This is a genomic window from Micavibrio aeruginosavorus EPB (assembly GCF_000348745.1).
Lineage (GTDB): Bacteria > Pseudomonadota > Alphaproteobacteria > Micavibrionales > Micavibrionaceae > Micavibrio > Micavibrio aeruginosavorus_A.
Genome location: NC_020812.1, coordinates 2,185,867 through 2,241,000 on the forward strand (window position 1 = coordinate 2,185,867; position 55,134 = coordinate 2,241,000).

Here is a 55,134-nt window from a genome sequence, read left to right on the forward strand (position 1 = left end):
ATTTTCCAACCTGTCGAACTGAGACTGAGAATGTTTTGGAACACCACCCCAGCGCCTTGGATGCAGTGCAGAATTCCGCCACCATCCACATCTAGCCAAATGCCGACATGAATTGGGTGGCGGGATTGACGCATGAGGGCGATATCGCCTTCTTGAGGTTTGCGGACGGTGTCCCAGCGCTTGCGTTCCGGGTGCGCATCAATGGTGCGGATCAGTGCTTTAAGGTTGTTTTCCTCCACTGGGATAATTTCCAGCGTTCGCCCGTACAGGCGGCGGTGAACTTCAACCACCAACCCCCAGCAATCATAAGCATCCGGCCCATCCGAGGCGACGATCCACGGTTTGCCGATATAATCAGTGGCCCAATGTGTCATCGTGTCAGTCCTGCGAAGCGTAAGGCGTTGTAGGTTTCAGAGGGGAATGCCTTGTTGCCAACATCGAGCATCCGCGCACGGCCTGTTACCCGTGAGGTATCAGCGCTGACTTCCGTTAAAACCAGCGTGAACGGCGGCTCCATCTGTGGGCCTTCCAAATCGTCCGACAAATACGGACGGTAAGTGACCTCGATCTTGCTCTGGCTGTCCGATGCCGCATCCAAGTGCTTGACGATCTCGCGGCTGGCATTATCCAGCGTGATCGAGATTTCCGGCACGGGTGCGGTATCAATCGGCGGCAATTCCAGATCAAATCCCATGGCGACAAACGTCACCATAGCCCCAGCATTCAACGGTGCGGCTGCTTCCAGCCGAGCCGTCAAATCCTGATTGTCGCGCACCACACGGATGGCAATTGGCTCACCGTCATCATCGACAAATGACGGATGGCGCAATTCCAGCGTATGCAAGATCACAACATCGCTCGGCGCGGAGGCATACGCCTCGCGCAGAGCATCACTCAGGGATGTGTTGGGCATGACTAGATGTCCCAAGCCTGATCGGTCAGATACTCAACCGCGATCCCATTCAGGAACAAGGCCTCGATCTCATCCGAGCGCAGGCGAATATCTTGGATCGTTTGCAAAAGTCCATCCGCTTTTTGCAAAAGCTCTGTCTGTTTCTCATCCAGCGTTTTCAGTTTGCCCAAGAGGTAAATATCAGCCAATGCGTTTTGCTGTTTCCATTGCGGGGCAATGGCGAGAATGCGCCGGGCGGCCTCTTCCTTAATCTGCTTGATCAACTGGCTATGCTTATAGATCAGCGCCAGCGCCTCCTCATCAGCTGCAGCCTTGCTCCCTGTCGGATACTCTTGCTTTTCGGCAAAGGCGTAATAATGCCGCCCATCGATTTCCGCCAGATGAATAGGCGCGACTTCACTTTCGGCAAAGCTCAAGGCCTTGCCGATCACATAGGATCTGATTGTCATGGTTTTCTCCTTAGAAGATGACGTTGGTTAGGGATAAAACGTTATGGAGGTTGGCGGGCTGCGTACCGCAAGCGCCCACGGAGTTTTCTCCGCACGCATCAACACGCCCATCGTCATAAAGCACGCTGATCCCCCATGCGGTATAGCCGTTGCCGTACAGGTTCCAATCCTGAATGGTGCCGCTAATACCAAGGACTTTTTGGAAGGTGCTGACATTGGAAGCATGGCCGATGCCCAGATTTCCGTTGCCATTGTAGCCCGTACTCCACAACTGGTTTCCAGCCTGAAGAACGCACCCATCTGTTGAAACGCCACCCCCCATAACGGCTCGTGTAACATTACCTTGGAATGCGCCAGCAGGCTTGAATGGCGCAGCTACGTTTGCCGTGTTGCCATTTCCGATCTGGCCGTAACCATTATATCCCCAGAGATAAATCTCTTTCTGTTGGCTAATCGCACCGAATGCAGGATAACGACCATCCCCAGCAAATATGTCGGTAAAGAAAGCTGGGTGGATAATTTGCGTAAAGCTCGTACGATCAGTGGTATCGCCTAACCCCAACTGCCCATAGCCATTATAGCCAGTTGTCCAGATCGTCCCATCCGCACGCAGCACAAGACCGCATCCTGCAGGGCCATTTCCTGCCGTTGTATATCCAGCACTGGCCACTGCTTTTACGATATTATTGAGAGACGGATGCAAAATGGGTGTTTGACGTGTTGTGCCATCACCAAGGCCAAGCTGACCATTATTGTTACTGCCCCAAACCCAGAGATTACCGTTATCTTCGACAGCATAGGCGTGGTGCTGCATTCCAGAAAGAGTAACGCAAGTAATGTTTGTCAAGGAACCACAACGAACAGGGACATACTGGTTGGCGGTTGTGCCGTTACCCAACTGACCAGTGCCGTTAAAACCGCAGCCATAGACTTTACCATCGGTGGTTAAAAACAATGCGCAAGCGTAGTCGTAGTAATTTGGACGGCTAGGAATGACTTTGGCGATCTGAATATTATTTGCGACAAAAAATTCAATTCGCGTAGCGATAGCACGGTTGGCCGTATCTCCATGTCCCAACTGGCCATAGTTATTGTATCCCCAAGACCATACTTCACCATTAGCCGTAAGAGCATAGTTTTGAGCGCCACCTAAAAAGACCTCAACAAAGCGTGCATTGCAGTCTGTTGGCGTGAGTCTTGAAGGAATATACACATGGGAACCTGTTGGATCGCCATTCGAGTTATTGCTTCCAATGCCACAAGCCTTAATGGTACCGTCCGCCATAAGATAGGCACGAACGCCCGATCCACCCATGCCATTCACTTTAGCCAGCTTGGCAACGCGGCGGGACGGATCAACTGCCTGCGTGCGCCATGCGGGTTTGCCGTTAATGAGCTGAAGAATTTCCGTCTCCGCACCACGCGCTAAGCGTACAGGCGCATTGCCATCGTGAATGAGAATGTCGCCTTCCTCCAGTAATTGATCCGTGCCGGCGGCGAGTAAATCCCAATCCTCGCCCACCACCGGAATGACGTCCATTACATCGCGCAGCGCAATGTAGCTGGAGCCACGGTGGGAAACGGCATCATCCGGTACATACGTGGCTTCAGCTTGATACGCCCCGCGCCAGTTGATGCGAATATTGCCAAGGTCGATAACGGCCATGTTGTTCTCCTTTGATTAAATGTTGATGAGTAAATGGCCGTCAGGGCCGATAGAAAAATCCACGCCGGGCAGCGTGATGAACCACACGGGATAGTCTTTGGCAGCGAATGTCCCGTCGCCGCTTTCGGCCAGCAGCTTTGCGCCATCCTTGCGCAGACCATAAAAGACACCTTTGGATTCGATTGGCTCGTATCCACTTTCGTCTTCCTTGACGGCCAGCAGCATGCCTGCCTTTCCTATGAGATCGGTGGGGAGGTTGAGAGCGTCCGCCAGCGTTTGTGCGGTGTGCGCATGCTCCGCCGCCTGGTCACGGGATTCCTCTGCATCCGCGACAGCTTCGGCCAGCTGTTCACCAGCTGCCCCAAGGTCGTTCAATCCTTGCTGGATCGTGTCTTCGATATCCTTTATGGCCTTAGCGACGCTTTTAACGTTGCCACCTTCGGTCGGCACCACCGTCTGGTCATCACCGTGGACAATGTTGTGCAGGACTTGGCTGTCGCTTTGAACACGCGCAACCGCATCCTGCAGATCTGTCTGCAGGGTCATATCATTTCTCCTGTTTTTTAATTCAGCGTGATAGGCAAGGTTTGATGCACGAGGATGTGCAGAGCATTGCCCGAAAAAATAAGGCCTGCAGGGTCTTCACTCAGCAGCAAATTCAAAAGCCCCTCATCGAGAACAGGGCGCTCACGGATCTCAAGCTCCGAAGTAATTTCCCACAACGTGCCGCCCGCCAGCAATCGTGCGGAAAACTGGCGGGTAAACCTCGCTTCCTGATCCAAAAGACCTAAGCCTCCCAGCAGCGTGATTGTGAACCAGTTTGCGCCTTCCTTAGCATGCCAGCGATACCAGCCTTCAAAGACGGCATACTGGTCACGGCGCATGATCCAACGCACCGAAACTTTCGTCGGCACGTTGGTAAATCGCCGCCGTTGCCGGGCAAGGCCTGCCTCCATTTCTGTGCGTAGGATGGCATCTTCCGGCTGAACGGCATAACCCTGAACCGTGGGCAACGGCAGCGTATTCGGCCATGTGATGATGTCAGGCATTATCGGTAACTCCCCGCCGCAGGATTAAGGCCGTAGCGACGCTCCAGCGTTGATGCCAGACCTTCGCCACGCCCGATATTCCGCGCCATTTTGGTTTCGACTTCCTCGATCACTATATTCAGATCAAGGTTTCCAGCGCTGTCACGCCGCACGGTCGCAGAGGCTTCCGCCCCGGCGACATTGTTTTCGACCTTCACCGACACGTTGACGTTTGACTTTGACTGCAACGCGCCGCCCAACAGCTGCATTTGTCCGGGCGTAAACACCGCTTCGCCTTTCTTGGCGATAATCGGCACTTCATTGCCAACGATACCGCCCGTGTGAAAACGGGGTGCGCCACTGAAAACGCTGGGGTGGACACGCTTGCTGGCAAGGCTGTCTTGGCCGATAACGCCACCCGTGTGCGCTGTGGGGGCCGCTGCAGCACCGCCGCCGCCAAACAAACCACCGACAAACGTATTCAAAGCGCCTGCCAGCGGCGTAGTGATCGAGGACTGGATTTGCATACGGATCAGATCGGCGATGATGGAATCCGCAAAATCCCCAAAATCCAGCTTTCCGGTCTGCACGAAATCAACCAGCGTTACTTCCATGTTTTTAAACATGGAAGTAACGCCGCGCTCCGCCTTGCTGGCCATATCCTGTGCTTCATCCGTGACGGATTTCAGGCCACGTTTAATGCCGTCTTCCCAGCGCTTCGAGCTATTCAAATCCTCTTCACGGGCTTCACGCAGCATATCCTGATAGACAGCTTCGACCTGTTTTCTGAAGTCTTCATAGCCTGCCGCCGTTTGGCTCAAGCCCAGCATAGCTTCATTACGCCATGCCTCGGCTCGCGCTGTCACAGCATCCAGCGTCACGCTCAAATCTTCGTAACGCTTGCGCACATCCTCAACGATTTTTTCGCGCTCACGTTCGGTTTTTTGGTTTTCACGCTGCGCTTCTTGATAGCGCTTCTCGCTTTCCTGAAGGCCGTAGATTTCAGATACCAGCGATTTGATTTGCGATGCGTATTCACCTTGTGCCGCACCTTGTTCGCCTGTCAGATCAATTCCGGCGCGGCGCAAGGTTTGTTCCTGCTCATTCGTGATCATGGCGCGGCGCACGGCTTCCTCGCCTTGTGCGCGGGCAGCAGTTAGGCGGCGCAACGCCTGTTCTTCGGCCTGTAGTTCTGTGATGCGTTCCTGCAGCCGTTTTTTATCTTCATCAGACATACCGCGTGAGATGGGCTTTGGTGCTTCTGTTTCAGATGGTTTCTGCTGTGCCTGCTGAGGCTTGGGATTGCGCAATTCATCCAGCGCGGCAGCTGCTTTTTTGGCTGCACGTTCGGCGGCCAGCAAAGCCAATACTTGCTGCTGCACATCTTCGGCCTGTTCGCCGAAGTCAGGATATTTGGTAGCCAGCTTAAATAAGGCTTCCGAATATTCCTGTGCGGAGAGCTTTCCCTGATTGAAGGCTTGGCGTGTTCGATACAGCTCATCCTGCAGCGGTGTGCCAGTGCGGGAAAACTGATCCCAAAACCCTCCGATTCCTCCAAACTTCAGTTCTTTTTGAAGATCGGTAATGTTTTCTTTGGCCGTTTCCAGCTGCTTGGTGAAGCGATAGATGGATTCCGTTTGCGTCAATGCGGCAGTGCTTTCTTCTGCTGCCTTGGCCGTCAAACCCAGCTCCTCCTTAACCTCCTTTAATTCCTGCGCATGGTCACTGGCCGCCTTGGCCGCAGCGTCATGCCCGGATGCCAGTTTCACCAACGCAATGCCTGCCAGAATGGCCAAGCCCACAGGCCCACCCACCAGCGCCAAGGCGGCACGGAAACCGATCATGGCGACAGTAGCCAGTTTGGTCGCACCTTCCATGACCACCAGCTGCACGGCAAAAGCCGTGGACAAGCTGGCCGCCAATCGCAGACCAACAACCATCCCGGCATTGCTCATGATGGCCGCATTCAGCATGGCAACAGCACCCGCGACCGTGCGGGCGATCACAAGACCACCAATGGCGGTGACAGCCAGATCGGCATTTTCGATCAGGAATGATAAGGCTTCGGCGGCGGTAACAATCACCGATCCCAGCGTTTCGCCCAGCCCACGCGCCGCATCCTGCACGGCAGGGTCGGACAGCGTATCCGCCAACGTGCGATAGCCAACGCTCAGGCCGTCAAGGAATCCTCCGGCAGCAATCGTGCGTTCGATTTCCAGAATGGAATTGTTGAAACGGTTGAGTTCTGCGCGGGCATTTTGTGAAGCTTCCGGCACGCCATCCGAAAATGTACGACGAATTTCATTTGCGAAACGCGGCAGGAATTCATCGGCAATGACTTCGCCTTGCTCCAGCATTTTATCCAGCTCGGCGGTGGTGATGCCCATACCGCGTGCTGCAAGCTGGAATGCGCCATACAACCGCTCACCCAATTGGCCGCGCAATTCCTCGGTTTGCACCTTACCTTTGGACATGATCTGGCCGATAGCGCGTAAGGCGCCATTGGTCTGATCAACCGAAAGCTGGAGGACGGTGGAGGCTTCAGCCACGGCGGTAAAGATGTCGCGCGTGCCTTGCCCGGCCAGCGTTGTGCCTTTTGCCGCCGCCGCGATCTGCAGATACGACTGCGACGTTTCCAGCAAATTGAGGCCAAGGCGTTCGGATTCCGCCTGCAAGAACGCCATCTCCGCTGCCGCGCCCTGACTGCTGCCTGTAACTGCCGCGAGCGCCGTATCCAAGCCCTGAAATGCCATACCTGTTTCATTTACGGAACGAATGCCACCGATAATGCCAGATAATCCTGCATATGCGGCGACAAGGCCTGCTGCTTGCCGAAACACAGAGTTGAGCGCCCGCGCGGTCGTATCCACAGCCTTTAACCCAGCATTGGCAGGCGCAGTTGCCCTATCGATGCGGTTGAAAGCCTGCTCACCTGTGCGGCCAACGCGCTCAAAGGTTTCCTCAACCCTTTTGCCGTCAACCACCGCGAGGCGGATGCTCATGTTTTTCTGTGCTGATCGCATCAGAGATTAGTCCTTGTTTTTGATTTGGGCTTTGGTCAAACCCACGCTTACGGCGGGCAAAAGCTCGGCCATGACCTCGCGGCCGTAACCAAGGGCATCGGAAAGTAGGAAGGCTTCCTGCAGGGGGAAACGATCACGAATTTGAGAGCTGACTTGCATGGCGACATCCCATGCCTGCCATCCCTCTAGGCTTTCGCAGTCGTTTTTCTTGTACGGGCAGTCCGCGCATTCTTCGGGGCAGGATTTGCAGTATTCAGCGCCGTCCCCGAAGTGCCACTCTGCCCGGCGCTCAAGTCTTTTTTTTCCGCATCAATCAACTCCCGTACACCTGTGTATTGCTGGGAAAAGCTGGCAGCGATTGACCAGAAGCCCGTCATCAGCTCGTCAATCTTTTCGGGCGTTACGGGAGCCTTGGCATCGCCATCGGCTTCCAAAATACCGTCCCAATCAACGATGGCTGTACGGGCAAGGCCACGCGCTAGATATTCCTCGGCCAGCGCTTCGCGGATTTCCACGTTGTCGACCTGTGGCAAATCATCGACCGATGCGCCGATTTCCTTTCGCTTTCGGTATTCCTCACCAATCTCCGTCAGGCGCTTGTTCATGAAAGCCCGTGCGGCATAGAAAATCGGGCTGGTGCATGGGCGTACTTTCACGCGCACGCCAAGGCCAAGTTCCAGCCAATACGGTTCGGTCTTAATATTGAGTTTCAGCATGTTGTCTCCTTGCTATTCTCGTTGAATGAAGCGTGTATGCGGCTCTCACAAACAGTAAGGAAAGTCCGCATGATTAAGTCTCAAAGCCGAACCACATACAGCTTCAGCACGCCCTCCGAAGAGATTGCAAAAGCCATAGAAATTCTTAACCGTGATCAGTTTTGTCGGGAGCTGGTCTTTTTATTTGCCCGGATAAAGGGAAGAAAGCGCCGGAACACGCTGCTGCGCGTGGCCCGGCATTTTATCAATACGCCTCCACATCATTGATCAGCGTTATCGTGACCATGTGGCCAAGCACAGCATCCTTTGCGCCTTGGAAATCGTATGACGCTTCAATGCCATTCGGCCCGGAGATCGAACGCTTGGGCTTTGGCAAATAGACCTCGTGGCATTCGATAATGAGCTGGCGATCAGCATCAATTTTGTAAGCCAGCTCCATATCAATCGGCACACCTGACCGCGCGGTATTCATCAGCGAATTATCGGCATAGCGCACGGCGATATTACCGGAGAGCGCAGCAACACCGGGATCAACACCATCGATCTTGCCGTCATCGCGGATGGTTTCGATGCGCTCCAGATTGTTGTTGTAGGTCACGCTGGCCGAGGTCACGTTGCCCAACGGGTTGCCACCTTGTTTGACCGAACCTTGGAATTGCGAGAAGCGGGTATATTCCGCTTCTGCCGGGCTGGCATCATGCGTGACGTTTTGCGGGATTTCACCTTGACCGATCAAGTTGATGGTCACCTGTGCTTCACCGCTGCGTTGGAAGTTAAACGCGATGGAGTTTGCCCGGATGCCCGTGAACATCGGAAAGTCAGGTATTTCCGGCATACCGACTTCAACCGCAAGGCTCGGTAACGTCACGCCACCCGATTTAAATTCATGTGTGTACGGCCCAGCGCCCGTTGTCGTCGGCGCACCGAATACGGCTTTCAGCCAATGCCCGATATTGCGCAGATCTACCGGGATGACGATATCGCCATCGACGTTGATCACATCCTGGTAGGGCTGGGTCGGATCACGACCAAGGCCAAGGACGTTGGATTCAATCAGCCCCTGTGCCGAGTCCAGATCACTGGACACAAATGGCACCAAATGAAACGCCCCCGAAGCGGGGGCGTTTCCATAGGCGTTTTCAAAACCGATAATCAGGCGGGCATTCCACCCATATGCACGGGACATGGCGTTTCTCCTTTAATTGAGAGGGTTGGTAGTTGAATATTCGAGGATGATGGGAACGACCGCAGCCTTGATAGTCGGCGCACCCTCGATGGTTTCGGACAGAAATTCCGGCGTTTCGATATGCAGATAATCGACAAGGCCACCGAGGCTGGTCTGTCCGTCCAGCGCCTGCGCCAGCATCGTGAGCAAATCATCCAGCGCCTGATCGCGCTGTGCCTGCTCGGCGTGCTGTACCAGTGCCTCGATCTCAACGCGGTGCTGATAGTGATAGCGCGGCGGCGATAACGTCACCTCCGGTTCGCCCGGATCGCCGTCGCGCATAATAAAAAGCCCCTCGGAAGGGACTTTTGTTGGCAACTGCTCGTTTCGGAGGGTGGATACCCCGGTGATGGTGTCCTTCAGGCATAAAAAAAGACCCGCAAGGGCCTGTTCTCGTTTCGATGTCATGTTGCTCTCAATCCGGCCAGTTTTTCAGGATCAGCTGCGGCAGGCGGTCAAACCAGCGCTTGGCTTCTGTGTTAAAGGTTATCAATCTCGGCAGTTGCACTTGCGGTACCAGCCAGAACATCACCACCGTTGTCAGGCCACTGCCTTTGCTAACGGCGCGGTCACTGGCCTTGCGGAAACCACGCAGTTGTCCGCTTTTCCGGTTGTAGGAAGCGCGAGCGTTATCGACTACCAGCAAGGACGGCTTGCCACTCCGATACACGAAACGTAGCCTGCCATAAGTATGCTCTGGGAAGTTCGACGGATTGATCCGCTTTCCTCCCACGCCGCGCTTGGGCGCATTCGGTGTCGGGATTGCCAGCCACCATCCATCCTTCGAACGAATGACAGCGGCATCCTCAAACCCTTCCATGATCCGGCTGGCCTTGGTGTAAACAACCCCGGCAGCACGAATGGAATTCTGGCCCTTGGGATAATTATCCCCGCGCCAAGTATTCGCCATGCGCTGGCCAAGGCCAGCGCTCGTCACTTGCCTGCGCATCGACATTTTCAGGCCGTCCGTGGTTTCGCGCACGCCCAGCGTGACAGCACGCTCCGCCGTAGCGAATTCAGCCTTCATGTATTCTTTCAGGTTTCCCTCAAAGGCAGCTTTAAGACGCATAGGCTTCGACTTTCAGCACAAGGCCATGTTGATCGCGCACAGGCTCTCCCTGCGTCACATACGTTTTTCCATCGATGATGATCTGGTAGATCATCTTTGCCGGGTCGAGTTCCGCAAGACGCAGCTCGAATAGATCTGTCCCGGTATGCACGCGGGCATCCATCACATCGACAACGCGGTCGGGGAAGCGATGAATGACCACGGCATCGGCTTCGGTGTTATCCCGAAAGACCAGATGCGCTGCCTGCCCAAACTTGGCAAACAGCGCATCCACCGCCTTGGAAGCTGAAGCGCGGAAGCTCATTCTCCCTTACCGTCCTCTTCTTTCTCCTTTTGGATGATCTCCCATGCCTGATCACGCTGTGCGGCGGTGATATCTGCCCCCAGCGCGGCCTGAATGGCATCCACGTTCGGTTTTCCGTTCTTGCCATAGTCTTTGGCAGGATCAAGCCCGGCAATTGCCTCAACGATATCCTCTATCGTCGGGGCGGGCTTCGTGCCGGAGCCTGCAGGCGGGGTTTCGGTCTTCTGGGCGTTGGTGGCCGGGGCGGCTTTCTCCTGTCCGAGGGCAGAAGCGAATTCGCGTTCGATGAGCCTTTTGGCTTCATCTTCCACGATATCGACCACAGCGCCGGGCAGATAGTCTTTGCCGTTTACGTTCAGAGTGATGATAGCTTTGATTTTCATGGTCATCCCTCCTTAGCGTACCGTTGCACAGAACGAAGCGTTCGGGCGGTAAGGCACGATCAGCGGTGCAGATTGCAATAGCAACCAGCGCACCGCAGGGTCTTCCTCCAGCCACGACTTCGAGAAGAAGCGCTGCGCCCGGTATCCGGCTTTCTCGTCCTGAATGGCACCATAGCAGCGCGTGCCTTCCAGTTGCGTCGGGCTGCCGAGCAGAACCGTATAGTCCGGCAGCAATTTCTGGACGACATCGTTGTCATCGACATAACGGTCGTTATAGACCCAGAAATCAAGATCGCCGATAGTACCGACATAACGCGCCAGATCATTGCCCTGACCGAATGCAATCGGCCCCAGCGCCAGATCTGCCGTATCGCGCAGGCGTCGGATATCCAGCAACTTCTCCACCTTGGGATCAGCCTTGAAGACGCGCCAAGCCAGCGCATCCATCACGACCGTGCGGCCCACCGCACCGGATTTCTCCTGAATGCGGGCAACCCAATCTTCAAGGTTTTCCAGCGCACTCACTCCGGCTTCACCCCAGCGGCTGCCGCCCGCCAACGCAACCGTCAAGGACGGATCACGTTGGAAATCGACCACGACGGTGGGGTAATTATCCCCGCTGACCGTGATCTTCCCGGTGCGCAAGGCTTCGGAAGCCATCACTTCCTCACGGCGGGTCAGGTTTTCCAGCTGCTTGGACAGCGTGCGGTTGACGTTGGCTTCAAGGCGTTGCTGCGGGGACAGCGTACCGCCAATCTTTTCACCAATCGAACGCTTCAGCGGACGGCTGGGATCAAAGCGGCGTTTATCCTTGGCATAGGCAGGCTTGAAGCTCTTGGTGGTGAAACCTTCATCATCCACCACCTTGCCAGCAACCAGTGGCGACACGAAAGGCGTGAGGCGCGGTTTGGACTTATCGATATCGAAGTGAATTTCCTCCGAATCCTCAGTTTGCTCCTGACCGAAAAATGCATCAAGCAGGAAGGAGCTGGGACGCTCCAGTTTTTCCACGACCTTGGACAGGACGTGGGTGTTGAAAATGTCGATAGACATGGGCTTTCTCCTTTTGTGAAAGTCGGTTTAGTTCTGGTTGCTGCGCAGGAAGACGCTCTTGGCACGCAACGCGATGCGCACGCTGTCCAGCGTGTGTCCCGCGCCCAAAACCAGAGCGTTTTCGTTGAATTCGCCGCTGAAGTAGATGACGGCCTGCACATCACTTGCGGCGGCATTGGCTTTTTCGGCCAAGATGGCATCAGGGATTTGAGAGCCATCGGCGCTTGCCGATGCACTCAGTTTGAATTTGCCGTTTGCAGTGATGCGGCCAAGGACTGCGCCTTTAGCCAGATCAGCCCCGGCGGCAATCGTGACCACCCGTTCGACGCGGGGGTATTCTCCCGCCAGCAGATTATCAGGGCTGTATTCGCCCTGATCTTTGAAGCCTTCAGCTCGTGTCATGGTTTTCTCCTTACTTTCTTGGGTTGGGGTTAGATGGCGGCAGCGATGCGGCTTGCAACAGCATCGATGTCGTTATCGGCATCGTCGCTGGCGGGCGTGATGGCCGGATTGGTGACCGTGGACATGACCTTCTCGAAGGAGGTCGTGGCTTTCGGCTCTTCCACCGGGGCGCAAGCCATCAACTGGCAGGCCTCGATGGCGTTGATGTCCGTGTTGAGCGCCATCTCCTTTGCGAGTTTTTCACGGCCTTTGGCTTCCTCGCTGCCGAGGATGGCACCGAGGCGTGTCTTTTCAGCGGATGCGCCTTCGCGCGTCAGCTGGGCGACCAGATCGGGGTGGTCTTTCTTCAAGGTTTCGATATCCATCGGTTTTTTCTCCTGTGTTGATGGGGGTTGGTTTTGGGCATTAAAAAAGCCCTCTGTACGAGGGCTTGTTGGGGAGGATAGTTCGGCGATCAATCCTTCAAGGCTGCCGACCCTGTCGGCCATACCAGCGTTGACGGCTTTCGCACCGATCATCACATCGCCACCGCCGTAATGGTTCTGCACATCTTCTACAGACACATCACGGTTGCGGGCGATTGTTCCGATAAACACATCGGCCATGCTGTCGATGCGTGCTTGAATGCGGCTTCGGCCATCATCACTGGTAGGATCAAGACGCTTGTGCGGGCTTTGCGAAGAAACGATTTCAACAGTTTCTGCCGATTTACCCGACTTGCCCTGATACATGCCGACAACGCCGATTGATCCCATCGCCGAGGTTTCCGACACAACGATCTCGTCAGCAGCGGAGGCAATCCAGTACGCTCCGGACGCGGCATCACCGGATGCGTACGCCACAACGGGCTTCTTGCCGCGCGCGGCATAAACCATGTTGGACAATTCCGACACGCCATTCACCTCGCCACCGGGGGAGTCGATATCAAGGATGATGCCTTTGATATTCGGGTTCTCCAGTGCTGCCGTGAAATCACGGGCGATCAGCTCATAGCTGGATGCACCGCTGATCATCGTGAACAGGTTGGCGTAACGGAACAACGGCCCGGCCACTGGAATGATAGCCACACCCTCACGCTCGGTCACGCTGTAGGTATTTTGCAGATTGCGTCCGAGCTTGGCGGCTACCGCCTGCGGACTTTCGTTTTCCCGTGCGGCGATTTCCAATATCGTATGCAATGCCGTTTCCGTGATGGCCCACGGCTCACCGGCTATGCGATTCCAAATCCTCATTATCTTCCTCCTGATTGTTGCAATAAAAAAGCCGCCCGAAGGCGGCTGGTATTTAAAGATGGTTGGCTCGTTTACTTGTTCAGCTCTTCTACAAAGTGTTCCGAAATTTGCACGACCGTATTCCAGTCAGCGATGATCTGTGCATGGAACACGGCTTGTGGCGATTTCTCTCCAAAAGAGTGCGTCATCCACGGTACAAAATTGCCAAGGGTTTCGATTTCATCCGAAAGGCGCTCAAATTCTTCAAACTGGTGCTTTTTCAATGCATCTGTTCGAAGATCTTCCAGTTCTTTCTCTCTTTTGACTTCCTCTTCGTTGGAAACATAGGGCGGTACATACAAGGGTATTCTATGCGCCAGCGAATGACGAAAGTTTTCAACGTGAGAAAACCATTTATCAAGCGTCTTTAGGTAAGCCTGAAACTCCGAAGAAAACGTATCACGCACAGCGCTGTATTTTTCCGCAAAGCCAATCTCACCATTACTCAGCGGCTTTCCCTTCTTATTTAAGATGCCTTTTTCTTTGACCCAAACCCATGCAAGGTTATCCAAGGAGCCATAAACATTCAGGATAAACGCTTGCAGATTGATAGCTAGATCGCTTAATTCTTCCGAAGAGGGCTTGTGATCAATATCGGGCGGACAAATCCGGTAAACATTATCAATGCATCTTTTCATGGTTTTGACCCGCCGGGTAAAGCCATGCATGGCAAACTCTGCAGCTTCCTTCTGCTCATATGTGCGCGTTGCAAACGTGAGGAGAAGGCTTTGGTATTTGCCTTCCACCTCAGCATAAGCATCCTGAAGCTGCTTAATATTGTCTTCCGAGAAATACATTTCTTACTCTTTGTCCTCTTTGTCAGATTCGTTTGGGTCAGTGGTGTTAAGTATACTATTAACATCGTTGATCGAAAGGCCCAGCTCCATAATTTTGGCTTTTTCACGCGCAAGCTGTTCTAAAACCTCCTCCCAGTCCAAGCCTTGCGATGCGCATTCATCTTCCAGCGTGGAAAGACCGATTTGCATGCGAAGATGGGCGGCTTTCGCTTCCTTGACCGGGTCAACCCAGCCACGACCAGGCCCGATCCATTTGCAGCGCGTCCATGCCGCGCGGCGCTCATAGAAATTAGGCGAATCCACGATGCCTTTATTGATCGCTTCTTCAAGCCACAGCTCATAAACAGGCTTGGCCCAATAAGTCGCCATCCATTGCCGCCGCGCATTGAAGTAACGCCACGCTTCGAGCAGCGCCGCGCGTGCGCTTGAATAGTTGGTCTTGGAAAAATCCTTCATCAACAATTCAAAAGGCAGATTAAGACCAGCACCGATATGGCGCAGCACGTTCTCAACAAACTGGCCGTACCCGCTATTCGGACGGCTCGGCGTAAATGGCGCAACCTTGTCACCCGGAAATACCGGAATGATCGAGCCACCCTGTAAGCGAATATCCCATTCATTGCGTGCGGCCAGATAATCATCGACCGATCCGCCGAACATCTCGCCGATGGCCTCGCCATCCAGCGGCGTTTCGATAAAGGCGGCGATCATGGCGTTGACCACCGCTGCCTGTAGCTCGGAACGCTCGTAATGGTCGAGCATCTTGAACATCGGCATGATCGAGGTCAGCAGCGGCTTGCCACGGTGCTGACCTGTGCGTTCCTTGTCATGGATATGCAGGACACGTTGACGGCCAAAGGCTGTACGGGCTGGAACGCGTTCCCAATCCTGCGCATCCATCCCATACCCGATATACGCATCGCCCGGATGGCTCTTGCGAACATGATAAGCCAGCGCTGCTCCATAACTGTCAATCTCAATGCCGGAGCGCAGAGTTTTTCCATCCTGCCGCCCAGCCGGGTTGGACAGACGGTCGCATTCCACCAACTGAATGGTCGTGGCATAGCGTGTGCCGCGCTGATCCAGCCAAAGTGGCAAGGCCAACGCTTCACCGTTCACAATGCTGGAGCGAAACACCAGCGCTGTCATGCCTGAAAAAGTCAGGGCATTGGCCGCATCGCATTCCGTGCTTTCCGCCCATGAGCGCCATTCGGATTCAACCTGACGCGCCCAGTCATCCGCCCATTCCTTGGTTTTGCCAAGAACGCGGTAATCCGGTGTGGCCGACAACCGCAGACCAGTGCCGATAACGTTATCAACCAGCGTTTGAATTGCGCCTGCAGCCACACCGTGGTTGCGGGTTAAATCCCGTGACCGAGACACCAGCGTTGGCAATTCAGACAAAAGGTCACTGTCCGCCGACCCCAGCAAAGGCATCCAGCTGGCCAGCTCCCGCGCACGCACGGAGGCAGCCCGGTGGGCTGTATCGCTCACGCGCATGCGAGGCGTAGCCTTAAGCGGCTCGCCATTTACGTCCAGTAATTGCACCATGGGTTTACCTTAGAAGCTTGTCCGAATAATGCCGCGACGGGCCGTACCCGTGCGCTTTGCGATTTCCGTTTTGAGTTCGTGGATGTATTTTTCCAGCCCATCGACATTGGCAGCGGTATAGGTCGTGCTGCCGTAGCCGTGCAGGCTGACAGTAACCTCCTGTGTGCCAGTCAAAAGGCGATGACGTGCCTCTTTGGCCTGCACCAGTCGGGTTTCGAGTTCGAGCAAGGTTTCTGTCATGATCAATCCTATTCGGCGTTGACTCAAAGCCAATAAATTCATAGCCTGAGTTTGGTTTTAAGAAATATCCAGCCGCTCGCAGCCATTAAGGCCACGGTGAAAATTTCTCTAATGTCTTTAAAAGTCATCCCAACTTTTTAGGGCTTCTTAATGCGAGCAAAGAAACAAAGCCCACGAAAGGTTGAATAAAGATGTCTACCCCTACGCAAGAAAGCCTGAAACAACAGGCAAAAGTAATCCGTAAGTTCCTGAATGAGAAATACCAAGTGGACGTTTCGCACGGCCACTGCATGGAACTCATTTCACAACTGTTTGGCTTTAAAGATTGGAATACGGCTACTGCCGCATTAAAACCAAAAGCCAAACAAGACCTATTGCCAATTCACATCAAAACAGTTGGCGATATGAAGAAAGCATTAGCGTTATTTGATGACGATACGGCAATCTTTGATGGTGAGTATGAATTCAAAATTCAGGATTTTATCAACGAAATAAATGCTGAAGATTGGGATGGGGATACCATCCTTACCCAAGAATTCAGCCTTGTTCTCGAAGAGTTTGTTCCTGACATTGCCAGCTTTAAATTAAAGATCGAGCATGAAAGTCTCACCATCTTTTAGAAGCTATCTGCTACATAGTACCTCCTTATAAATATGGATCATCGGCCCGCACTGATTTGCGTTGTGGGACGGTGACCCGTTTTTTGGTTTGCGATTGCGGTTTGGGCGGATCTGCCTGCGTTTCCTGCGTGACAGGGATTTCCACCCCGCGCGTTGGAATCTCGGCTTCAACCCCCAGCGCCTGTTCGAGACTGCGCCATTTGAATTCGCTCATGCGGTCGATACCGTAAATGGTAGCGGCTGCACGGGCGTACACGCGGCAGTCCAAGGCCTCGTTGTTGCGGCTGGGGTCTTTCTCCCAAGTCGCATGCGGAAAGCCCTTCACAACGCGAATAACGCGGCGCTCTGCCGTCAGCTGCTTGAAGTATTCATCCCCATATTGCGGGAAATGGCAGCTGCCGGGCGGGAAGACCGCACCTTCCGAGATTTCTCGGTCAGTCGGCCATTCCAGCTTCAGCCAGCGGTAAAGTTCCATCTTGGCCACCGGGCCAGAGACGTTCCAAACCCGCAGACCTCTGCGTTTGCCGCCCGTGTCGGCTTTGGATACGCTCAAGATGAGCGCCGTTTCGGCATCGCGTCCTTTCACCGCGACAGCCGTTCTTGGTTGACTTGCACGAGCGCCGTTACCACCCCAGACAGCCTGTGGGTGGTTGCGGACAAACCCGTAAACATCCTGCGTGGCATAGCCGCTATCCACCGCCATCACCCGGATGGGCATTGTGTGGCCTGTGGCATGCGGCCAATCCCGCTGCAGAACCTCTGTATCCAAGCGTTTCCAGATTTCTGGTCTGGCGGTATCGCCATCAAGGACGACGTAATCCACCGACCAGTTTTCCTTGTTCCGGCCCCATGCGACAATTTCGCATTCGATCCGGTCTTTCTGAACGTCAACACCCGCCGTCAGGAACAGACCGCCCATCGGCACAACGCCTTGAGCGAAAGTCTGCCGCCGTTCATAAAGGCGCTGCCATTCCGGCGCATCGGATGATTCCTCGTAAGGCTCACCTAGCACTGTGTTAACGAAACCCTTCATCAGATCGGGGTTACGCTTGGCATCTTCGAACATGGCGGCGGCATCACCCCACGAGAACCAGCCAATCGGGCTATAAAGCGACGACAGGTGGTAACCGATGGTGCCATCGGTGGACTCCGCCGTTGTCCGCCATTCACCACGCGCCAGCATTTCTGTCTTATGGTGTTCGTTAATCAGGCAACCGCAGCTCTCGCAAACGTACTCGGCTTTTTGCGGCTCATTTTCCGGCCAGCGCAGTTGGGTAAACCGCAAAGGCTGGAAATGATCGCATTCAGGGCATGGCACATGGAAAAACCGTTGATCGCTCTTCTCAAACTCTCGCTGAACCCGCGACAGTCCTTTGACGGTTGGTGTGCTAACCATGAATATCTTTCTGCGGCGTTTAAACGTGGCTGACCGACGCTCTGCCAGCAGGATCGGATCGCCTTCGCCATCAACGTCACCGGGATACGCATCAATCTCATCCATAAACAGGTAGCGGGCAGGCATCGAACGCAGGCCCACAGCGGAGTTCGCGCCTGTCATGATGAGCAGGCCGCCAAGGAAATCCTTGCTGAGAATGGTATTGCCGCTATCACGCTCACGTGCGGGGCGTACTTTCTCACGCAACTCTGGCACGTCATTCAACAATGGATCGATACGCTGCTTGGAATGACGCTTTGCCAATTCCACCGTTGGCGCAACGGCCATCATCGGCCCCGGCGCTGCGTGGATGACATAGCCGATCCAGTTATTGCCGCATTCCGTTCCGCCGACTTGCGACCCTTTCATAAACACAATGCGCTGCACGGGAGATACAGGCGCAAGGTGATCCATGATCTCCCGCAGATAGGGCGTGCGCGATGTGCGCCAGCGTCCCGGCTCTGCAGCCGATTTTGGAGAAAGAAGGCGGTACTTATCTGCCCATTCCGAAACAAGCAGATACGGATCAGGCGTTACCGCCTGCTGCCATAAAGTTTCAATTTCTAGACTGTCATACCCTCCTTCATTCGATATTGAGTTTAGCATCCCCAAGTTCATTCAGATGCTCCCGCACATAGCGTTCTATGGTCGTGTGCAATACATGCTCATCCACCTCCAGCTCTGCGGCCATCTGCGCAGAAATACGCGACGGCCAATTAATCCATGCATCCCTAAACTGACGGCCCAGCCGGAATACTTGCGCTTTGACCATGTCCTTGTTGATCAGTTGGCCTTTCTTTTCCTGCAGGCGCTGCCGTGCGAGATGCGCCTTGGCTATCTCGTGGGCGGTGCGTGCCTGCGTGAAACTGTTCATGCCATGGGCGGCGCGGCCATTTTCGGCCAGCGTTTGTTTGACGGAATTCATGGCCTCTTCGGGATCGATGTCCTTAAAGCCAGCCGGATCATGACGCTTGGTGTGATCGGTGTTCGCCTCCCAAGATGCATCTGCCTTGGCAATATCAATCGAGCCGTCGCTTTCCGGCGTAATACGGCCTGCTTTTATTGCTTTGCGGACGGCATTATCAGCAATGCCCCGATGCCGGGCATAAGCGCGAACAGAAACCCCCATAAAGCCTCACTTTTATTGATCTATTCAACTTTACTTCATGCTGAATTGAAGCGTTCATGACGATGCAAACCCAATGAAAGGAGCAACATCATGGCCACCACAAAGAAAAAAACAGTACCCAAGAAACCCTCGCAAAAGCCGCGCAGCATGCCCGCCAAGGTCGTAAAACCCAAAGCCAAGGCAGAGGCGACGCAGGCCGTTACCGAACCCACGACCAGCAAGAAAGCGCAAATCCTCGCGTTGATGGAACGCCCTGAAGGCGCAACCATCGACGAGATGATGAAGCTGACCAACTGGCAAACCCACACCGTGCGCGGTTTCCTTTCCCTGCTGAAAAAGTCGGGAAAAACACTGACCAGCGAACGTGCCAACGACGAGCGCCGCTACCGCATCGGAGAAGTCGCCGCCAAGGCCGAAACCTCAGCGTAAGCGCTCTTTTTCCAACTCCTCAAAACTCTGGCCCGTAGCGGCCAGAGTTGCTTTCTTCCCGGTAAACTCCTGCCAGCGCTTGACGATGACATCCGAGTATTTCGGCTCGATCTCGATCAGGCGGGCGCGGCGTCCGGTTTTCTCGCAAGCGATCATCGTGCTGCCGGAGCCGCCAAAGGCATCCAACACAATATCCTTGGTTTTGCTCGAATTATGCACGGCACGTTCGACCAGCTCGACAGGCTTCATGGTCGGGTGCAAATCATTCTTTACGGGTTTGTTCACAAACCAGACATCGCTCTGATCCCGCGCACCGCACCAGAAATGCTCATGGCCATTCTTCCAGCCATAAAGGATCGGTTCGTATTGGCGCTGATAATCAGCCCGGCCCAGCGTGAAGGTGTTTTTTGCCCAGATGATGAAGGTCGACCATTTACCGCCAGCCTCTGAAAACGCGCCGTGCAGGGTATGCAATTCCGATGAGGACATGCAGACATACATCGCGCCTTTGCAGACCATCATCAGGTTTGTACAAACGTCATACAAAAACGCCGCAAAGTCCTCACCCAGATTATCGTTCTGAATGGGGCGGGATTTGCCGCGCATCTTATCTTTGGCCGAGTTCGCATAATTTACGTTATAGGGCGGATCGGTGAACACCATGTCGGCCAGCTCTTCACCCAGCAGGGTTTGATAGCTGTCGATCAGCGTGGAATCCCCGCAGAGGATTTTGTGATCACCACAAAGCCAAAGATCGCCCAGCACGCTGACAGGGTTTTCAGGAACCTCTGGCGCGGCGTTTTCATCCGTCAGGCCTTCGCTGTCGGCTTCACCATCAAGAAAAGCATCAAGCTCTTCTTCGTTGAAACCCAAAAGGGCAAGGTCGAATTCTTCTCCGTCCAGCGCCTGCAGCTCTTGGCGGAGCAAATCATCATTCCAGCCTGCATTTTCTGCGATCTTGTTGTCAGCAATGATCAGCGCCCGACGCTGCACCTCACTCAAATGCTTCAGGCTGATCGTCGGCACTTCCTTGATGCCCAGCATTCGTGCCGCCATAAGGCGACCATGCCCGGCAATAATGCCGCCGTCTTCGCCGACCAGGATCGGGTTCACGAATCCAAACTCCGTCATCGATCCGGCGATCTGGGCGACCTGTTCATCCGAGTGGGTGCGAGCGTTCTTGATGTAAGGAATCAAATGATCCACCGGGAGGTATTTAACCTTAAGCGCCAGATCTGTAGTCATGTGTTTCTCCTTTTGGGTGCGCAGGCACGAAAAAGCGAGTGCGCACGTTTGGGTGCGCACCTTTGAAAGCCTTTCAATGCCTGCCGTTTTGGAATTACGGGTGCAGAGTGCGCACCCAGAAAAAAAGTCTGCGACTAAAAAAGTCCTGCGCCTTAGCCCGCCGCATAGGGGCGAAGTGTTCCGAGTACCTTTTTTGCCTTTGCCACCGTGCCTCATATGCAAAAAGCCACGCTGTGAGGCGTGGCTTCGAATGCAATGATCGCGATGATAGGTATTAAGATGGCAAAAAATGTTCGCCTTGTCCGTAACGATTATGTCCGAACATATTTAGGCAGCCTGTTCGATGGTCATGCTTCCATCTTTGATCTGTTTAATGAGCTTGATGATAAACTCCGCATACAACATCAGACGAATAAAGTTCTCTTCATTTCCGTATGCAAGGTACTCTTTGTCACCGTGCATGATCTTGTGTCTGAACAACGAATAACTATCGTCGGGCGTGATCTTGTTCGAGTCCCTGAACAGACCGCTAAAGATTACTTCCTGCAACATCTCAGCCGACCAGAAGTCAACGATCTCGGCCACGGTCTGAACGGCGACATCGTGCCGTACATCTGTCCGCTTGCCTTTAAGCTCTGCAGGGAGGTTGTCCTTGATCTCTTGCTCTACGCGCTTTCTAGTGAGCTTAGGCAGGATTCCATAAAGGTCACGCACCAGCCCATCGATCTGAGCAATCAGGGCTGGAACCGTAAGCAAATGCACATCCTCGTGATCAGCGTCCTTGCTCATTGCAATGGCAGCCTGAAATACCTTCAACCGTCCCGGCTCTATGTCCGCCTGCCATTCTCCAACAATTGTATTGAGGCGATGCCAACCATTGGCTTTGTAATAGCCAATCACGAACGGAATTATCTCTTCATTGTCGTGAAGGTCTTCCTCGATTACTAGCGCCAAAAGCTCATCATCACCAATCAACCAATGCTCAGAATGAAGGCGAACCTTTATTAAATGTTCGGGCGGAATACTGCGAATGAAGTCAGTAACGCCACGGAAGGCTTTGCTGATCTCAGAAAAATTTAACTGATCCTGCAGCGCATGAAATTGCTTTAACGCTTCTTGAAATGGCCGCGTTTGTTCTTGGATTTGCTTCATCAACTCCTGATAGGGGCTGTGCATCTTAGTAATCTGATCAACGAAAGGGGTGATGCCTTTGGTAATTTCATCTATCGCCCGCATGTGCGAGGGCATGCTTATACTTAACGCCTGAGAAATCCCGCTAAACTGACCATGAAATAGTTTCCTTTGCTCTTCCATCTGACGCATATATTCGGTCACGGGTGACAAAGACAGCCCTTTGCTCAGAGCTGTCATCTTGTCATTCATCTCACGAATAGCTTTTAAGCCTTGTGGCTCCAGTATGTCTTTCAAATCCATGATTAGCCTTAATTCCAGTTGAAGGCTTAATCATATATAAAATGGGCTGAGATTTCAAACTAAGACCAAGCCATCGGTTGGGCTAATAGCAGTCAAACCAGCGCTGGCATGTCGCCAGTAGATGGCTGTAATCTCCCTCTGTTGCTTCATCAAGAAAGGCCGTGATCTCCTGATCTGACACCCCAGCGCGATAGGCTGCACGTTTACAAAGCCCAAGGATATTAAAGGCATTACCATCCTTGCCTGTCAGGCCGACGCGAACTTCGGGAAATTTCACCACCGATGGGTCGGCCATCCGCCGTCCGACATAGCGGGCGTAGCGGTAGCCTGACGGATCGACATACAGTGTTTCGCGCCCCGGCGATGTAACAGCAATGGCAAGGCGCGTGTGGTTGTTTTTCCACCCGCCCTTGTCGCCCAGCCAGTCCCGGTACGCCAGTGGCTTGGCAATAAAGTCGTCGTATTCTGCAGCGGCCATTTCCCGCGTTTCGATGATCTCGGTGTTGTAGGCCGTGCCGCTGCCGTAGCGGCTGCCGGATTCAATTTCATGCCAGTCGGCGGGCTTGCGGGCATAAATTACGCGGATGATATCGCTCATGCTTGCCCCCTTATATTTCCAGCGCGGGCAAGTCCAACCCGTACATATCGGCGATTTCGCAGATTTTATAATGCGCCTGACGGATTTGGCTGATGTCGTGCGCCACAATTTTTTCGGGCATCTTACGTTGCGATGGCGGCGGCGCGTGAATATGATTGGCCAATGCTGTGATCGCTTTGACCAATTGTTCTTTGCCGCTGTAATAAGCCTCGGCGCGTATCTGTGTGTTGGTTTTTCTCATCATTGCCTCCTTATTTCGTATCCTGCCCAAGCATGCCCTTGACCCATTCGATGGCATCGGAATCTGTGCCGTGGACATTCCACTCACGCAGACGTTTGATGGTGGGGTTCTTGCTGTCGTAGGATCGGCTGGTTTTATAATTGTTGATTTTGACAAAAATGCCGGGGATCAGTTCGACCTCCCACGCGGCTTCGATTTTGTATCCATCGCCGGGCTTTGGCTCTCCAAAGGCCTCAACCAACGCCCTGTAGCTGGTGTTGACCGTTCCCAAAAATCCAAAGCACTCGCGGACATCTGCAGGGATTATTGTCATCGTTACCTCCCTTGTTTCCGTGCCTTGCGGCCAGCTTCGTATGCAGCTTCTAGCGCGTCCTTGACGCTCCAGACCGCGACATCGTGAAAATCCAGCCCATCCGATTTGCGTTCGACTAGCGTTTCAATGTTGAGGTGCTGCTGGGCGATTTGGGTAAAAAGCTCATTCTTGGTCGGAGGCGCCTTGCGTGGGTAGATTTTACCCGTTACCTCGCGGATGGCGTTTTCAAAGCTATCGCGCCAGCCCTTGTCGGCCACCCTTGCAGCGAGGTGTTTGGCAATCGCGGTGTTGTTAATCGGCCCTGCAGCTTCGTCCTTGCCGTTTTTGATGAAGCTTAAGTCATCGGCAAGGTGTCGGCCAAAGCGGGCATCCAAAACGTCGCGGGCCTGTTCCGGGGTCAAGTCAAACTCTGCTGCCAAGAAGCGGCTGGTGGCGTCCCATGTCAGTGCGGCATCGTAGCCGTTCCTGACGCTGGTTCCCCAAAAGCCCCATTCGCTGTTTGCGGTCTTTAAAACTTCAATGTTTTTCATGGTTTTGCTCCTTTATTACAATCACATGAACGCTTCATTCCGCGCGCTTATCAAGCAAATAAGGCTCAGAAATGATTGCTAAATATGGATTTAAACGATCATTTGATTATCCAGAAAATCAGTGTAGTTTTGCCCCGATCCGCGCCAGCGCTGTGCGGTACATTTCCCACGCCTTGGTGCGTCCCACGCCGAAGCGCCAGCAGATCAGCTTCCAGCGCACACGCTCGGCCCGCAGCCACACAAGGCGGCGTTCTTCCGGCTCCAAGAATTTCAGCCAGACAAACAGAACCTCCTCCATTTCGGTGATATCCTCCATTGATGGCCGAACGCGCATTGGCTCTGGCTCCATTTGCAGGATTTCAAGCGGCTCACGGATGATGGCGGGCCATGCGCTGAAATATCCCTGCACCTTGGTATCCGGCAGCCGTCGCAACGTCCGGGCTGCTGAACGCAGACGTTCCTCGACATAGCTCTCGACTGGTTGAAGTTTTTTTTCATTGCTCATGGGCATTTTCCTTTCGATAGGTTGGAGATGTGCCGGAGCTGCGCTGCCGCCTGCTTGGGGGCAGCGACAGCGATACTCCGTAGGAGTAAGGGGATTTCTGCCAACTTGCCAACTGCTCCAAGCCCTTGTATGGCTTCACTTTTTGGCAGTTGGCAAGTTGGCAAACGCAGATGGCAATTGCCATCTGCTTTACGGACGAAAAACCATGAATGATGCGGCTTTAAACCCGATTCCAGTCGGCAGCCAGATGGCAGGCAGTTGGCAGTTGACGGGCAGATGGCAAAGGAGATTCTCATCAGATCGTCTCCTCATAGGCTGCCGCCGAAGTGACCCATACCTGTGGATCGTCGACTGGAATTACGTCACCCGATTGCGGGTGTTTGAAATGCGTGGGAAGGATGCGCTGGTTTTTCCCCAGCGTCATATCCTCGACACAGAGATAGCCATGTCGGCTGCGCTGCGCATGCGGCAGGCCGTACTCATCTGCATTTCTGAAAAACTTCACATAGCCTTTGGTGGCCAAAACATTGAGGCGCTCACGGATGGCGCGATTGCTGCCGAGGCCTGCTTTGTTCTCGTATGTCTCGGCAAACTGGTTGACGGTGAAAACATTGCCCTGCTGGGCGGCCTGATAAATCAGGCGCACAATAACTTCCTTCTTGCGCAGGCGCTCGGCATCAAGGCGTGTGCCGTGCTGACGCATCACAAGGCGTTCACTCTGGTCGGTAAGCTCGTGCCACCCGCCACTGGTGCGCTGGATGGCCTTGGTAGGGATTTCCGCGCCATTGCGCAATTCAAAATACAGCGTGCGATCCGGTCGCGCGTCGTCAGCCCGGTGCAATACTATCCCTGACGTGTAATACGACCGCAGCGAACCAGCGCCGCTGAGAGCTTGAAACGGGTCTTCCTCAACGCCGCGCTTGGGCATCTTTCTCGTATGGTGGGCAAGAATGATGCCCGCATCAGGATTGATCTCTTGTCGCAGGGTTTCAAGCCGCTGCGTCAGGAAAAACATCATGGCATCGTTATCATTCTCACCGCCGATGCCGCCGCCATCAAAGACATTCCGCAAAGGATCAATGGCGATGATATCGGGTGGTGCATCACCGAACCGGCTTTTGATGGCCTGTATGATTGCGACCAGGCCATCGTCGTTGAGGATTAAGCTCGTCTGCGAGGTGACAATGAAATTCGACTGCAGCGACTGCCTATCGGGCGGAGGAATCTGTAGCCTTTGAATGCGCTCCCGAAGATAGTGATATTGAACCTCGGCTTGCAGATAAAACACGCGCTGGGGACGCGCAGGCGACATACCCAGAAAGGGAATGCCCGCCGCCATGTGTGCCAACAGGGAAATCAGGAAATCGCTCTTGCCGACTTTAGGCGCACCCCCGAATACTAGCATGCCGCCCGGTGTCAGCACGCGCGGTGAGATTAAATCATCCGGCATGGGCCGCCTGTCGGCCTGCAATTCCTCAATGCTGTAAAGGGGAATGGTTTTGCGCTGCTGTGGTGGGGCTTTGGCGGCCACACGCTCCCAGCGTTGCAGGATGTCTTGAATATCCAGCCCCTCGGCTACCGCGTCGGCAGCGTCCCACGCCTTGGGCTTGTCAGGCGGTATTTTCAGGATATGCACATGCACCGCACCAGCGCGGGCGGCAGCACTGGCAACGTTGCGGGCATAATCCAGTCCCGGATCGTCATGATCCGGCCAGATGATAACCTTCTTCCCCTGCAGCGGAGACCAGTCCGTCTTATCGATGGGGGCTTTCGCGCCATTCATGGCCGTTGTTGCGCAGATGCCCGACATGACCAGCGCTTCGGCACATTTCTCGCCTTCGACTACAACGACCAGCTCGGCATCCTTCATGCTCGGCTGGTTATAAAGGGGACGGACTTCCGGCGCTTTCATGACCCCGCGCTGCGCATCCCACGGCCTGAATTCCTTGGAACCATCCGGCAAGTCGTAGCGATAAACAGATGCGACGATCTTGCCGTCGCCATTCGTGTAATCCCATTTAGCTGTTGGGTTGCCGAGCTTCTTTGATGATGGGGATGATCGTGGGGAGGCCTGCGCAGACATGACACCAGCGCCGAGATAGCTTTGAACATCCTGCAGCAATGCAGGGAATTGGGTTTGTCGATCAAAGCCTTTGACAGCGGCCCAGAGGTCGAGAATATCGCCTCCAGCGCCCGTGGCGAAATCATGCCACAGTCCGGCTTTCTCGCCCCGTAGCTCAACAATAAGGCTGTCGCCCTTGTCGCCACTAACATTGCCGACCATGAATTTCTGGCCCCGCACCGCGCCAGCGGGGAGCAGATGCCGTAAAACCGGTGGCAACGCATTCAGCAGGCGCGGACGCAGATCTGAAGCCGAAGGCGGCTTCAGCGGAATAATCTTTGGCAACGGAGCTTTGTCCAACATCACCGCGCTACGCTTCCATCGCCGTCACCTTGTCGCGCTCGATGACTTTCAATTTTATGATGCCGTCCACCCATTGCAGGGCGCGGCCAACTTCGCGCACTTCCTTGATCAGCGTCTCGCGGACTTCCTGCAGGCGCTCATCCGTGAGGGTTTTAAGCTGCCCTACGGGGGTGTGTTGCACCCATTTGAACATCGCCATATCGCTGTTTTGTGCCTGATCCATGTCTTGTTCCTTCCTTGTGTGGTGTGGTCACACATCTCTGGTTTGCCGTTGGGATCAGAAACGACGACGAGGCAATGCATTTATTTTTGGTTCATGAAGTCCTCTATGAATTTTCTAAGTCTTTTCAGTCGGCTGGACATTGTTGTGCGAGGGATACCCAACAGGGCAGCAGCTTCGGAAACGCCATAATCTGACAATATCCGGTAGGTTTCCCGTAGATCGCCCGGCATAGCCGCCAGCATTCTGCGGATATCCATCTGCTGCTCGGCAACTCGCTGGCTTTGACCAAGGAAAACATCGCCCCACAGACCATCTTCCTGATCAAGGGTGTCTCCCAGCGTCAGTTGGCCATCCTCAGCGCCTGCTGGACTGGACAGAGAAACCATTTGTAACCCTGTCCAGCGTTTCTGCCGCTCCGTGTCCCTGATCAGCCGTAAGGCGTTCAGGTTCACAACAGTTTTAATGAAGCTGCGTCTATCGCCTTTAGCCGGGTCGAAATCCGGCCACGCATGGAGATACGCCAGCATGAGTTCCTGCTGGATATCTTCATAATCGTCCTTCGTAAAAATCGGCATGCGGGTGAGGGTTTTTGCCCTATAGGCAATAAAAAAAGCGGCGTAGGAATCTACGCCGCTGTAGCTGTTTTTGGCCATTCTCTTTTTCCTTGATTAGGCCCAAGAAAAAAGAAGGGTGGCTGACGGATAGTACGTGAACTGGACTCAAGTCATGCGCATGCGAAAACTCAACGAAAGCTGTGGCAAGCCTCCGCAGGCGGATAATAGATCTCAATGACAGGTTTAAAATTCAGCATAATCATCATTCATAGCAGCGCTAACATCTTCCCTTTTCCGGGACGTTTACCGCTATGCAACTGACGACATATCAGAGCTATTACAGCGATGTGATGTGAGCCTATGAACGGATGATTTTCTCACAAGAAGGCACCTTTAAATCTGATACTTACTTAAAGGTTACGGTCTTTGAATACACAAATATGTGATGACTTTCGCAAGCGCTTGTATTTCAAGGATGAGAGAATGCGAAAGATTGTGAGCGTATGAAAATAACGCCCCGCCTCACTAAAAATTATTTTCTGAATTAATACGAATGCATGTCAGAAAATATGTGTGATGAATGGCGAAGTTAGCATTTATTTGTACGATGGCTTGCATCGTTAGTTGAACATATCCGATTCTCGAAAGAGAATCGGATATCACTTCCCTGCGGCCTTAAAACGCTTCCGAGCGCGCCGAATTTTGTCGTGGTTCTCATTGGCCCAGCTCACCAGCTCCCACAGCGGGATCAGCAATGACGTTCCTAATTTGGTAAGGCTGTATTCAACGCTGGGCGGCTTGGTGGGGAACACCGTCCGGCTGATCAGACCGTCTTGTTCCAAGTCCCGCAATGTCTGGGTTAGTACACGCTGGGAAATCTCTGGAATTTCTCTTTTCAATTCACCAAAGCGCCGGGAGCGCTGGGCTAAAGTAATCAGGACGAGCGTACTCCATTTGGCACCGATGTAATCCATGACATCTCTGGCAGGGCAAGATGTGAGATCAGGAAATTGTTCTCGCCAAGTCCTGCAGCTTTCATTGAGTTTTCGGGCAGCTTCCCGCGCCGGCATACCGTTGTGTTCCCAAGTTTTATTGAATTTTAGCCGAAGGAAAACTCCGCGCTTCGATGTACACACAAAACATCAGGGGGGATTTCTCCCCCCTGACACTTTCTATTGGAGATTTAGAATTTGTAGCTGGTGGTCAGGAACACCGCAGGGACAAAGTCATCCTTTACGACGGGACTGTCGGCAGCTTTACTCATGAGCTTGTCGCCACGGAAAGTGAGGTTTGCGTTCCATCGGTCGGTCAACAAGTACGTTGCGCCAACCGAGAAGCCAACCGACTTAACGCCGGATTCCGCTTCGTATTGGCTGTAGCCGGAAGCTGCCGACTGTACGCCACTTACACCGAAACGGTTCTTCATATGCTCTTCGTCAGCCCATACTGTGCCAACCGAACCAGACATGATGATTTTTTCGCTGAGGGGGTAACGCGAACCGAGATTCACTTCGGCAGTGGTACCATAGTCACCGGAGGCGGCGGTTGTTACTTTACCGTTCAACTGCGCGAAACCGAAATCGTATTCCGCCAGAAGGTTTGCGGTGGCCGAGGCTTCAACGTCGCCCATCCCACGCAGGTTCTTTTCATCTTCGTCTTCTTCACGACCAGGGGCATAACCGATGGACGCACCAACCTTATAGTTCTCACCGCGCAACGGGTAGCTACCGATACCGTTGCGGACGTTAGCGAAAAACAGGCCGTCTTTATATTCGACGTTCAAGACAGGTACCGGGAGGGCATCGTACTCATCCGAGCCTTCATAGGTCGGGGCATAGCCGATACCGCCGCCAACGGTGTAATTCCAGTTATCAGGTTCCACCTGTTGCGTTGTGGAAACCGGGGTCGCTTGTTGGGTCGTATTAATCCATTGCTGAGCATTAGCACTGCCAGCAATAACAAAAGAAAATATGCCGACAGCAGCTGCCGCCGAGATATTGAGGGGTTTTAGCATGACAATGCTCCTTGTTTAGGTTTGCTCCTGCTGCTATTAATAGCCTCATAATTTCACGGTGTAAATAAATTATTTCATGTTTATCATGAAATAATGCACGAAAAGGGATTTACCTAGAGGGAGTAACCTTATGAAAACCGATACAAAAATCTTCAGTTACCTTGATAAAGGGTTCTGGATGGCTTGGGGAGCGCTTCCCTTCCTTGCGGGACTGCGGATTTACTTCCTGTTCACCTCCGCCTATTTCAACGCTGACGGCAGCGCCGGGGGCGAAATGCCCATCATGGAGTTCTCGCTGGCTGGCAAAGTCCTGTCGAGTTCTTTCCTTTGTGTGAACCTGATCTTTTATATAGCTTTGCTGGCCTACATGCACACGTTGACCCGCCAATTTCGACGCGGAAGCCTTTTTGTCGAAGGCACGCTTAAATATATGAAGCGGATTGGCCTGCTGATGATCGCGTGGCCCTTTGTAAAGGTGACCTCTTACAATCTGACATCCTACGCACTCGTCCAATTCGGCGATGTGAATGGCTGGAAGATGCAATTTGACCTTGATCTTCCATTGATCTCGGCAGGATTGGTTATCCTTGCCTTACGCCTTGTCATGTCACACGCCATCAAGCTTCATCATGATGCGCAATTCACGGTATAACGGGAGACCATGATGACAATAATTGTGAACCTTGATGTGATGCTGGCCAAACGCAAGATGCGTTTGAACGATCTGTCAGATGCCATCGGGATTAGTATTCAAAACCTCTCCGTTCTGAAAACAGGGAAAGCGCGGGCGATCCGCTTTTCTACCCTGAGCGCAATCTGTCGTGTTCTGGAATGCCAACCCGGCGATATTCTTGAGTATGCCGAAGGTGAAGACGCGCCAGAAAATGAGAACGAGTCATAAGGCAATTGGCTCGTCCTTAAACCCAAACTGCTTCTCCTGTTCGGCCCAGATGGGCGAGAAGGTCTTTTCAATATCCGTCAGCGCAAATCCCTCCGGTTGCTGACCGTCTAGGATCGCCTCAACGATTTTCGGAGAGAGCTGCATAATGCGCATCATGCGCTGCATGTAGGACTTATTGATCTTCTGCCTCTCCGACATTTCCTGCACGGTTGCGTATTTTCCGGTCAGCAGCCATTTGTTCCAGCAATAGGCCCGCCCCAGCGCCTTCAATAGCTTCTCATCCTTGCGGATATCTGCCTCCAGCGCCCGCAAATCCTGCCCCTGTGGGCCGATCAGCACCTTTTTGCCACCCCATTTCCGCAAAATCATCGGCACATGAACGATGATCTTGCTGTTCTCGATACGCACGTTATTCATTTATACAGTCCTCCTAAATTGGTGAGCGTTAAGGGTTTTTTGAAGGTGTGCGATGATCTTCTCAAATCCATCCGCACGATATTCAATGTCGATGCCATTTGTCCGCAGCACGATCCGATCAATGAGCAGGCAAGTGATGCGTTTGCGCTCTTCGGGGAAAAGGCTGTCCCAAATACTCTCCAAGCTCTTCATCGCATCGTGCAGATCGCTTTCCTGATAGACTGGGTTGCGCGTCCTCAAATTCCGCCATGTTTCCACGACAATCTGTGGTGAGGCCAATATGAGCTTCAGCTGGCTACTAACCACCGATTCAATTTCTCCGGCGGGGATGCGGTTGGAAGGGCAGACTTCGCAAAGTGTCCGCCTGTAGGAATTCGCCCCGTAATAATGATAATGCTTGTGGCCCTTACGCGTGTGGGTGGGTGACATTATACCTTCACATCCACCGCAAACGATCAGCCCTTTTAACAAGGCCTTTGACTTGATCATCCATGTGCGTTTGCGTTTGACGTTATTATTATCACTGAGCGCTTCCTGCGCCTTGTCATACAATTCCTGTGTAATAATAGGCTTGTGTTGGCCGGGGTAATACTTACCCTTGTGATGAACCTCACCAAGGTAAAGCCGCTGCCGAAGTAAGGCTATCACGACATTCGGCGTGAATATTCTGCCGCCCACAGACTTCCCCGTGCCGCTGATATAAGACTTCGTGTGGTGACCATCGCGTTTTAGCTCGTCACACAACAGCGTGGTACTTTTCAGGTCGATATAACGCTCGAAGATATGGTTGACGAGTTTTACCTCTTCCGGGTTGGTGATCAGCTTGCGCTCTACTACATCGTAGCCCAGCGGCACAGGGCCACCCATCCACATGCCTTTGACTTTGGAAGCAGCAAACTTGTCGCGGATACGCTCGGCGGTCATCTCGCGCTCGAACTGCGCGAAGGACTGCAGAATATTCAGGATCAGCTTACCCATCGCCGTTTCGGTGTTGAAATGCTGGGTAACCGATACGAACGTGACCTTATGCTTATCAAACAGCTTCATTAGGTCGACAAAGTCGCCCATGTTGCGTGAGAGGCGGTCGATTTTATAGACGACAACCACATCGATCTTGCCGTCCTCGATATCCCGCAGAAGACGCTTTGCTGCGGGGCGCTGTAAGTCTTTGGCAGAATATCCGCCATCGTCATAACGATCCGGCAGCACTGTCCATCCTTCGTGGGCTTGCGCCTTGATGTGGTATTCACCGGCTTCACGCTGTGCATCCAGCGAACTGAACTCCTGGTCTAATCCCTCGTCATCAGAGACGCGGGTGTAAATCGCACAGCGTAAAGTTCTCTTTTCTGTTGATGGCGAACCGATCATGACCGCACCTTTGCCTTTCTGGAGCGGTGGTAAGGTCGCACCTCGCTGGGGTCTTTCTTGGCCAGCCCAAAGAACTCATTTCCGTTCCAGCGCGTTCCCGTGATGGCAAAGGCCACACCTGACAGGCTGCGGTATTTCGCACCGTCATATTCGTAGCCATCGGTCAGCACCTGCACATGGTGCTCAACGCCTTTGACCTCACGCACCAATCGTGTCCCGACCGCCAAGCGGCTGGTATCGGTTCTGCGTTCACTCGTTATGCTGCTTTCGGCCAATGCCTCCAGCCGATCAATCGTCCGCTTGGTCAGACCGCCATAAGCCATCTCCTGAATTCGATAGATGATCTGATTGATTAGGTAGGTCTTGTTGCTTCTTGAGTGCGGCGGGCGGTCGAAGTATTTCTTCCACTCCTTCAGGAGGTCTGTGATCTCCATCTCATTCAAGGCTGCGTATTCGGAAAGGATGTCTGTTGCCATATTATTTGTCTCCACTCTGGTTCTCAGCGTGGTCACACGAATGCTTCCTTCGGGAGGGAAGTCCAGTCAAACTTCTCTCAAAATGCGCATTATTAGATTGATTTAACTGGTTATTTTGATGCCTTTGGATTCCGGCAGCCAGAATGGCTGCGATCTCCTGCATGCGTTCCTCTCCGGTCATATCGACAGGGTCGCGGGTACTAATCGTCATGGGAAGAACCTCCTTATGTTGTCCTTCCCCTCTGGTTTTCCGTTGGCTTCAAAAACGACGACGACCTAATAAAAAAAGTTTGAGTTTTACTCAAAAAGACCCAAATCGAAGGATTTTAGGTGGTCAAACATCTGCACGGGTTTTTGCCTTTTAAATCAATGTGCTTGAGCGACGACGAGCAACTCGAATTGTGTTTTAGGGTCGTGAGAGAATACGAGAGAACTGAGAGAAACACGCGGAGACCCGCGCTCTAACCGTATTCAAGCGAAATGCAAAATGGCGCAGGAACTGGGGCTTTTGGCAATTAAAAACCCGCCACTAAGGGCGGGTTGATAAAGAAATGGTGGAGGGGACAGGATTTGAACCTGTGTACTCGTAAGAGGCCAGATTTACAGTCTGGTGCCATTAACCACTCGGCCACCCCTCCATCCCTTTAACGGGCTGGGTGAAGAAAAAGGTTTTTGCATTTTCTGTCAAGACATGATTTATGAGGCCACCCGTAAAATACAGAGAAAAAGCGAAAAAACCCATGGCACCCAGACAAAATCCCCCCGGTCGCGGCCCGCGCGCAGGAAAAGGACCCACAGATCGATCCACAGGACGATCCACAGGCGGGCGTTCCGGTGGACGCGATGGGGGCCGCGATGGCTTTAAGCCGCGCCGCGAAGGTGGGTTTGACAAGCCGCGTCGCGAGGGTGGATTTGACCGCCCCCGCCGTGAAGGCGGATTTGATCGCCCGCGTGATGATCGCCCGTATGGCGATCGTCCCCGTCGTGAAGGCGGCTTTGACAAGCCTCGGCGTGAAGGTGGCTTCGACAAGCCGCGCCGCGAAGGTGGCTTTGACCGTCCGCGCCGTGAGGGTGGGTTTGACCGCCCGCGCGATGATCGCCCACGGTCTGACCGTCCATATGGTGATCGTCCCCGCCGTGAAGGCGGCTTTGACAAACCGCGTCGCGAAGGTGGTTTCGACCGTCCCCGCCGCGAAGGTGGCTTTGACCGCCCGCGTGATGATCGCCCGCGTTCTGACCGCCCGTATGGGGATCGTCCCCGTCGTGAAGGCGGTTTTGACAAACCACGGCGCGAAGGCGGCTTTGATAAACCGCAGCGTGATGGCGGATTTGATCGTCCTCGCCGCGAAAGCGGCTTTGACAGACCGCGCCGTGATGGTGATTTCGAACGCAAACCGCGCCGTGATGACCGCCATGAAGGTCGCGCCCCGTTCAAGGGCCGTGGCGAAGAGGTCGAAACCACGGACACAGCCATTGAACAACCCAAGCGCGACCAGATGCGCCTGAAGGCTGGTGGTCGTCCGAGCCACCGCCCGAGCCTGTACGGCATGCACGCCGTGCGCGCCGCATGGTTGAACCCGAACCGGAACATCCATGCTTTGTATTTAAGCGAAGCCGCAATGGAAACATTCGCCCCGGTTCTGGAAGAAGCCGCGAAAGCCGGCCTGAACCGTCCGGAGCCGCTGGCCGTCAGCAAGGATGACATGGACCGTCTGTTCCCGCCGGGCGCCGTGCACCAAGGCATCGCATTGGCCTGCGGCCAGTTGGAAGATGTGTCGATCGAAGACATCATCATCAGCGGCCAGACCAAAGCGCGCAGTGTTGTCGTCCTGTTGGATCAGGTGACCGACCCGCATAACGTTGGCGCAATCCTGCGCTCCGCTTCGGCCTTCGGTGCCACGGGCGTGGTGATGCAGAAAATGCACGCGCCGGAACTGATCGGCGTTCTGGCCAAAACGGCCTGCGGTGCGGTGGATCATCTGGCTGTGGCCTATGAAACCAACCTGTCCCGGACGCTGGAAAAGCTGAAAGAAGACGGATACGTGACCATTGGCATGGACGAGCGTGGTGAAAAAACCATCGCCGAACTGGACCGCCCGGACAAATGCGTTATCGTTCTGGGGGCCGAAGGCCCGGGCATGCGCCGTCTGGTCCGTGAAAATTGTGACGTGCTGGTCCGCCTGCCGACGCATGAACCGATCGCCAGCCTGAACGTGTCCAACGCGGCGGCTGTCGCCCTGTATGCGATGCTGGCCTAAGAGCGGCAGAAAAGAGAACTTTAAAAACCCTCCCGTGATAAACGGGAGGGTTTTTTGCATACACGCCGCATGCCCCCTTGAATGCCATCCACAATGGCCTAGTTTGGAAGCAGTCTATCCGCAACCAGAGGAAACATTATGTCCTATACACTGTATTACAAACCGGGTGCCTGCTCGATGGCGATGCACGTCATCCTGAACGAATTGAACGTGCCGTTTGACGCCGTGAAGCAGGATGATTTGAAAGCTCCGGATTTCCTGAAACTCAACCCGCGCGGTCAGGTGCCGCTTCTGGTCGTGGACGGCGAACCGGTGAAGGAAGGTGCCGCCATCATCCTGTATCTGCTGGACACACACGCCAACACCCTGATGCCCGCATCCGGCATTGAACGGGCCAAGGCGCTGGAATGGCTGATGTGGTGCAATGCATCCCTGCACCCGGCGTGCAGCCGGATGTTCTGGCTGAACAAACAAACATTGGATGACGCGACCAAGGCCCAATTGGCCCCGTTATTCCTGAACGGTATTCAGGCCCTGTGGGATGAAGCCGAGGCCCGTCTGGCCACCACGAAATATCTGGCCGGCGATACAATCACCGCCGCCGATATTTTATTGTCGGTCATCGCCAATTGGGGCCTGCCGGTCACGCTGGGCGCCAATGTGAAGCGCGTATTGAAAGACGTCACCGCCCGCCCGGCCTATCAAAAAACACTGGCCGCCGAACAGATCGAATACAAGGCCGCCGCATAATATCGGCCCCACCATTTAAAAAGCCGCCCTTCACCGGGCGGCTTTTTTTCATGCGCATCTGCAACATGGGGAAGAATTGCCCTTTGCCCATGGCTCACGTACCCTTTTGCCCAACATTGTAAACACCGTCATTCCCGCGAAATCGGGATCTTCGTCCCTTATGGCTGGAAGATCCCGGCTTTCGCCGGGATGACGCACAGGAATGAACGAAGGAAAAAACCATGGGCGAATTATGGACCACGCTGAAACACGACCGCATGCTGGCGCTGGCGATTTTTGTCGCGGCGCTTGGGTATTTTGTCGATGTGTATGATCTGGTTCTGTTCAGCGTGCTGCGCGTGGCCAGTTTGAAAGATCTCGGCCTGTCCGGTGATGCACTGACCGACAGCGGCGCGCTGTTGCTCAACATGCAATTGATCGGGTTTTTGATTGGCGGGTTGATCTGGGGCGTGATGGGCGACCGCGTGGGCCGGAAACAGGTGTTGTTCGGGTCCATCCTGCTTTATTCGCTGGCCAACATTGCCAATGCCTTTGTCACCGACATTCCGCAATATGCGCTGTGCCGCCTGCTGGCCGGGATTGGGTTGGCAGGGGAAATTGGCGCGGGCATTACATTGGTCAGTGAAATGATGCCGCGCCATTTGCGCGGGTACGGCACCACCATCGTCGCCACGGTGGGCGTGATGGGCGGTGTGGCCGCAGGGTTCACCGGGCATATGTTGCCGTGGGATACGGCCTATATCGTCGGTGGGGTGATGGGGCTGGCGCTTTTGCTGCTGCGCGTATCGTTGTCGGATTCCAAAATGCTCAAAACGGTGCGCGATGATGCCACGATCAAGCGCGGTGATTTGAAAATGCTGCTGACCTCCGCCAGCCGGATGAAGCGCTATATCGCCTGTATTCTGGTCGGTACGCCGCCCTGGTTCGTGGTGGCGGTGTTGATTACGTTCGCGCCGGAAATTGGCGCGGCGATGAATGTGACCGGCCCGTTATCCGTCGCGACCGCCTTGCCGCTGTGCTATCTGGGCCTGACCGTCGGGGACGGGGTCAGCGGGATTTTGAGCCAGCGCCTGCACAGCCGGAAAAAAGTCATCGGATTGTTTATGGGGCTGGGCACGGTCCTGACCGTGATCTTCCTGAACCTGAACGGTATCAGCCCGACCACCTATTACGCGTTCTGCTTCGCCATTGGGTTTTCGATGGGGTTTTGGGTGTTGATGCTGACATCGGCCGCCGAACAATTCGGCACCAACCTGCGCGCCACGGTGGCCACATCGGTGCCCAATTTCGTGCGCGGGACCGGGGCGCTGGTCATCTCCGCGTTCGTCATGCTGAAACCCGATTTGGGTGTGGTGAGTTCGGCCATGGTCGTGGGCCTGGCCACCTATACAATCGCCGCCGCCGCATTGTGGGGCATGCGCGAAACCTGCGACGTTGATCTGGATTTTGTGGAAGAGAACACAGCCGCCAAAACGGCATAGCCGCCTTGTGCGAGGATCCAGATCCAGAGCCACAACCCCAATCTTATCCCGGTCTTTTCCGGATCCCCGCACAAGGCGGGGATGACGGGAGAGCGAGGACATTATGTAAATATTTGAGATTGCGGTTTAACTTCGCTTTAACGCCTACGTTGTATAAAATGATCATGCGTACGATTTTAAAGGGCTGGGGCTGTCCACCCCGGCCCTCTTTTTTCCTTTCTTCCTGACCGCAATCATTTCGATCAAAACCGGGGACTGTCTTCATGCGTGGTTTCAAAATTGCTTGCCTGAGTGTTGCCCTTTGCGCGCTGATGACCAGTGGTGCCGCCCATGCCAAAGACCCGGCCGCCCATCTGTACAAACCCGATCCGGCCTATCCGCCACAACCCGCCATGTTCGTTTTGCGCGATCATGATTCATCCGTCTATCTTTTTGGATCCGTTCATCTTCTGCAAAAGGGGACAAAGTGGCGCACGCCGCTGTTCAATGAATCATTGGCCCACGCGGACACGCTCTGGCTGGAAGCGACGTTCCCCGACATGACCAACCCGGCCCTGCTGCGCGAATATTATAAATCTGGCTACGATATGCAGGGCAATCTTTCCAAGCGCATGACACCGGATCAGCGCAAGGATTTAGAGGCGCTGATGTCCGATATTGGCATGCAAATGGCGGATATTGACCATTTGCAGCCCTGGGCCGCCGCCGATGTGATTACGTCGGAGTTTTATACCGCGCGGGCAAACAACAAACATATCGAAACAGACCCCAATAAAAAATATAAGCGCCGGAAGATTATTCAGGGCGTTGAGATGATTTTAGAGAAAAGCGGTCTGGGCATCCCGACAAAATCCATTGAGCATACGCGGGAAAACATGCTGAAACATTCAACCTTGTCCGATGCCGATCAGATGGCCTATCTGATGAATACGGTGAACGACCTGCGGGGCGAAATATCCGTCGAACAAGACAGCAAGATGGATCAGCTTTTCAACGCGTGGGTCACAGGGGATTTGAACGGCGTTCACGCCAGCGGCAATAAAGACATGCAGGAAAAAACACCTGGCTTGTATAACATGATGCTGACAACGCGAAACCGGCAAATGACCGATGCCATTATTCGTGAATTGAATGGCACAGGTACGGACTTTGTTGTTATTGGCGCGGGGCACTTGGCTGGCCCGGATAGTGTTTTGCGCATGCTGGTGGACAAGGGGTATAAACCCGAACGCATATACGACAGACGCGAACCAGAACTGTCATCAACCAAACGCAAATTTTCCAACCCCGGTTACAAACAGGGGAAAATTTATCCTGAACAATTGGATGTTTCACTCCGCAGAGCAAAGGGTGATCGGGCCGATGAAATCATTCTTCGCCTCAGCACTCCATTAAGTTATCAGCTTTGCGGCGATATCTCCCCAATCTCTCACCTTGTGAAGGAAGAGGAAGGCGCACTGACAATCTATGTCGGCCCTTATTATATTACGCAATATCCCGCCGCCAAAAAGGATGATTGCGGAACACCCATCAAGGCCGCATCCCTTGATATACCGTTTGCGCTGGATGATTTGGCCGGTGACAAACCCCGCATTCTGCAAATGATGGCCCCGGGCCGTATGGATTCATACAAGGTGACATTAAGCGAAAACACCCTGCTTTTCGAACCCATGGGTCCGTTGTCCTTCTTTAAGCCCGTGAACGGCCGGGATTTGCGATTGGATTTAGAAGAATCCGCATACTGATCAATCACGAATCTACTCTGGACTTGATCACCGTCCTGCGCCATTCTTCACCCCATGGCACAGGCAAACGCACAAAATACAACGGATAATAACGAAATCTTTCTGGTGGACGGGTCGGGATATATTTTCCGCGCCTATTACGCCCTGCCCCAGAATTTGACCAACCCGCACGGCGTGCCCGTGGGGGCCGTTCTGGGTTTCGTCAATATGATGACGAAATTGCTGGCCGACATGCATGCGCCGTTTATCGCCGTGATCTTCGACGCCGCGCGACAGAATTTCCGTTACGACATTTACCCCGAATACAAAGCCAACCGCGATGAAACGCCGGAGGATCTGAAACCACAATTCGGCCTGATCCGCGAAGCGACCAAAGCCTTTGGCATTCCCGCGCTGGAGATGGAGGGGTTTGAGGCCGACGATCTGATCGCCACCTATACCCGCATGGCGCGGGAACAGGGCAAAACCGTCACCATCGTCAGCAGTGACAAGGATTTGATGCAGCTTCTCACCGATGGCGTGCGCATCTTTGACCCGATGAAGGCCAAATTTATGGGCCCCGACGACGCGTTTGAAAAATTCGGCGTCACGCCGGATAAGGTTGTCGATGTGCAATCGCTGGCGGGCGATCCGTCCGACAACGTGCCCGGCGTGCCCGGTATTGGCATTAAAACCGCCGCGCAATTGATCAACGAATATGGATCGCTGGATGAATTGCTGGCCCGCGCCAGTGACATCAAACAACCCAAACGCCGCGAAGCCTTGATTGAAAACGCGGAGAAAGCCCGCATTTCGCGCCGCCTGGTCCAGCTGGACGACCACGCCCCGGTTCCCGTCGCGTTCGAAGACATGCGCGCCCGCGACCTGCACAGTCCGTCCTTGGCCGCGTTTCTGGCGGAACACGGGTTTAAATCGGTCCTTTCCCGTCTGGGGTTGAAGGGTGACGTACCCTCCGCATCCACGGATACTGTGGCCAAGGTAGAAGCCAGGCCCACCCCATCGGCACATCAAGCAACAAGCAACGACACCCCCATCAGCGACAATGTCTACACGCTGATCAACGACATAAAAACATTGCAAGATTGGGCGGATCAGGCCCGCGCCGCCGGCATGCTGGCCATTGACACGGAAACCACCAACCTGACCCCGGCCATGGCCGATCTGGTCGGTATTTCCATGGCAATCACGCCGGGCCGCGCCGCCTATATCCCCGTGGGGCACAAGGGACAGGTCGACTTGCTGGGTGGGGGCGACACCACCATTCCGCAATTGCCGTTGAAGGATGTGGTCGCGATATTAAAGCCGTTGCTGGAAGATGAATCCGTCCTGAAAATCGGTCACAACATTAAATACGATCTGCAAATGTTTGCGGGTATCGGTATCAATGTCGCGCCGATTGATGACACGATGCTGCTGTCTTACGTTCTGGACGGCACCGAACATGGCCACGGCATGGACGAACTGTCCACCCTGATGCTGGGGCATGAAACGATTAAATATAAGGACGTCGCCGGAACCGGAAAAAATCAGGTCACGTTCGACAAGGTGGATATTGCCAAGGCGCTGGATTACGCGGCGGAGGACGCCGATGTCACATTGCGCCTGCACCGCATTTTGAAACCACGCCTGGCCCCGGAAAAAATGGTCGGCGTGTATGAAGATATCGAACGCGCCATCGTGCCGGTCATTGCCGACATGGAACGTACGGGCATCAAGGTCGACACCACCGTGTTGAAACAGATGAGCCACGAATTCGGCATGAAACTGGCCACGCTGGAAAGTGAAATCCACAAGCTGGCGGGCCATGAATTTAATGTGGCCTCCCCCAAACAGCTGGGTGTTGTTTTGTTTGACGAAATGGGCCTGCAGGGCGGCAGCAAAACAAAAACCGGTGATTGGTCCACCGCCGCCGATGTGCTGGAAGATCTGGCCGCGCAAGGAATCGAAATCGTTGAGAAGGTTTTGGAGTGGCGGCAGCTGGCCAAACTGAAATCCACCTATACCGACGCGTTGCAAAATGACATCAATCCGAAAACGGGGCGCGTCCATACGTCGTTTTCACTGGCGGGCACCAATACGGGCCGCCTGTCATCATCCGATCCGAACCTGCAGAACATTCCGATCCGCACCGAAGAAGGCCGCCGCATCCGCGAAGCCTTCATCGCCGATGACGGCCACGTCCTGCTATCCGTCGACTACAGCCAAGTGGAACTGCGCCTGGCCGCCGCGTTGGCCGATGTGAAAGCCCTGAAACAGGCTTTCATCGACAAGGTCGACATTCACGCGCTGACCGCGTCACAGGTGTTCGGCGTTCCGCTGGATCAGGTCACGTCCGACCTGCGCCGCGCGGCCAAGGCCGTCAATTTCGGCATTATTTACGGCATTAGCGGCTGGGGACTGGCCAAGCAATTGGGCTGCGAACCCGGCGAAGCCAACGAATTCATTCGCAAATATTTGACCCGTTTCCGTGAAATTCAGGATTACATGGAAGCGAAGAAAGACGAAGCCCGCAAGAACGGCTTCATCAAAACCGTCTATGGTCGCAAATGCGTGATCAACAACATCAACGCGAAAAACGGGGCCTGGCGCGCCTTTGCCGAACGGCAGGCGATCAACGCCCCGCTGCAGGGCACCGCCGCCGACATCATGAAACTGGCCATGGCCCGCATGCCGCACGCGTTAAAACAGGCCGGATTATCCGCGCGCATGTTGTTGCAGGTGCATGACGAATTGGTGTTCGAGGTTCCGGAAGCCGAAATCGAACAAACCGCCAATCTGGTCAAACATGTGATGGAATCGGTTGCCCATATCGACGTGCCGCTTTCCGCCGAAGCCGGCTGGGGCAAAAACTGGGCGGCCGCGCATTAAGCGCGACGCCCATCACGGTTTTCTAACAGCGTTTTCAATTCCGCAATATCCGCACGCAGGGAATCAATGTCGTCCTGTCGCGCCACCTGATGATGGTTTTCGATATCTTCTTCGTCGTGAATCATGTTCATGGCATCCACAATGATCCCGATAAACAAATTCAGCACCGCAAACGTCGTCACAACAATGAAGGTGACGAAAAACGCCCATGACCACGGGTAATGCACCATGGTGGGTTCGGCAATGTCGGCCGACCACCCCTCCAGCGTCATGAGCTGAAACAACGTGTACATGGAATCGCCGATCGACCCGAACAGATCCTCCATCACGGGATCATCGGTATGGCCGAAAATCTGCGTCGCCATGACGGCGGCGACATAAAACACCACCAGCAAAACCGCCAGAATCGACGCCATCCCCGGAATGGCCCGGAACAAGGACGACACAACGCGGCGCATTTGCGGCACCACCGATATCAAACGGAACACCCGAAATACGCGGAACACGCGCAAGACGGACAGCATTGAAATCATCGGCATCAACGAAATGGCCACAACGATGAAATCAAACACGTTCCAACCGTTGCGGAAAAACGATCCGCGCCACAAAACCAGTTTCATGGTCAGTTCAACAACAAAAATGCCGATGACAACCCGGTCCAGCGCGTGCAGCAACGGCCCATGGGCCGCCATAATGGAATCACTGGTTTCCATGCCCAGCATCACCGCATTGGCCAAAATCACCGCTACGATGAACCGGTTAAACGCCCGGGACGACACAATTTTTTCAAGCATGGGAAACCTTTAACGAGACGAACGCGAGAGATCTTCAATCCCGGCGGCGACGATGCGCGCCGTTTCCGGGTCCTGGACAAAGACGATAAACGCATCCGCATCGGGATCCGCGGGCGGCGTCACCGTCCATGCCGTGGCCCCGCCGTTCCAGTCCCCGCCATTAATCAACTGGCGAATCTGGTTCGTATGTGGGGCCTTGGTATCGTCCATCTGTTTCTTCACCAAGGCCATGCGCAGCATGTAAGGCTTGGCATCGGTCCCGCGGGTCATCGCGGGCAGAATAATATCAAACTGGCCATCCACCGACCCGGCAACGATATTCAGCCGCGTCGCCGGATTTTGCTGCGCTCCCTTCAGGGCAACAGCCACATCCTGAATCTTGTGGCCGGACATGTGCGACACGCCGTTTAAAATCAGTTGTGGTGTATAACGCGGGCCGGTCTTGATCCGGTCCATGTAAAAATCCTGTCGCGCGGTGCAGAAGGGGCGCGCCAGCGGATCGGTCCCGGTCGAAAAATAATCGACGGAGCACGTGAACCCCATCACCCCGTCCTGCCCCAACAGGTCACGGAAATTGCGCTCCGCCTCCGGACAGAACGGGCATTGTTCCGATGTAAACAGTTCCAGAAAAACGATGCCATGCCCCATGCGGTCGGGCACATCTTCGGCCACGACTTCGACCGCTGGAACGGCGGGTACCACCGGTTCCGCGTGTGCGGGCGTGTGCATAACCCCGTAAAAACACAGGCAAATCAAAGCCGTTAAAAGATGGTTAATGTGTCTGGGCATAAAATGAAACTGTATCCCACCTGCAAGCCATTGATGTTGAGATCGCATTGATCTGATCACACTATGACCCGCACGGGACGGAAAGACAATCCGCTGGAAAGAGAATACGGCCGACCCTTATTGTTCCCGGCCTTTTCTGTGGAGCGTGTGCAATGTGGCACCCCAAAACTCCGATTCACATATTCCGTTGTTTCCTGATCGCAAGCGCAACCGTGGTCAGCCTGTTTCTGGCTATGGATAGCGATGCCGCCAGTCGCCCGCTGATCGGGCCGCCGCAAACACAATCGGCCATCCTGCATCGCGTGGCCGTGATTGCGCCGCCCCGCTACAGCCCGGACCGCACCCCGGACGAGGCCACCATTCAAAATACGATTGATGCGGCCTTCACCGCCATTCGCCAGCGGAATGTCGCGCAATGCGCCGCCACCATGACCCGCGATTTTCGTGATGCCCTGACCAAAGGGGACACAGGGCGCAAGGATCTCAGCCCGGCTCGTCTGCTGGGCTATATGCGCATGGAATATTGGCCTGTCTACAGCCACCGCGCCGTTGCCCTGATGGACCGCGCCACCTTGCCCGGCGGGATCGTCCTGCAACAGGTGCGCGTGCTGGGCAGCGACCACAAACCCATCACCGCCATCATCCGCCTGAAGGCGCAGGTGGACGGCGCATGGTTGATTGACTCCATCACCGTCCTAGACCACAAGGGCCCCGCCGCCTGAAACCCGCCCGAACGGCCAAAAGCCTGTTTTTTTCGTGATAAATGGGGTAAAACGAACATCCGTTCACTCCACCCCGTCCAAACAACAGGATCAGAGCAAACATTATGGCCACCGCATCCAAAGCGAAGAAAACCCCCGTTCAAAAAACAGCGAAAAAGGCAGCGCCCAAAAAGACCGTGAAAAAGGCCGCCGCCAAAAAAACAACCGCGAAGAAAAGCACAAAGAAATCTACCGCCCCAGCGCACCGCGATCTGTTTATTTCCTGGGACCGCTTCCACGAAGATTCCAAAGCACTGGCCTGGCGTTTGGATATGCCGAAAAAATGGGTTGGCATTATCGCGATCACGCGCGGTGGTTTGGTTCCGGCCTGTATCGTTGCCCGCGAACTGGATGTCCGCCTGGTCGAAACGTTGGGCATTGCCAGCTATGATCACACCAACCAGCGCAAGGCCGACATTTTGAAATTGCCTCAGGGCGTGGGAACAGGCAAAGGCTGGCTGGTCATTGACGATCTGGTCGACAGCGGTAACACATTCAAAATCGCCCGCACCATGTTGCCGGATGCACATTTCGCTGCCGTCTATGCCAAGCCAAAGGGCAAGCCGACCTGTGACACCTACGTGACGGAAATCAGCCAGGACACATGGCTGCACTTCCCATGGGATTTGACCATGCAATACAGCGCCCCGATCGCTGAACAAAAAGCCCGCCGCGCATAAGGCGAGTTTAAACCCCGAAATAAAAAGCCAGAATGACCGAGCCCTTTCAAATACCGATTGGAAAACAGGACTGGGTCACCGCGATCCATGATCCGGCGAAGACAAAAACGCCGTCCGATATCTTGGTCATTCTGGTTCACGGGTTTCCCGGCGACCGCAAAAATTTTGGCGATGTCCTGGGGCAGCTCAGCACGCAGCTGAACGCCAATGGGTATGACAGCCTGCGTTTCGATTTTCGCGGCTGCGGCGACAGCAGCAAACGATCCCAATTTTACACACTGGAAACCGCGTTCGAGGATTTGCTCTCCATCCTGAAATGGGCGCGGGATAACATGAAATTCAACCGCATCGTGATTGTGGCCGAGGGGCTGGGCGCGCTCAACACCCTCACCGCCCTGACCGATGCGTGGCGCGATCACATTGCGGGGTTGGTGTTCCTGTGGCCGATTTTTGATCCGGGAAAAAGCTGGCTGGCCCCATTGACCGAACAGATTGCCATGGCGGAAATTGCCGGCTTCGACCATGTCGCGGTGGAAAACGCCGAACTGGGCCTGCCCTTTATGCGACAGGTACGGGACTATAAATTGCAAAAATTGCTGAGCCGGATCACCGTCCCGACACAAATCCATTACGGGGAATCCGATCTGTGGTCCGACCCGGCCAAGGTTCCGGGGGTCCAGAATGCACAGGTCGATCTGGTCCAGGCCGCGTTCCGCACCGGAACCGCGGGCCCCAAGGCAGGCAGTAAAATCGCCGGACGGTTGGAGATCACCGGATATGCCGACGGCGATCAGGGGCTAAAAACCACCCACGCCCGAAACATTATGACAAAAGAGATCCTGGGATTCCTCAAATCCCTGTCCCAACCCGCCTAAAAGGCGGCCTCCGCACCAATTTCTTATGGATTCTGCTTGATTTTCCGGCCGATGGGCGTCTATATAGCCGTTCGTAACGCGAGGGCTGGCCCTGGAATTCGGCATGCCTTGCCCCCGCACGTTGTAACCCCCTGAAAAAGGAGAGGAAAATGCCGAAGATGAAGACCAAGAGCGGTGCGAAAAAACGCTTTCGCGTAACCGCCTCTGGCAAGGTTAAATTTAAACCTGCCAAAATGCGCCACATGCAAATGAACAAACCGAAACAGATGAAGCGTAAAGCACGCAAGATTCTGACGATGTTCAAAGCCGACGGTGTAAACACGCTGACCTTCCACATGCCGTACAGCCTGAAAAAGCTGACCCGTGCTGTGCGTCCGAAGCGCAACCCGAAAAAAGCTGAGGGAGGTCAATAATGGCACGCGTTACCGCCGGACCGAACACAAAGTCCAAAAAGAAAAAGGTATTTGCCGCCACGAAAGGTCACTATGGCCGTCGTCGCAATTGCCTGAAAACCGCACGTCAATCGGCTGAAAAAGCTGGTCAGTACGCGTACCGCGACCGTCGCGCGAAGAAACGCAATTTCCGCAGCCTGTGGATCATGCGTATCAACGCCGGTGCCCGCGAACACGGCATGACGTACTCCGTTTTCATGAACGGTTTGAAACTGGCTGGTATCGAGCTGGACCGCAAGGTTCTGGCCGACATCGCCGCCATGGCCCCGGCCGATTTCGCAATCATCGCGAAACAGGTTGCCGATGCTCTGGCAAAAGCTGGCAAAAAAGCCGCTTAATTTCAAAGCGCTTTGAACGAATAAAAAGCCCCGGAGAAATCCGGGGCTTTTTTCTTGCCCCGCCCCCACCCCCCTGATACGCCTAAAAGAAAAGACAGGGAAGGACGGGCCCCATGTGGCCGATGGATTCATTTAAAAAAATGGGGCGTGTGCGCCGGGCCTTTGCCTATGCCGGATTGGGATGGGTGGGGTTCAACCTGTCCGGCCCGCTGGTCATCGCCCCCGTCGGGGATCAGACGGATCATCTGGTGCGCACCATTGATGCGCGCAAAGACACGCTGCGCGATCTGGCGGGCAGTCATCTGACCATTTTATTCCCCGAACAACGCGCGGCCAAAGCCTACGCCCTCACGCAAACAAATCCCGACCTTTATGAGCGTTTGGCCGAAGGAACGGTGGGAACCTATTACGAATTTTTCGGGTTTCAGCCCGCGCAATATCTGGTCGGGCCTAACAGCATGCTCAGCGTTGCCACAATGGGGCTGCGCGGGCCGTGGCTCCAATGCACCGTGTTCACACCGTCGGATCGTTTGACCATGGAGACGATCCGGTCCACCCTGCTGCCGATTCACGCCCCAACGCAGGTCACACATCTTCCCGGCACGTTGGCGGAATATCGCCGCCTGTTCCTGTATCACGAAGCCGTGCATTGCCGCGATGGCCTCAAGCACGGCGCCGCCGCCGAATATAATGCCGACAAGAAAAGCATGCAGGCCTATCTGGATGATGGCGGTGATCCGGCCGTGGTGCGATCCTTGATTTTTATGCGCGTGTTGAACGCGATGGGCAACCATATCGCCTACCCTGATCCCGATGATCAAAACGAAGAGGCCATGGCCATTAAGGAGTACATCATGGGCCCGACGCTGGCGCATGATTTTCTGGGCGGGCCCGCCCTGCCCCTGGAGCGGGCCAGTCAGGCCCACCATGATGCCGCCCATGTTTTGCGCACCTATGCCCAGAACAACCGCCAGGACAGTTTCGACATGATCATGGCACCCCTGCGCCATGCGGCCATTATCGCGATTCTGTCCGACCCGGATGCAAACCTGTCCCCGGATGTGCGTATCTTGCTGGAAGCCAACCGGAATGCGTATGAATTCTTCACCACGCCGCCGGGCCCTGCGGCCAAAGCGGTTAAAACGCCCCCGGCCCCGCGCCCCAACATATAAAAACCGCCCGTTTTCGCACCCTTTTCGCACCGGGCCCTTTGTTTTTTGCCGCCGGAATGGTAAAAACGGGGCGTATTTTGACGTGATCCGGACCCTTTGACAGCGATATGACCGATATGACCAGCAATATTGCCACCCTGAAAACCGAATTGACCCAGATGGTGGAACAAGCCACCGATCTGGCGGCGCTGGACGCCGCGCGCGTGGCCGCGTTGGGCAAGAACGGGCGGATCACCGCGCTGATGAAAAATCTGGGCACCATGACCCCGGATGAGCGCAAGGAAACCGGAGCCGCCCTGAACGTTTTAAAGGACGAGATTGCCGATCTGATCGCGCGGCAGGATGCCGCCCTGAAGAAACAGGCGATGGACCAGAAGCTGGCCGCCGAAACCATCGACATCACTTTGTCCCCACGCCCGGAGCGCAAGGGCCATATCCACCCGATCAGCCAGACGATGGACGAAATCGCCGCCATCTTCGCCGATATGGGATTCGTGATTAACGAAGGGCCGGATATCGAGGACGACTTCCACAATTTCACCGCCCTGAATTTCCCGCCCGGCCACCCGGCGCGCGAAATGCACGATACGTTCTATCTGCCCGATGATCCGGATGCGGCCGGCGAAGCCGCGAAAAAACTGCTGCGCACCCATACATCCACCGTGCAGGTGCGCACGATGATGAAACAAAAACCGCCGATCCGCATGATCGTGATGGGCCGCACATACCGGTCCGATTACGACATGACCCACACGCCGATGTTCCATCAGTGCGAAGGTCTGGTGATCGACAAATCCATCAATATGGGCCATTTGAAGGGCTGCCTGCTGGATTTCGTGCGCGCGTATTTCAACATTGATGATCTGCCGCTGCGTTTCCGCCCCAGCTTCTTCCCGTTCACGGAACCGAGTGCGGAGGTAGACATTGGCTGCTCCCGCAAGGATGGCGGTTTGAAAATCGGCGCAGGCGACAGCTGGCTGGAAATTGGCGGCTGCGGCATGGTGCATCCGAACGTGCTGAAAAATTGCGGCATTGACCCGGACGAATATCAGGGCTTTGCCTTTGGCATGGGGATCGAGCGTATGGCGATGCTGAAATACGGCATTCCCGATCTGCGCACCTTCTTTGAAAGCGATGTGCGCTGGCTGGAACATTACGGCTTCGACCCGCTGAACCGCCCGAACCGCGCGACGGATTAACCCCCATGACGACGCTCCCCATCATCGCCCCTTTAAACAAAGACGATTACGATGGGTGGTTGCCGTTGTGGCAGGCGAATATGGAGGGCACGGTCACGCCCGACGTGACCGCCAGCACATGGGCCCGCATCTGCGACCCCACATTCCCCGTTCATGGCCTCTGCGCCCGGCTTGAAAAAGGCGGCCCGATTGTCGGCATTTGCCATTTCATCCTGCACCCGACAACGGGCAGTTTGAAATATGCCTGTTACATGCAGGATTTGTTTGTTGATCCATCCGCCCGCCGCCGGGGCGTGGGGCGCGAATTGGTGATTCAACTGGCCGCGTTGGGGCAAGCCGCCGGGTGGGCGCGCCTGTACTGGCTGGCGGAAGAAAAAAATGCCGCGGCACAATCATTGTACCGCGACATTGGTATCAAGCTGGATTTTTCACTGCACGTTCTACCGCTCGGCTAGAACCGCATATTCAACCGAACACCCCCGATATTCACACGGAAGCCGCTGTTGCTAATGCCGCCCTGTGGCGTATTGATGCGGAAGCCGCCATTGCTGTTCATATCATAGCCCGGACCACGAACACGGACGCCATTATCATAGGCCCCGCCGTGCGACGCGCTGTGATTGAAGCTGGGGCTGGCGGAACCGCGCTCGTAATTACGCACGGAATCCTGGCTCATCGCCGGGGCGGCCGGGGCCGGATCGGCGGCGAACACGCCATCATTCATCGCCGGTTCAGCAGGCATCGCCGACACCGCCGGGGCCACATTGGTCACATCCACCATCGGCGGCGTGCTTTCGACCGGAATATCATAGGACCCACCGGCATCGACCACGGGCGGTGGCGGGGCAGCGGGCGGTAAATCGTAAGAGGATGCCGATGCCGCCGGAGCGGCAGAGGCCACCTGCTGTTGCGGTTCAATATCCGGCGACGGGGTCAACAGGCCGACCTGATCCAGCAACGCCCCTTCCGTCAACGGACCAACAATCCCATCCACCTTCAAATCCGCACCATGGGCATTCAAAACATGCTGGATCGCGCGGGCATCATTCACATCCATCTGTCCATTGGCTCCATCGCGCAGGGCCGAGGCCATATTGGCAATCACCTTCGGATCGGTTTGCGCCTGTTCACGCATATGGACCATGACATCATTCATGCTGGCCGTATCCGGGATATTGTTCTGGGCGCGATAGGCATCCAGCGCGGCGGTGGTTTTCGGACCCAGATCATTATCGACCGGACCCGTATCAAACCCCATCATGCGCATCAGCCCTTGGGCTTCGCCGACGTTAAAGTCTTGATCCTGTTGATTCGGCCCCGCCATGATCGGCCCCCTTTGCATCCAGATACGCACGTGTTCGTGGTCACACCTTACGCAAAAAACCCTAATTTTCCGTAAAATATGACACCGATAAAGCCTTGTTTAACGTTTTTTGCATAAGATCGGAGCAGATCAGAAAGGGCCAGAGTACCGTTTTATGACGTCTGTGACCGCCGATAAGCCAGAACCAGCCACCGACCCCGTGCGCCTTTATGCCCCGGCGGCGGCGCGCGCGCACCTGCGCGAGGCGGGAATCAACCCCGAATCCCTGCCCCACCGGATCAATATGGATGTCCTGATTATGGATGGGCGCGTTTTACAGGATGAATATTCCGTTCGCGAAAACATCCTTTTTGGCAGCCGCGTTTTGCCCCTGACCACAATTGATGAATATCACAACAGCGCCACCAGCTTCACCGGCGACACCGCCCCCGTGAACAACCAGGATCAGACCTATACGCTGATGCTGTATCAGGCCCATACATCGGCATCGCCCGTCGCGCATGCCATGCCGCGTGACGATGATCCGTCGCGGCATGTCTGCGTCATCATGCTGCCAACCGAGGAAATGACCGCCCGATACACCGTGAACTTGCTGTCCGGCGTACCGGAAGAACAATTGCCCGACAATTTGCCTGGAACGGATCAGGATTGGGCCCGCTTCATCCTGGCCCACGAAATGGACCACTGCGTCAATCGTGAAGGCACGACATTCCAGCGCGAAGTCAGCGCCGACCGTGCCGGGCTGGACGATTTGCGCCGTCATTTCAATGAAACACAGCGCCCCGAGATGTATGACGCCATGTCAAAAACAATCACACAGGCGCGATCCATCACCATTTTTTCAAAAATGGATTTCGACCACGCCACAGGTATTTATCTCGAAAACGATCACGACCACGATCATCCGCATGCGGGCCAGCACGACCATATACCGCCGAACATTTCCAGTGACGCACGATCAATCGCGGAAAAAGTGGTCCGCAATTACGCCGAACACAGCGGTCAATCCTATAAAGAATCCATCACCCATATGGATGAAACACCGGGACTGTTTTTCAACGTTCTGAAGCAAATGAATCATCAGGGCGCGTTTGAGGCTGAACCGATGCAGCAAAAATTGATCGATCAATATTTGGACGCCACCGAAGAATTTTCGCCCAACTATCACAACGACCTGCAGAAGGCCGCCGTTCACGTTCCGGCAACAATGCATGAAAATACCGAGATCGCATCACAAAAGCCCGTCATTACACCCGGTTTTGGAAGCTAAAGGCCGCGCGCAATGAGCACATTAACCCCCATCACATCACCGGACGGACACCGTTTGCTGGCCACGCCGGAAACACTGGCGGCCTTGGGGGATCTTGCGGCGCATTTACCCGACGTCGCTGGCGCAGACATTCTGATCCTGACCCAGAATGACGTGCGGATACCGGCGGAACACCAGACCCTGTCCGATCATTTTTCCAATCACCTGATGTATACCCGGGGCATACACGCTTTTTTTCAAAGTGAAGGCATAACCGCCCCCAAAAATCCCGATGGACAGGAAAATGGCGATTACTATCTCGCCCTCGGCAATGGCCTGGCCCAAAACAGCAATTACAGCGCCGCCCTTTTTGCAGTCGAGCAAAACGGCAAGCCTTTATACGTTATCACAGCCCCGCAATTGCCCGTGCCCACCGACGTTTTTTATCAGATCGGTGAAAGTGATAATAATTTCGTCGGCCCCCGCACCATGGACCAAAAAAGCGCAACCGCCTTTGTCATGGCGCATGAAGCCGGACATATTTACCACACCGTCAACACCCCCGGCGGGGACGAGCTGGAACGCGAAACCTATGCCGACCTGCATGGCATTTATGGCTATAATTTAATGATTGAACGCGGGATTGATTTAAATCCCGAGGGGCCCGATTTGGCCAAAGCATTACGCGATGTTGGCGGATTGAATACACACGCCCATTCAAAGGTTCTGAATATCACCCCCACGGCCGATTTGCACGGGCACGATACCGGCCTGATCGTCGCGCATCGCGGGCTGGCCACGGGCGGGTATGCGCATCACACGGAAACAATCGACCAGTTTTTCCGTGAAACCAACGCGTTGATCGGGGCCAGCTATAAAGACATTTACGCCACGATACTGAACGATCCGACCATGACCACACAGGATCGCCAGGCCTATACCGCCGACCAGTCCCTGTTGGTATCCACCCACCATCCTTATGATCCAGACATTAAAAATGCGGTCAGCCTGTTGCATCAGGAACGGCACGCCCCGCAAAATCCTGACCGCGCCCTGCTGACCGAGAATACGAATGTGGGGTTGGGAAAGGACATCGGATTAAATTACCCGGAAATTCAATATGCCTTCGCCCGCGCGATGTATGATGCGGGCCTGTATGATGATAACAGCCTTAGCAAATCATACGCCGAGCGTTATATGGCCGGATTTGAACGGCTTAACCCCGATCTGGTCGAACCCGGACGGGATCTGGCGGCCGGGCTCAGCCCGGCGATGGCCGAAACATGGGCCGCACAACCACCCAGCCAGCCCCCGCATCCGCCGCACGACATGGAAAAGCCTTCGGCTGCTGTCCCAGCCTCCGCCCCCATCATCGGTGTGGGCTTCTAAATCCCCTGTTTTGAAGCACTTTGCCCTTTCCCCCCGGCGTCATTTTTTCTATAAACAAGGGGTCAAAAATGACCGCGCGCTGGAGATTTTTATGAAACTGACCCTCGACTGGCTGAAACAGCATCTGGACACGTCCGCTTCGCTGGATGAGATCACGACCGCCCTGACCGCCGTCGGTCTGGAAGTGGACGGGGTTGAGGACCGCGCCGCCGCCTTCGCACCCTTCTTCGTCGCCAAGGTTGAAAGCGCCACGCGCCACCCGGACGCCGACCGTTTGCAGGTGTTGATGGTCGATACGGGATCGGAAAAATTACAGGTCGTCTGTGGCGCCCCCAACGCGCGCGCCGGGATGAAGGGCGTGTTCGCCCCCGCCGGGTCGTATGTTCCCGGCACGGGCATCACCCTGAAAAAGGGCGTGATCCGTGGGCAGGAATCCAACGGCATGATGGTGTCGGAACGGGAAATGGGCCTGTCCGACGCGCATGAAGGCATTATTGAGGTGGCCGACGATGTCGCCATCGGCACGAAATTCGCCGATCTGTATCGTTTGAACGATCCGGTCATTGAAATTGGCCTGACCCCAAACCGCGCCGATTGCGCGGGCATTCGCGGCATCGCCCGCGATCTGGCCGCCGCCGGGTTGGGGACACTGAAACCCATCAATGAAACCCCGGTTGCGGGCACGTTTAAAAACCCGATTGGCGTGACACTGGATTTCAGCGCCGATTCCAAACATCACTGCCCGCTGTTTCTGGGCCGCTATATCCGCGGCGTGAAAAACGGCCCGTCACCGCAATGGTTGCAGGACCGGCTGAAGGCCGTGGGCCTGCGCCCGATTTCGGCGCTGGTCGACATCACCAACCTGATGACATTGGACATGAACCGTCCGCTGCACGTCTTCGATGCGGATAAATTAAAGGGCGGCATTGTTGTTCGGTCCGCCAAATCCGGTGAAACGCTGGACGCGCTGAACGACAAATCCTATACGCTGGATGAGGGCATGGTCGTTGTCTGTGACGAATCCGGCGTTCTGGGGTTAGGTGGCGTCATTGGTGGTACATCCACGGGCGTGGCCGATGACACGGTCAATGTCTATGTCGAAGCCGCCTATTTCGACCCGAACCGCACCGCCCGCACGGGCCGCGCATTGCAGATCAATTCCGATGCGCGTTACCGCTTTGAACGCGGCATCGACCCGGAATTCACGCTTGCGGGCATGGAGATTGCCACGCGATTGATTCAAGACATCTGCGGCGGCGAAGCCAGCGATGTTATCACCGCCGGATCGGTGCCGGACTGGAAACGCACCATTGCCTATGACCCGGCCTTGACCCAAAAACTGACCGGCGTGGATATTCCCGTTGACCAGCAGGTTAAAACGCTGACCGCTCTGGGCTTTGCCGTCTCCGGCACAGCACCGTCTTTGTCAATCATCCCGCCCGCATGGCGCGGCGATATTGAGGGGCGCGCGGATATTGTCGAGGAAGTCTTGCGCATTTACGGGCTGGATAACATGCCCGCCATATCGTTGACCAAAACCACGACCGTGACGCACAGCGCCGACACACCGAACGTGACCCGCATGCGCAAAAGCCGCACAGCATTGGCCGCCCGCGGCATGGACGAGGCCGTCACGTGGTCCTTCATGGACCGGGCCGTTGCCGACGCCTTTGGCGTGAATGACAACGGGCAAGCCGCCGCGCTGACGCTGGCCAACCCGATTTCCAGCGAGCTGGACACAATGCGCCCCAGCATCCTGCCCAATTTGATCCAGGCCGCATCACGCAACCGCGCCCGCGGCTTTGCCGATTGCGCCCTGTTCGAAGTCGGCCCGATTTTCCGCAGCGCCAAGGTTGAGGGCCAAGCCATCGTCGCCACCGGCCTGCGCGCCGGCAACGCTGCACCCCGCCATTGGTCCGGCCCGCACGCCAGCCGCGCCATAGACGCATTCGATGCCAAGGCCGATGCCTGCGCCGTTCTGGATGCGTGCGGGTTTGTTTCATCCAACGCGCAAATCACACGCGATGCACCGGGCTATTACCACCCGGGCCGCAGTGGCACGC

General features: G+C 54.9%; 61 protein-coding genes, 1 tRNA gene and 1 pseudogene (2 of these 63 cut by a window edge). 21 read left to right on the forward strand and 42 right to left on the reverse strand.

Going from position 1 to position 55,134, the window contains the following annotated elements; genetic code table 11:
- The 9 genes in view from A11S_RS10280 to A11S_RS10315 are tightly spaced (at most 26 nt apart) and all read right to left on the reverse strand, a layout consistent with a single transcriptional unit that may run on beyond the window.
- Positions 1–374 carry the 5' portion of an NlpC/P60 family protein gene (locus tag A11S_RS10280; RefSeq protein ID WP_015468447.1) on the reverse strand. The gene continues 61 nt to the left of window position 1, outside the view, so the window shows 374 of its 435 coding nt (coding positions 1–374); its start codon is at positions 372–374; its stop codon lies off the left edge, out of view.
- Entirely contained in the window at positions 371–913 is a 543-nt protein-coding gene (locus tag A11S_RS10285; RefSeq protein ID WP_015468448.1) for a DUF1833 family protein, read from the reverse strand. The genes A11S_RS10280 and A11S_RS10285 overlap by 4 nt, the downstream gene beginning before the upstream one ends.
- A 2-nt stretch (positions 914–915) precedes the next feature.
- Positions 916–1,362, reverse strand: coding sequence for a hypothetical protein (locus tag A11S_RS10290; protein ID WP_015468449.1), 447 nt, complete (start codon positions 1,360–1,362; stop codon positions 916–918).
- A 10-nt stretch (positions 1,363–1,372) separates the two neighbouring features.
- Entirely contained in the window at positions 1,373–3,028 is a 1,656-nt protein-coding gene (locus tag A11S_RS10295) for an RCC1 domain-containing protein (protein WP_015468450.1), read from the reverse strand.
- 15 nt (positions 3,029–3,043) lie between these two features.
- A complete protein-coding gene (locus A11S_RS10300) occupies positions 3,044–3,574 on the reverse strand; it encodes a hypothetical protein (protein ID WP_015468451.1) in 531 nt (176 codons plus the stop codon).
- A gap of 17 nt (positions 3,575–3,591) precedes the next feature.
- Positions 3,592–4,077, reverse strand: coding sequence for a hypothetical protein (locus A11S_RS10305; RefSeq protein ID WP_015468452.1), 486 nt, complete (start codon positions 4,075–4,077; stop codon positions 3,592–3,594).
- Positions 4,077–7,079: a tape measure protein gene (locus A11S_RS10310; RefSeq protein WP_041802729.1), complete on the reverse strand. Its 3,003-nt coding sequence runs from the start codon at positions 7,077–7,079 to the stop codon at positions 4,077–4,079. The genes A11S_RS10305 and A11S_RS10310 overlap by 1 nt, the downstream gene beginning before the upstream one ends.
- Positions 7,080–7,085: 6 nt before the next feature.
- Entirely contained in the window at positions 7,086–7,238 is a 153-nt protein-coding gene (locus A11S_RS11945; protein ID WP_015468454.1) for a hypothetical protein, read from the reverse strand.
- A gap of 26 nt (positions 7,239–7,264) precedes the next feature.
- Entirely contained in the window at positions 7,265–7,795 is a 531-nt protein-coding gene (locus tag A11S_RS10315; RefSeq protein ID WP_015468455.1) for a hypothetical protein, read from the reverse strand.
- Positions 7,796–7,864: 69 nt separating this feature from the next.
- On the opposite strand from A11S_RS10315, the gene A11S_RS11895 reads away from it, so the two are divergent.
- Entirely contained in the window at positions 7,865–8,062 is a 198-nt protein-coding gene (locus tag A11S_RS11895) for a hypothetical protein (protein WP_148285142.1), read from the forward strand.
- Here A11S_RS11895 and A11S_RS10320 read toward each other — a convergent pair.
- From A11S_RS10320 to gpW, 11 genes are all read right to left on the reverse strand, one after another.
- Positions 8,040–8,981, reverse strand: a complete 942-nt coding sequence (locus tag A11S_RS10320) for a phage tail tube protein (protein WP_015468456.1) — start codon at positions 8,979–8,981, stop codon at positions 8,040–8,042. The two genes, A11S_RS11895 and A11S_RS10320, sit on opposite strands and share 23 nt — an antisense overlap.
- Positions 8,982–8,993: 12 nt before the next feature.
- Complete coding sequence (locus A11S_RS10325; RefSeq protein ID WP_041802731.1) at positions 8,994–9,428, reverse strand: hypothetical protein; 435 nt, start codon at positions 9,426–9,428, stop codon at positions 8,994–8,996.
- A 7-nt stretch (positions 9,429–9,435) separates the two neighbouring features.
- The gene (locus A11S_RS10330; protein ID WP_041802733.1) at positions 9,436–10,089 is read right to left on the reverse strand and encodes a DUF6441 family protein; all 654 of its coding nucleotides are present in this window, start codon (positions 10,087–10,089) and stop codon (positions 9,436–9,438) included.
- On the reverse strand, positions 10,079–10,393 hold the full coding sequence (locus tag A11S_RS10335) for a head-tail joining protein (RefSeq protein WP_015468459.1): 315 nt from the start codon (positions 10,391–10,393) through the stop codon (positions 10,079–10,081). Before A11S_RS10335 ends, A11S_RS10330 begins: the two co-directional genes overlap by 11 nt.
- Positions 10,390–10,776 carry a hypothetical protein gene (locus A11S_RS11715; protein WP_015468460.1) on the reverse strand — a complete coding sequence of 129 codons (387 nt, stop codon included), beginning with the start codon at positions 10,774–10,776 and terminating at the stop codon, positions 10,390–10,392. Before A11S_RS11715 ends, A11S_RS10335 begins: the two co-directional genes overlap by 4 nt.
- Before the next feature lie 12 nt (positions 10,777–10,788).
- Positions 10,789–11,829 carry a major capsid protein gene (locus A11S_RS10345; RefSeq protein WP_015468461.1) on the reverse strand — a complete coding sequence of 347 codons (1,041 nt, stop codon included), beginning with the start codon at positions 11,827–11,829 and terminating at the stop codon, positions 10,789–10,791.
- 27 nt (positions 11,830–11,856) lie between these two features.
- Entirely contained in the window at positions 11,857–12,231 is a 375-nt protein-coding gene (locus A11S_RS10350) for a head decoration protein (protein WP_015468462.1), read from the reverse strand.
- 29 nt (positions 12,232–12,260) lie between these two features.
- Positions 12,261–13,463, reverse strand: a complete 1,203-nt coding sequence (locus A11S_RS10355; protein WP_041802735.1) for a S49 family peptidase — start codon at positions 13,461–13,463, stop codon at positions 12,261–12,263.
- Positions 13,464–13,534: 71 nt separating this feature from the next.
- A complete protein-coding gene (locus tag A11S_RS10360) occupies positions 13,535–14,299 on the reverse strand; it encodes a hypothetical protein (protein ID WP_041802737.1) in 765 nt (254 codons plus the stop codon).
- Between the two features lie 3 nt (positions 14,300–14,302).
- Positions 14,303–15,850, reverse strand: a complete 1,548-nt coding sequence (locus A11S_RS10365; protein ID WP_148285143.1) for a phage portal protein — start codon at positions 15,848–15,850, stop codon at positions 14,303–14,305.
- A 9-nt stretch (positions 15,851–15,859) separates the two neighbouring features.
- A complete protein-coding gene (gene gpW, locus A11S_RS10370) occupies positions 15,860–16,090 on the reverse strand; it encodes a gpW family head-tail joining protein (protein WP_015468466.1) in 231 nt (76 codons plus the stop codon).
- Between the two features lie 191 nt (positions 16,091–16,281).
- On the opposite strand from gpW, the gene A11S_RS10375 reads away from it, so the two are divergent.
- Positions 16,282–16,710 carry a glyoxalase superfamily protein gene (locus A11S_RS10375; RefSeq protein WP_041802739.1) on the forward strand — a complete coding sequence of 143 codons (429 nt, stop codon included), beginning with the start codon at positions 16,282–16,284 and terminating at the stop codon, positions 16,708–16,710.
- 25 nt (positions 16,711–16,735) lie between these two features.
- On the opposite strand, the gene A11S_RS10380 is transcribed toward A11S_RS10375, so the two are convergent.
- Together A11S_RS10380 and A11S_RS10385 are read right to left on the reverse strand one after the other, a co-directional pair.
- Complete coding sequence (locus A11S_RS10380; protein ID WP_051054899.1) at positions 16,736–18,763, reverse strand: phage terminase large subunit family protein; 2,028 nt, start codon at positions 18,761–18,763, stop codon at positions 16,736–16,738.
- On the reverse strand, positions 18,729–19,274 hold the full coding sequence (locus tag A11S_RS10385) for a hypothetical protein (protein ID WP_015468469.1): 546 nt from the start codon (positions 19,272–19,274) through the stop codon (positions 18,729–18,731). The genes A11S_RS10380 and A11S_RS10385 overlap by 35 nt, the downstream gene beginning before the upstream one ends.
- Positions 19,275–19,364: 90 nt before the next feature.
- On the opposite strand from A11S_RS10385, the gene A11S_RS11720 reads away from it, so the two are divergent.
- Positions 19,365–19,703, forward strand: a complete 339-nt coding sequence (locus tag A11S_RS11720) for a DUF3489 domain-containing protein (protein ID WP_015468470.1) — start codon at positions 19,365–19,367, stop codon at positions 19,701–19,703.
- Here the strand turns inward: A11S_RS11720 and A11S_RS10395 are convergent.
- The 12 genes from A11S_RS10395 to A11S_RS10455 form a co-directional block, all read right to left on the reverse strand.
- On the reverse strand, positions 19,695–20,948 hold the full coding sequence (locus tag A11S_RS10395) for a site-specific DNA-methyltransferase (RefSeq protein WP_015468471.1): 1,254 nt from the start codon (positions 20,946–20,948) through the stop codon (positions 19,695–19,697). The genes A11S_RS11720 and A11S_RS10395 overlap by 9 nt on opposite strands.
- Before the next feature lie 327 nt (positions 20,949–21,275).
- The gene (locus A11S_RS10400; protein ID WP_015468472.1) at positions 21,276–22,382 is read right to left on the reverse strand and encodes a hypothetical protein; all 1,107 of its coding nucleotides are present in this window, start codon (positions 22,380–22,382) and stop codon (positions 21,276–21,278) included.
- An 82-nt stretch (positions 22,383–22,464) separates the two neighbouring features.
- Entirely contained in the window at positions 22,465–22,980 is a 516-nt protein-coding gene (locus A11S_RS12205; RefSeq protein WP_015468473.1) for a hypothetical protein, read from the reverse strand.
- Between the two features lie 10 nt (positions 22,981–22,990).
- Complete coding sequence (locus A11S_RS10415; RefSeq protein ID WP_015468474.1) at positions 22,991–23,224, reverse strand: hypothetical protein; 234 nt, start codon at positions 23,222–23,224, stop codon at positions 22,991–22,993.
- A gap of 7 nt (positions 23,225–23,231) precedes the next feature.
- Positions 23,232–23,534, reverse strand: coding sequence for a hypothetical protein (locus A11S_RS10420; RefSeq protein WP_041802743.1), 303 nt, complete (start codon positions 23,532–23,534; stop codon positions 23,232–23,234).
- 2 nt (positions 23,535–23,536) lie between these two features.
- Positions 23,537–24,064 carry a DUF6900 domain-containing protein gene (locus tag A11S_RS12210; RefSeq protein ID WP_015468476.1) on the reverse strand — a complete coding sequence of 176 codons (528 nt, stop codon included), beginning with the start codon at positions 24,062–24,064 and terminating at the stop codon, positions 23,537–23,539.
- 118 nt (positions 24,065–24,182) lie between these two features.
- A complete protein-coding gene (locus A11S_RS10430) occupies positions 24,183–24,569 on the reverse strand; it encodes a DUF6362 family protein (protein ID WP_015468477.1) in 387 nt (128 codons plus the stop codon).
- 295 nt (positions 24,570–24,864) lie between these two features.
- Positions 24,865–26,994, reverse strand: a complete 2,130-nt coding sequence (locus A11S_RS10435; RefSeq protein WP_015468478.1) for an AAA family ATPase — start codon at positions 26,992–26,994, stop codon at positions 24,865–24,867.
- Positions 26,995–27,001: 7 nt separating this feature from the next.
- Positions 27,002–27,217: a hypothetical protein gene (locus A11S_RS10440; protein WP_015468479.1), complete on the reverse strand. Its 216-nt coding sequence runs from the start codon at positions 27,215–27,217 to the stop codon at positions 27,002–27,004.
- An 80-nt stretch (positions 27,218–27,297) separates the two neighbouring features.
- Positions 27,298–27,870 (reverse strand): sigma-70 family RNA polymerase sigma factor, encoded by a 573-nt coding sequence (locus A11S_RS10445; RefSeq protein ID WP_015468480.1) that lies wholly within the window; start codon positions 27,868–27,870, stop codon positions 27,298–27,300.
- 560 nt (positions 27,871–28,430) lie between these two features.
- A complete protein-coding gene (locus tag A11S_RS10450; RefSeq protein ID WP_041803204.1) occupies positions 28,431–28,841 on the reverse strand; it encodes a winged helix-turn-helix transcriptional regulator in 411 nt (136 codons plus the stop codon).
- A 113-nt stretch (positions 28,842–28,954) separates the two neighbouring features.
- Positions 28,955–29,785, reverse strand: a complete 831-nt coding sequence (locus tag A11S_RS10455) for a MipA/OmpV family protein (RefSeq protein WP_041802745.1) — start codon at positions 29,783–29,785, stop codon at positions 28,955–28,957.
- Between the two features lie 130 nt (positions 29,786–29,915).
- Here A11S_RS10455 and A11S_RS10460 point away from each other — a divergent pair, with 130 nt between their 5' ends.
- Both A11S_RS10460 and A11S_RS10465 read left to right on the forward strand, forming a co-directional pair.
- A complete protein-coding gene (locus A11S_RS10460) occupies positions 29,916–30,437 on the forward strand; it encodes a DUF2975 domain-containing protein (RefSeq protein ID WP_015468483.1) in 522 nt (173 codons plus the stop codon).
- 12 nt (positions 30,438–30,449) lie between these two features.
- Positions 30,450–30,686, forward strand: coding sequence for a helix-turn-helix domain-containing protein (locus tag A11S_RS10465; protein WP_041802748.1), 237 nt, complete (start codon positions 30,450–30,452; stop codon positions 30,684–30,686).
- Here A11S_RS10465 and A11S_RS10470 read toward each other — a convergent pair.
- The 5 genes from A11S_RS10470 to A11S_RS10490 all read right to left on the reverse strand — a co-directional run bounded on the left by A11S_RS10470 (position 30,681) and on the right by A11S_RS10490 (position 33,585).
- On the reverse strand, positions 30,681–31,103 hold the full coding sequence (locus A11S_RS10470) for a hypothetical protein (RefSeq protein WP_015468485.1): 423 nt from the start codon (positions 31,101–31,103) through the stop codon (positions 30,681–30,683). The genes A11S_RS10465 and A11S_RS10470 overlap by 6 nt on opposite strands.
- Complete coding sequence (locus A11S_RS10475; RefSeq protein ID WP_015468486.1) at positions 31,104–32,471, reverse strand: recombinase family protein; 1,368 nt, start codon at positions 32,469–32,471, stop codon at positions 31,104–31,106.
- Entirely contained in the window at positions 32,468–32,947 is a 480-nt protein-coding gene (locus tag A11S_RS10480) for a DUF2924 domain-containing protein (protein ID WP_051054900.1), read from the reverse strand. Before A11S_RS10480 ends, A11S_RS10475 begins: the two co-directional genes overlap by 4 nt.
- Position 32,948: 1 nt before the next feature.
- Positions 32,949–33,158, reverse strand: coding sequence for a hypothetical protein (locus tag A11S_RS10485; protein ID WP_041802750.1), 210 nt, complete (start codon positions 33,156–33,158; stop codon positions 32,949–32,951).
- A 341-nt stretch (positions 33,159–33,499) separates the two neighbouring features.
- Positions 33,500–33,585 (reverse strand) — tRNA-Tyr (locus A11S_RS10490).
- Between the two features lie 102 nt (positions 33,586–33,687).
- Here A11S_RS10490 and rlmB point away from each other — a divergent pair.
- From rlmB to polA, 5 genes are all read left to right on the forward strand, one after another.
- Positions 33,688–35,205, forward strand: coding sequence for a 23S rRNA (guanosine(2251)-2'-O)-methyltransferase RlmB (gene rlmB / locus A11S_RS10495; protein ID WP_015468488.1), 1,518 nt, complete (start codon positions 33,688–33,690; stop codon positions 35,203–35,205).
- Positions 35,206–35,343: 138 nt separating this feature from the next.
- Positions 35,344–35,955, forward strand: a complete 612-nt coding sequence (locus A11S_RS10500; RefSeq protein ID WP_015468489.1) for a glutathione S-transferase family protein — start codon at positions 35,344–35,346, stop codon at positions 35,953–35,955.
- A 221-nt stretch (positions 35,956–36,176) separates the two neighbouring features.
- Positions 36,177–37,436 (forward strand): MFS transporter, encoded by a 1,260-nt coding sequence (locus A11S_RS10505; protein ID WP_015468490.1) that lies wholly within the window; start codon positions 36,177–36,179, stop codon positions 37,434–37,436.
- Positions 37,437–37,699: 263 nt separating this feature from the next.
- On the forward strand, positions 37,700–39,181 hold the full coding sequence (locus A11S_RS10515) for a TraB/GumN family protein (protein ID WP_015468491.1): 1,482 nt from the start codon (positions 37,700–37,702) through the stop codon (positions 39,179–39,181).
- Positions 39,182–39,235: 54 nt separating this feature from the next.
- On the forward strand, positions 39,236–42,049 hold the full coding sequence (polA, locus tag A11S_RS10520; protein ID WP_015468492.1) for a DNA polymerase I: 2,814 nt from the start codon (positions 39,236–39,238) through the stop codon (positions 42,047–42,049).
- On the opposite strand, the gene A11S_RS10525 is transcribed toward polA, so the two are convergent.
- Positions 42,046–42,843, reverse strand: coding sequence for an ion transporter (locus A11S_RS10525; protein WP_015468493.1), 798 nt, complete (start codon positions 42,841–42,843; stop codon positions 42,046–42,048). The two genes, polA and A11S_RS10525, sit on opposite strands and share 4 nt — an antisense overlap.
- A 9-nt stretch (positions 42,844–42,852) precedes the next feature.
- Entirely contained in the window at positions 42,853–43,572 is a 720-nt protein-coding gene (locus A11S_RS10530; RefSeq protein WP_015468494.1) for a DUF1223 domain-containing protein, read from the reverse strand.
- A gap of 212 nt (positions 43,573–43,784) precedes the next feature.
- Between A11S_RS10530 and A11S_RS10535 the strand changes: the two genes are divergently transcribed.
- The 8 genes and pseudogenes from A11S_RS10535 to A11S_RS10570 all read left to right on the forward strand — a co-directional run bounded on the left by A11S_RS10535 (position 43,785) and on the right by A11S_RS10570 (position 49,564).
- The gene (locus tag A11S_RS10535) at positions 43,785–44,354 is read left to right on the forward strand and encodes a DUF4864 domain-containing protein (RefSeq protein ID WP_015468495.1); all 570 of its coding nucleotides are present in this window, start codon (positions 43,785–43,787) and stop codon (positions 44,352–44,354) included.
- A 104-nt stretch (positions 44,355–44,458) separates the two neighbouring features.
- The gene (gene gpt, locus A11S_RS10540; protein ID WP_015468496.1) at positions 44,459–45,073 is read left to right on the forward strand and encodes a xanthine phosphoribosyltransferase; all 615 of its coding nucleotides are present in this window, start codon (positions 44,459–44,461) and stop codon (positions 45,071–45,073) included.
- 32 nt (positions 45,074–45,105) lie between these two features.
- On the forward strand, positions 45,106–45,948 hold the full coding sequence (locus A11S_RS10545) for an alpha/beta hydrolase (protein ID WP_015468497.1): 843 nt from the start codon (positions 45,106–45,108) through the stop codon (positions 45,946–45,948).
- A 149-nt stretch (positions 45,949–46,097) separates the two neighbouring features.
- A pseudogene (rpmI, locus tag A11S_RS12215) lies at positions 46,098–46,289 on the forward strand (50S ribosomal protein L35); the annotation flags it as partial.
- Positions 46,290–46,360: 71 nt separating this feature from the next.
- Positions 46,361–46,738, forward strand: a complete 378-nt coding sequence (gene rplT, locus A11S_RS10555; RefSeq protein ID WP_015468498.1) for a 50S ribosomal protein L20 — start codon at positions 46,361–46,363, stop codon at positions 46,736–46,738.
- Between the two features lie 113 nt (positions 46,739–46,851).
- Positions 46,852–47,910 carry a hypothetical protein gene (locus A11S_RS10560; RefSeq protein ID WP_015468499.1) on the forward strand — a complete coding sequence of 353 codons (1,059 nt, stop codon included), beginning with the start codon at positions 46,852–46,854 and terminating at the stop codon, positions 47,908–47,910.
- A gap of 107 nt (positions 47,911–48,017) precedes the next feature.
- On the forward strand, positions 48,018–49,109 hold the full coding sequence (gene pheS, locus A11S_RS10565) for a phenylalanine--tRNA ligase subunit alpha (RefSeq protein WP_015468500.1): 1,092 nt from the start codon (positions 48,018–48,020) through the stop codon (positions 49,107–49,109).
- 5 nt (positions 49,110–49,114) lie between these two features.
- The gene (locus A11S_RS10570; RefSeq protein ID WP_015468501.1) at positions 49,115–49,564 is read left to right on the forward strand and encodes a GNAT family N-acetyltransferase; all 450 of its coding nucleotides are present in this window, start codon (positions 49,115–49,117) and stop codon (positions 49,562–49,564) included.
- On the opposite strand, the gene A11S_RS10575 is transcribed toward A11S_RS10570, so the two are convergent.
- Positions 49,561–50,433 (reverse strand): peptidoglycan-binding domain-containing protein, encoded by an 873-nt coding sequence (locus A11S_RS10575; protein WP_015468502.1) that lies wholly within the window; start codon positions 50,431–50,433, stop codon positions 49,561–49,563. The genes A11S_RS10570 and A11S_RS10575 overlap by 4 nt on opposite strands.
- 154 nt (positions 50,434–50,587) lie before the next feature.
- Here A11S_RS10575 and A11S_RS10580 point away from each other — a divergent pair, with 154 nt between their 5' ends.
- From A11S_RS10580 to pheT, 3 genes are all read left to right on the forward strand, one after another.
- Positions 50,588–51,703 (forward strand): hypothetical protein, encoded by a 1,116-nt coding sequence (locus tag A11S_RS10580; RefSeq protein ID WP_015468503.1) that lies wholly within the window; start codon positions 50,588–50,590, stop codon positions 51,701–51,703.
- A gap of 12 nt (positions 51,704–51,715) precedes the next feature.
- Complete coding sequence (locus A11S_RS10585) at positions 51,716–53,071, forward strand: hypothetical protein (protein ID WP_015468504.1); 1,356 nt, start codon at positions 51,716–51,718, stop codon at positions 53,069–53,071.
- A gap of 91 nt (positions 53,072–53,162) precedes the next feature.
- Positions 53,163–55,134, forward strand: partial view of a phenylalanine--tRNA ligase subunit beta gene (gene pheT / locus A11S_RS10590; protein WP_015468505.1) — the 5' portion only. It continues 446 nt past the right edge of the window; only the first 1,972 of its 2,418 coding nucleotides appear in the window; its start codon is at positions 53,163–53,165; the stop codon falls past the right edge of the window.

What these genes read in the sequence shown, in the direction of transcription:
- A11S_RS10285 (WP_015468448.1), bottom strand. Translation starts at nt 913, where the DNA reads ATGCCCAACACATCCCTGAGTGATGCTCTGCGCGAGGCGTATGCCTCC.
- A11S_RS10290 (WP_015468449.1), bottom strand. Translation starts at nt 1,362, where the DNA reads ATGACAATCAGATCCTATGTGATCGGCAAGGCCTTGAGCTTTGCCGAA.
- A11S_RS10295 (WP_015468450.1), bottom strand. Translation starts at nt 3,028, where the DNA reads ATGGCCGTTATCGACCTTGGCAATATTCGCATCAACTGGCGCGGGGCG.
- A11S_RS10300 (WP_015468451.1), bottom strand. Translation starts at nt 3,574, where the DNA reads ATGACCCTGCAGACAGATCTGCAGGATGCGGTTGCGCGTGTTCAAAGC.
- A11S_RS10305 (WP_015468452.1), bottom strand. Translation starts at nt 4,077, where the DNA reads ATGCCTGACATCATCACATGGCCGAATACGCTGCCGTTGCCCACGGTT.
- A11S_RS10310 (WP_041802729.1), bottom strand. Translation starts at nt 7,079, where the DNA reads ATGCGATCAGCACAGAAAAACATGAGCATCCGCCTCGCGGTGGTTGAC.
- A11S_RS11945 (WP_015468454.1), bottom strand. Translation starts at nt 7,238, where the DNA reads ATGCAAGTCAGCTCTCAAATTCGTGATCGTTTCCCCCTGCAGGAAGCC.
- A11S_RS10315 (WP_015468455.1), bottom strand. Translation starts at nt 7,795, where the DNA reads ATGCTGAAACTCAATATTAAGACCGAACCGTATTGGCTGGAACTTGGC.
- A11S_RS11895 (WP_148285142.1), top strand. Translation starts at nt 7,865, where the DNA reads ATGATTAAGTCTCAAAGCCGAACCACATACAGCTTCAGCACGCCCTCC.
- A11S_RS10320 (WP_015468456.1), bottom strand. Translation starts at nt 8,981, where the DNA reads ATGTCCCGTGCATATGGGTGGAATGCCCGCCTGATTATCGGTTTTGAA.
- A11S_RS10325 (WP_041802731.1), bottom strand. Translation starts at nt 9,428, where the DNA reads ATGACATCGAAACGAGAACAGGCCCTTGCGGGTCTTTTTTTATGCCTG.
- A11S_RS10330 (WP_041802733.1), bottom strand. Translation starts at nt 10,089, where the DNA reads ATGCGTCTTAAAGCTGCCTTTGAGGGAAACCTGAAAGAATACATGAAG.
- A11S_RS10335 (WP_015468459.1), bottom strand. Translation starts at nt 10,393, where the DNA reads ATGAGCTTCCGCGCTTCAGCTTCCAAGGCGGTGGATGCGCTGTTTGCC.
- A11S_RS11715 (WP_015468460.1), bottom strand. Translation starts at nt 10,776, where the DNA reads ATGAAAATCAAAGCTATCATCACTCTGAACGTAAACGGCAAAGACTAT.
- A11S_RS10345 (WP_015468461.1), bottom strand. Translation starts at nt 11,829, where the DNA reads ATGTCTATCGACATTTTCAACACCCACGTCCTGTCCAAGGTCGTGGAA.
- A11S_RS10350 (WP_015468462.1), bottom strand. Translation starts at nt 12,231, where the DNA reads ATGACACGAGCTGAAGGCTTCAAAGATCAGGGCGAATACAGCCCTGAT.
- A11S_RS10355 (WP_041802735.1), bottom strand. Translation starts at nt 13,463, where the DNA reads ATGAGGATTTGGAATCGCATAGCCGGTGAGCCGTGGGCCATCACGGAA.
- A11S_RS10360 (WP_041802737.1), bottom strand. Translation starts at nt 14,299, where the DNA reads ATGTATTTCTCGGAAGACAATATTAAGCAGCTTCAGGATGCTTATGCT.
- A11S_RS10365 (WP_148285143.1), bottom strand. Translation starts at nt 15,850, where the DNA reads ATGGTGCAATTACTGGACGTAAATGGCGAGCCGCTTAAGGCTACGCCT.
- gpW (WP_015468466.1), bottom strand. Translation starts at nt 16,090, where the DNA reads ATGACAGAAACCTTGCTCGAACTCGAAACCCGACTGGTGCAGGCCAAA.
- A11S_RS10375 (WP_041802739.1), top strand. Translation starts at nt 16,282, where the DNA reads ATGTCTACCCCTACGCAAGAAAGCCTGAAACAACAGGCAAAAGTAATC.
- A11S_RS10380 (WP_051054899.1), bottom strand. Translation starts at nt 18,763, where the DNA reads ATGAACTTGGGGATGCTAAACTCAATATCGAATGAAGGAGGGTATGAC.
- A11S_RS10385 (WP_015468469.1), bottom strand. Translation starts at nt 19,274, where the DNA reads ATGGGGGTTTCTGTTCGCGCTTATGCCCGGCATCGGGGCATTGCTGAT.
- A11S_RS11720 (WP_015468470.1), top strand. Translation starts at nt 19,365, where the DNA reads ATGGCCACCACAAAGAAAAAAACAGTACCCAAGAAACCCTCGCAAAAG.
- A11S_RS10395 (WP_015468471.1), bottom strand. Translation starts at nt 20,948, where the DNA reads ATGACTACAGATCTGGCGCTTAAGGTTAAATACCTCCCGGTGGATCAT.
- A11S_RS10400 (WP_015468472.1), bottom strand. Translation starts at nt 22,382, where the DNA reads ATGGATTTGAAAGACATACTGGAGCCACAAGGCTTAAAAGCTATTCGT.
- A11S_RS12205 (WP_015468473.1), bottom strand. Translation starts at nt 22,980, where the DNA reads ATGAGCGATATCATCCGCGTAATTTATGCCCGCAAGCCCGCCGACTGG.
- A11S_RS10415 (WP_015468474.1), bottom strand. Translation starts at nt 23,224, where the DNA reads ATGATGAGAAAAACCAACACACAGATACGCGCCGAGGCTTATTACAGC.
- A11S_RS10420 (WP_041802743.1), bottom strand. Translation starts at nt 23,534, where the DNA reads ATGACAATAATCCCTGCAGATGTCCGCGAGTGCTTTGGATTTTTGGGA.
- A11S_RS12210 (WP_015468476.1), bottom strand. Translation starts at nt 24,064, where the DNA reads ATGAAAAACATTGAAGTTTTAAAGACCGCAAACAGCGAATGGGGCTTT.
- A11S_RS10430 (WP_015468477.1), bottom strand. Translation starts at nt 24,569, where the DNA reads ATGAGCAATGAAAAAAAACTTCAACCAGTCGAGAGCTATGTCGAGGAA.
- A11S_RS10435 (WP_015468478.1), bottom strand. Translation starts at nt 26,994, where the DNA reads ATGTTGGACAAAGCTCCGTTGCCAAAGATTATTCCGCTGAAGCCGCCT.
- A11S_RS10440 (WP_015468479.1), bottom strand. Translation starts at nt 27,217, where the DNA reads ATGGATCAGGCACAAAACAGCGATATGGCGATGTTCAAATGGGTGCAA.
- A11S_RS10445 (WP_015468480.1), bottom strand. Translation starts at nt 27,870, where the DNA reads ATGGCCAAAAACAGCTACAGCGGCGTAGATTCCTACGCCGCTTTTTTT.
- A11S_RS10450 (WP_041803204.1), bottom strand. Translation starts at nt 28,841, where the DNA reads ATGCCGGCGCGGGAAGCTGCCCGAAAACTCAATGAAAGCTGCAGGACT.
- A11S_RS10455 (WP_041802745.1), bottom strand. Translation starts at nt 29,785, where the DNA reads ATGCTAAAACCCCTCAATATCTCGGCGGCAGCTGCTGTCGGCATATTT.
- A11S_RS10460 (WP_015468483.1), top strand. Translation starts at nt 29,916, where the DNA reads ATGAAAACCGATACAAAAATCTTCAGTTACCTTGATAAAGGGTTCTGG.
- A11S_RS10465 (WP_041802748.1), top strand. Translation starts at nt 30,450, where the DNA reads ATGACAATAATTGTGAACCTTGATGTGATGCTGGCCAAACGCAAGATG.
- A11S_RS10470 (WP_015468485.1), bottom strand. Translation starts at nt 31,103, where the DNA reads ATGAATAACGTGCGTATCGAGAACAGCAAGATCATCGTTCATGTGCCG.
- A11S_RS10475 (WP_015468486.1), bottom strand. Translation starts at nt 32,471, where the DNA reads ATGATCGGTTCGCCATCAACAGAAAAGAGAACTTTACGCTGTGCGATT.
- A11S_RS10480 (WP_051054900.1), bottom strand. Translation starts at nt 32,947, where the DNA reads ATGGCAACAGACATCCTTTCCGAATACGCAGCCTTGAATGAGATGGAG.
- A11S_RS10485 (WP_041802750.1), bottom strand. Translation starts at nt 33,158, where the DNA reads ATGACGATTAGTACCCGCGACCCTGTCGATATGACCGGAGAGGAACGC.
- rlmB (WP_015468488.1), top strand. Translation starts at nt 33,688, where the DNA reads ATGGCACCCAGACAAAATCCCCCCGGTCGCGGCCCGCGCGCAGGAAAA.
- A11S_RS10500 (WP_015468489.1), top strand. Translation starts at nt 35,344, where the DNA reads ATGTCCTATACACTGTATTACAAACCGGGTGCCTGCTCGATGGCGATG.
- A11S_RS10505 (WP_015468490.1), top strand. Translation starts at nt 36,177, where the DNA reads ATGGGCGAATTATGGACCACGCTGAAACACGACCGCATGCTGGCGCTG.
- A11S_RS10515 (WP_015468491.1), top strand. Translation starts at nt 37,700, where the DNA reads ATGCGTGGTTTCAAAATTGCTTGCCTGAGTGTTGCCCTTTGCGCGCTG.
- polA (WP_015468492.1), top strand. Translation starts at nt 39,236, where the DNA reads ATGGCACAGGCAAACGCACAAAATACAACGGATAATAACGAAATCTTT.
- A11S_RS10525 (WP_015468493.1), bottom strand. Translation starts at nt 42,843, where the DNA reads ATGCTTGAAAAAATTGTGTCGTCCCGGGCGTTTAACCGGTTCATCGTA.
- A11S_RS10530 (WP_015468494.1), bottom strand. Translation starts at nt 43,572, where the DNA reads ATGCACACGCCCGCACACGCGGAACCGGTGGTACCCGCCGTTCCAGCG.
- A11S_RS10535 (WP_015468495.1), top strand. Translation starts at nt 43,785, where the DNA reads ATGTGGCACCCCAAAACTCCGATTCACATATTCCGTTGTTTCCTGATC.
- gpt (WP_015468496.1), top strand. Translation starts at nt 44,459, where the DNA reads ATGGCCACCGCATCCAAAGCGAAGAAAACCCCCGTTCAAAAAACAGCG.
- A11S_RS10545 (WP_015468497.1), top strand. Translation starts at nt 45,106, where the DNA reads ATGACCGAGCCCTTTCAAATACCGATTGGAAAACAGGACTGGGTCACC.
- rplT (WP_015468498.1), top strand. Translation starts at nt 46,361, where the DNA reads ATGGCACGCGTTACCGCCGGACCGAACACAAAGTCCAAAAAGAAAAAG.
- A11S_RS10560 (WP_015468499.1), top strand. Translation starts at nt 46,852, where the DNA reads ATGTGGCCGATGGATTCATTTAAAAAAATGGGGCGTGTGCGCCGGGCC.
- pheS (WP_015468500.1), top strand. Translation starts at nt 48,018, where the DNA reads ATGACCGATATGACCAGCAATATTGCCACCCTGAAAACCGAATTGACC.
- A11S_RS10570 (WP_015468501.1), top strand. Translation starts at nt 49,115, where the DNA reads ATGACGACGCTCCCCATCATCGCCCCTTTAAACAAAGACGATTACGAT.
- A11S_RS10575 (WP_015468502.1), bottom strand. Translation starts at nt 50,433, where the DNA reads ATGGCGGGGCCGAATCAACAGGATCAAGACTTTAACGTCGGCGAAGCC.
- A11S_RS10580 (WP_015468503.1), top strand. Translation starts at nt 50,588, where the DNA reads ATGACGTCTGTGACCGCCGATAAGCCAGAACCAGCCACCGACCCCGTG.
- A11S_RS10585 (WP_015468504.1), top strand. Translation starts at nt 51,716, where the DNA reads ATGAGCACATTAACCCCCATCACATCACCGGACGGACACCGTTTGCTG.